The sequence below is a fragment of the Pedobacter sp. NO84 genome, from assembly GCF_059703915.1.
This window is the reverse complement of the sequence record NZ_AP046575.1, coordinates 2,768,015-2,825,685: the sequence shown is the minus strand read 5'-3', so window position 1 is coordinate 2,825,685 and position 57,671 is coordinate 2,768,015. Positions and strand designations below refer to the sequence as shown.

Sequence of the window (57,671 nt, the reverse complement as noted above, 5' to 3'; positions counted from 1 at the left end):
CCCGGTAACCTGGGTCATTCACGTCGGGCGACATAGAAAGGGTTCTATTGGTAGGCCCCACTGCGCCTGCTACAAAGCACTTCCGATCTGGGTTGGCTGCCATAAATTCGGTTACTGCCGCTTTGGCAATTTTGGCCCCTTCAAAGCTCATCTCATACGAGAGTTCTTCCATTTGGTAATCGGCCATAGAAATTCGTTGCGTACTGAAGGTGTTAGTTTCAACAATATCAGCCCCCGCTTTTAAATATTCGAGGTGGATGGCCTTGATTATGTCTGGTCTTGTAATATTCAGCAGGTCATTATTGCCTTTTACATCACAGGGATGATCCTTGAAGCGCTCGCCCCTAAAGTCGTCTTCGGTTAGGGTATAGCGTTGGATCATGGTGCCCATTGCACCGTCTATTACTAAAATTCGTTTTTGTAGCTCTTCTCTAATATCCATTTAGTATTGCGTAGAGCGTAGAGCATGGGGCGTGGAGCATTTTATTACTCTTTAACTTAACTCTGAACGCTATTCTTTAAATAATAAGTAGTTCCAATATCAAGTGTTTCTTGATAAGCGTACTACATTTTATATCTGGAAGATTCAAATACATACCCAGCACGACGGCTCTCGATATTTTACGCACTATAAGATAATTTAATGACTTATTCAGAAAGATAGACTATCGTCTAAAACTTATCTTTCCCAATTCCCACAACTAATTGGAACTGGATAGAATGTAGCACCTTGTAAGCACAGGTTGCTAAGACATCTTAGGGTCTAATCCCTCCGCCTTTCTTTATAAGCAATACAAAAATGCAATAAAGCCTTGTCAATTCCAAAAATACACGAATTAAACCAAATAAAATTACAAAGGCCATGCAAATATGCACGGCCTTCGGTATAATGTTTGGATTGATCGTAAAAGCTTAGCGCCTATTTTCTGCTTCCAAAAATGCGTAGCAAGAATAAAAAGATATTAATGAAATCCAGATACAAAGAAAGGGCGGCCATGATGGCTAGCTTTTTTGAATCCGTGGCTACCATTTGATCCCCACTTTCTTCTATGCCCAGGCCTATTCTTTTTATTTTTTGTACATCATAAGCCGTGAGTGCAGTAAAGATAGCGACGCCGAAAAAACTCATGATATAATCAAATCTTTCGCTTCCTATAAACATATTTATAAGACTAGCAATCACTAATCCCACAACACCAACCATTAAAATTGGTCCAAATTTGCTTAAATCCACTTCTGTAGTATAACCTAGAAAAGCCATAACTCCGAATACTCCTGTTGCTGCAACAAAACACGCTACAACTGATCCGAGGTTATAAAAAATCAAAATAGAGCTTAAACTAACTCCCAATAATATAGCAAATAAGGCAAAGACACCTAGTAAAGAAACAAATGACAATCTGCTAAATCCAGCACCCATCAAAAGAACCAAACCTAGCGGTGCAAACGTAGCAATGTAGCCGAGTGTTGTAGGTTTACCTGTTTCTAGGTTTCTAATCAATCCCTGAGCACCTGGTAAGCTGTTCATGAATAACGCAGCCAAAGTTGATAAACTTAGCGCCACAAACATCCATAAAAATACATTGGCGAAGAATTTTTTCGAAATGCTTCCTTCTTCAATTTGGATAACACTATCATCTTGATAGTTATAATTTTGTTCGTTCATTGATTATAATGATTTAATAGTATAAAAATAAGCGTTTAATTTAATCTTTTTGTCAGTAATTCTTCAACTTTTTTGTAAAACTGCCGGGGCTTTAATTTCCTCCAATGCAGTTCGTCCAGTTCTCCTCCAAAATTAATGTAATAGTCGATGCTATTATCGCGGAACTCTTTGATTACATGTTCATTAAAGTTAATCCCAGCAATCCAGCCTTCTTCCACATCCTGAAACCATTCTTCGTAATAACTATCATCTGAAGCATGGAAATTGAGCACGTTTTCTCCGATTAGGATAAACTTGGTTACGCCCTCATCAACCATTAGCTCTATAATCTCTCTTTTTAGCAGCATGATGTCGTTATTAATCGCATCATTCCATTCGCCCATCAATTCTATTATCGCATACTGCTTTTCGTAGTCTACAAAAATAACTTTGATGTATAGCGTGTTCGAGCCGAATGCGTCCCATTGGGGGTGAATAAGGAAATTATAAAGCTGCTTGTCGAAGTAAAATTCTGAGTATTCTGTATTAAAGAATGGAGATCGCTCATCTTCTGCGGCAATATAATCATCTCTCCATAAGTAAAAGGGTTCTATTTCGTGCATTAGCGTGTGGCTTTAGGAGACTAGCGTTAAGCGTTTGATAACGCAATTGATTAATTTATAGAATTGGTTTTTACGCAAGACGCTTAGCGCCAAACGCTTATCCCTTGCTCGCCTCAACTGCTTTCCTTACGCTTCCGTATTTGTTCAATAAGTCTGCAGCCTGATCATGGTCGATATTCAATTCGGCCATTACCATTTGCGTTCCGCGATCAACCAATTTGTGATTAGTTAACTGCATATCTACCATTTTATTGCCCTTAACACGTCCCAGTCTAATCATTACCGTAGTGCTTAACATGTTAAGTACTAGTTTTTGTGCGGTCCCCGATTTCATCCGTGTAGATCCCGTTAAAAACTCTGGTCCTACTACCACTTCTACCGGATAATCTGATTCGGCAACAATTGGTCCACCATTATTGCAAACGATGCACCCCGTTAAAATCCCGTGTTTACGTGCCGTGTTTAAACCTCCAATTACATAGGGAGTTGTGCCAGAAGCTGCTAGCCCCACCAACGAATCCTTTTCGTTGATGTTATATTCCTGGAGATCGATCCATGCTTGTTCAGCATCATCTTCGGCAAATTCTACAGCCTTTCTGATAGCGGTGTCTCCGCCAGCAATAATGCCAACAACGCTATCAAAAGGCACTCCAAACGTAGGTGGGCATTCTGAGGCATCAACAACTCCTAATCTACCGCTGGTGCCAGCGCCAATGTAAAACAGACGGCCTCCTTTGGCCATTCTTTCGGCAATTGCCGATGCCAGTTTTTCTATTTGCGGCAATGCTTTTTCAACAGCAAGGGGTACAGTCTGGTCTTCTGCATTAATACTTAATAAAATGGTTAAAACAGACATCTTATCAATATCATTATATTTGGATTCCTGCTCGGTTACTCTCTTCATGGGTATGATTTATGTTAAAGATGGTTAATTTCTCAATTAACAGGAAATATTATCTATAAAATCCTTGCAATTTTAGAGAGAAGATTACAGCCATCCAAATATTTGTCTTAAAATATTCAAAAAACTAAAAAGTAGCCTGTTTTAATTCAATTTAACATCATAATTCTCATCTGTTTGTAAATTGTTCTTTTTTAGGGGGATTAGCCTTGCATGATTTTGATATTCATGGAGTTACAAACTTGCTATAATGAGGGCGGTTTCATAGCTTTGTAAAGCCGCTACGCAATGAAAAAGAACACTCGTATTAATATCCTTATTGCATTAACCTATTCAATTACCTTGATAGGTGGGATGTATTTGGGCTATAAATTTTTAAAAGATCAAGGCTTTAAGATTCAACGAGATGCCCGCTATGCGGATAACAACGCGCAAAAAGTAGAAGATATTATCCATATTATTAATAAAAACTACGTTGACGACGTGAATGCCGATAGTTTACAGCATTTGCCCATTGATAGTTTACTGCACCAACTCGATCCGCATAGCATGTATTTGCCGGCTAATGAAGCATTTGAGCTTTCGGAAACTTTAGAAGGAAATTTTGAGGGAATTGGGGTAGAATACTACATTTTGAATGATACCTTGCTGGTAACAAATGTCCTTAAAGACGGACCAGCATTTTTAGCTGGAATAAAGCAGGGCGACAAAATAGTTAAGATAGACAGTATTACCGTAAGTGGGAAGGCGCTGCCCCGATCAGAAATGATGGGAAAGATTAAAGGCAAGAGCGGAACCCCAGTTCAGATTACCCTGTTGCATCCAGGCTCTACTGCGCCAACGATGTATACCATCAAGAGGGGGCGGGTTGAGGTGAGTAGCATTGACGCAGCCTACATGATGAATGCCGAAACTGCCTACATTAGGATCAGTAAATTTGGCGCCAATACAGACGAAGATTTTGTGAATATGGTGAAGAGCCTTAAAACCAAGGGCATGAAAAAACTAGTGCTCGACCTTAGGGACAATGGTGGAGGATATGTTACTGCGGCTACCGGATTGGCAAATCAATTTTTACCAGAAAACAAGCTCATTGTATATACCGAGGGTAAACATGAGCCCCGTACCGATTATTTTACCACTGGAGGTGGAGAATTTGAACAGGGAAAACTAGTGGTTATCATTAACGAGAATTCTGCCTCAGCTAGCGAAATTTTTGCCGGTGCCATACAGGATCTTGATCGCGGTGTTATTGTTGGACGAAGATCTTTCGGAAAAGGATTGGTGCAAGAACAATTCGCCTTTGAAGATGGTTCGGCACTTAATCTCACCATTGCTAGGTACTATACTCCCCTGGGACGAAGCATCCAAAAATCATACAAAAAGGGTTACGCCGCCTATCAACATGAGTTAGAAGATCGGTATACAGATGGAGAGCTTACCGCAAAGAATGTTAAAACAAAAGACAGTCTTCAAAAAACAATAGCTTATGTTACGCATGGCGGAAAGAGGGTATATGGCGGCGGCGGCATCCAGCCTGATGTTTACGTGAAACTGGATACCACCGGATACACTAAATTTTATTCCAGTCTGGTAAGCAAAAAAGTGCTGGTAGATTTCGTATTTGATGTGTTGGCGTATCGCTATAATCCCACCTTTTTATCTCAGAACTTAACCACCTTTTCTATTAGCGATAGCGATTTTAAAGATTTTGTTAAATATGTCCAAACGAAACATATCCCTGTTAACAGTAAACAGTTGACAGATTCAAAGGCGCTGATCTATAATGATCTAAAAGTTATGCTCTATAAATACCACTTGGGCGATGAGGGATATTACAAAGCGCATAACCTAAACGATAATATGGTTAAACAGGCGTTGATGAGTGTTCAATAGGCGTGGAGCTTAAGGCGTTGGGCAGAGAGTAGGGAGTTGGACAGGCATTTCGCGAAAAGCAATTGAATTTTTGGTCTTTTGGTCTTTTCGACTCTTAGGGATTACCAAAGCTAATTTCCCTTTAAGTTAATCTTCCAGACTTTCGGACTCCCCGACTTCCGGACTATTTAAACAATTCATACATTTGAGTCTGATGAACATATTAATTATAGAAGACGAAAAGAATCTCGCCCTGGAGATGGCAGATTTTTTAGGTAAGGAGGGCTATTTAATAGAACATGCTTGGAAATGGAAATCTGCATCAGAGAAAATCTTTGTGAATACCTATGATTTTATTTTGCTCGATCTCGGTTTGCCAGATGGTGATGGGCTTGCTCTATTAAATCAGCTAAAAGCGATTGCAGGGAGAGAAGATGCGGTAATAATCCTCACGGCTAGGGGCGACCTTGATGATCGGATTACGGGTTTGGAAGCAGGAGCTGATGATTATTTGGCTAAACCATTTTCTTTAACAGAACTTCTGGCCAGGATGCACGCCATTATCAGAAGGAAGCACAAACTCGAAAAGAATGAGGTAAATGTGCACGGATTTGTACTCGACATCAAGCATCATCAACTCTGTTGGGAACAGCAACGGATTAACCTAACTAATAAAGAATTCGAAATTTTTAATTATTTAGCACTTAATAAAAACCGGGTAATTTCTAGGATGAACCTTACTGAACATGTTTGGGGCGATATCCTGGAAATCAATAGCGACTCGAACTTTGTTGATGTCCATGTTAAGAATCTAAGAAAAAAGCTAAGTGCCTTTACGTCTATTAACTGGCTCGAAACGGTCAGGAGTATTGGGTATAGGTTGAATATGTAAGATGTAAAATGGAAGATGGAAGATGGAAGATGGAAGATGGAAGATGGAAGGAGGCAAGACGTTAAACTAGCTCTTCTCCTCCAGGAGAGGCGGGGGTGAGGTGAGTTTGGAGTCGAGTCAGGAAATCGGTGTAATCAGTGTAATCAATCGCGAAGCGTAATCCGTGTAATCAAAAAAAATGAAACTACAATTTAAGCTTGCATTGTACAACGCCTTAACCAAGGCAGCCATAATTGTATTCTTAGGAATTCTGATTCTATTTTTTATTCGAAATATCTCTGTAAATCACATTCAACAGCGTTTAAAAGAGAAGCGCACTAAAATTATTAAGCATCTTTCTGAGCCAGAAATTAGGGATTTTTTGAAGCGTCAGGGCAACTATACCGATTACAATCTGTTAAGGGAAGAGTATTTTACACTTACCGAACTCCCTAAGGTAATAGACACTAAAGAACGTTTTTCTGAAGAGAAAAGGGTAATCGATGGTTACGAGTCAGAATATCAGATCTTAACCCAAGATTTTGTGCATAATGGGCACAACTTTAAGTTAGAACTGGGCGAATCATTAACTACGGTTGATCTTTTGGGAAAAACGATTTCTAGGTTTACGCTGTTGGTGCTCCTGATTGCAGCGGCAATAACCCTGATCTCTGATCTGATTTTTTCTAAATACCTGCTTTCGCCCTTTTATAAAATCATAGACGAGAAGATCAATATGGTTAACGATCCTACACATTTTAGTTATATCCCCATAAAAACATCCACTGCTGATTTCTTGATGCTTGATGAAAGTATCAGCATGCTGATGAACAAGTTTAGGGTATTGATTTCTGCCCAAAAAGAATTTATAGCCAATGTATCGCACGAGCTACTTACGCCCATTTCGGTGCTCATAGTTAGACTTGAAAATTTGTTGAACGAGGAGAAACTGAGCCAGGCAGGAGAGAACAAAGTGTTTGCAAATCTAAAAACATTAAGCAGGCTCAAAGCCATCATTAACAGCTTATTGATGATCTCAAAAATTGAGAACGACCAGTTTGTGAAGGAGGATGATATTTCGGTAAACGAAACCGTAAATGATGTAGTTAATGAACTTGAATATCGCTTGTTAATGAAAGGGCTGCGCATGACGGTAGACCTATCCAAAGATTATATTTTTAAAGGTAACGCTTCGCTTTTTAATATTTTGGTCACCAATTTAGTAGGCAACGCCATTAAATACAATGTGCAGGACGGTGGTATTGCCATAAGCTCGGGCGCTGTGCAGGGAATCTATACACTGCAGATCCGTGATAGCGGGATAGGTATGGAGCAGGCGCATGTAGAGAATCTTTTTGGCCGCTTTCAAAAATTAAATCCTACGGATGAAGAAAGTTATGGCCTCGGATTAGCAATTGTAAAGCATGTGGCCGATTTTCATCAGATAAATATCATGGTAAATTCCGAATTGGGAAATGGTACGACCGTATTGCTGAAGTTTAAAGACCCGATCGAAACTTAAAATAATAATGAAGTTTTTTCTTCATACTATCTTCATGTTGATGTAGCAACTTTGATTAACAATTTAATTAATATCAACGACATGAAAAAAACCATTTTAGCATTAGCATTAGTTGCTTCATCATTTGGAGCATTTGCAGTACAAACTCCAGCAACTTCTAAAAAAGTAGCTCCTAAAACTGAGAAAAAATCACACAAAGCAAAAAAAGATACTGTAGTTAAAACAGTAACTCCTGCTAAAGTTGTTAAACCAGCTAAAGCAAAAAAAGGAAAAAATTAATTTTAGTTTCTGGTTAGATTTTGGATTATAACTCAAAGCCCTTGAAGATTTATCTTTGAGGGCTTTTTATTTGGGGATTACACCGATTGAAAGGGATTACACCGATTAAGAATATTACAGCCATGGAGTTGTGAAAATAACTCATGGTTCCGCGCCCTGATTGATAAGCTTAGCATACGGGCCTGCCCAAGCGCGAGTTGAAATGCGCCTATCGCTGTAATCTTCTAAAAATCCCTGCCTGCCGGCTGGCAGGTGTGTAATCATTCGCGCAGCGAAATTTCAAAAAGCTGCAGCGTTATCCCTTCGTAGTGTTTGGGCAACCCGCTATTTGGTAAAATGGTCATCTTGCCTGCATCTTCAAAACCGAATTTCTTATAATATCCAACAAGTTTTTCATTGTCCGCCCAAGTGTCCATTCGTACGTAGTGTAAATTGTTAGTTTTGGCATAGTCGATAGCCCAATTGGTAATAAACTTCACAAAGCCCAAGCCTCTAAAATCGGGATGGGTTACGATACGGTGCAGATAAATGGCCGCATCCTTACTTTTTTCATCCCAAATCTGGGGGTCGCTAAAAGTGACCATAAAAATACAGCCTACTTTCCCCTTTGCAATAATTTTATATTGCCTATTCTCCACTATTTCCCGCGTTATTAATGCCTTATCAAAACCTTTCCAGTGCTTATTCGATACCTTTTTCTGGTGTGCAACAGCATGGTCATAAAATTCGAAAATTGTAGGAAGATCGGCGAGGGTGCTATTAACAATATTGAGGTCCATTTTAAAGTCAAAAAGTCAAAGTAAAAAGTCGAAAAGTCCAAGAGTCCAGAAGTCCAGAATGCGAGTCCTAAAGTTCGAAATTATCTAATTGAAATGTAATCCGGTGTGGAATACACTTTGATAGGCTTCATATGACACCATTTGAGAAGCAATATATGCAGTTCCCTGCTCTTTTAAAGTAAAACGATCTCTGGCGCTAAACCCCTGGGCTTTTGGACATTCCAACTTTTGGGCTCTAAGTAAAGCTCTCTAGCGTTAATTTAACTGACTCTCGGCCTCCGGAATCTAAAATTAAATTCTCTCTAGACTTAACCTTAACTACCTACTTCTGTCTAAAATAAATCTGAATGGGCACACCAGAAAAATCAAAATGCTCTCTCAGCTTATTCTCGATGAAACGTTTGTAAGGTTCTTTGATGTATTGTGGAAGGTTGCAGAAAAAGGCGAACATTGGAGATGTAGCATTGATCTGGGTGATGTATTTAACCTTAATGTATTTTCCTTTTAGAGCCGGAGGTGGATAATTTTCAATAATAGGCAGCATAATGTCATTCAGTTTTGAAGTAGGAATTTTTTTGCTGCGGTTTTTGTAGACTTCTAACGCTGTTTCTATCGTTTTAAAAATCCTTTGCTTATTTAATACAGAAATAAATACAATTGGCACATCAGTAAACGGCTGTAATTTGGTACGGATCTGATCTTCAAATTCTTTAATGGTCTTGTTGTTTTTTTCGATTAAATCCCATTTGTTAACCAAGATTACAATTCCTTTTTTATTTTTTTCGGCCAAGTGAAAAATGTTTACGTCTTGAGCTTCCAATCCATCTTCGGCATCAATCATCAACATCACTACATCAGCCTCTTCTAACGCCTTAATGGTACGCATAACCGAATAGAATTCGATGTTTTCCTTAACCTTTGTTTTCTTACGTAAACCGGCGGTATCAATAAACATAAATTCGTGACCAAACTGATTATAATGGATATGGATCGAATCGCGGGTTGTACCAGCAATTGGGGTTACAATATTTCTATCTTTTCCAATCAGTGCGTTAATCAATGATGATTTTCCAACGTTAGGCCTGCCAATAACCGTAATTTTTGGTAAGCTATTTTCTTCTTCAGGAATGTCTTCAAAATGGGTAATCACTTCATCCAATAATTCTCCAGTTCCCGAACCTGTCATTGAAGAAATCGTATAGATTTCTCCCAATCCGAAGCTATAGAATACAGTGGCATCATTTTCTAATTGATGATTGTCGACCTTATTTACAACAATGAAAACTGGTTTTTTACTACGGCGAAGTAATTGTGCAATCTCATCGTCCAGATCCGTAATCCCCGTGGTTACATCAACCATAAATAACAAAACGGTAGCTTCTTCGATAGCGATTACAACTTGCTCACGAATGGCGGCTTCAAAAACATCTTCAGAATTAGCTACATAACCACCTGTATCAATTACGGTAAACTCTTTGTCCGTCCACTCGGCCTTGCCATAATGACGATCACGGGTTACGCCGCTAAAATCATCAACAATGGCTTTGCGACTTTCGGTTAAGCGGTTAAAAAGGGTAGATTTGCCTACGTTTGGTCTTCCTACTATTGCGATGATATTGCTCATGGTGTTGGTGTTGGAACGCTTAATGTTAAACGTTGTAATGTTTGATAAGCCTATGGTTAATAGATCTTGGCAATAGCCGGATTAAAGTGTTTCACTTAGGCATCCAAACCCTGAGCCGTTAACTATTAGCTATAAGCCATTAGTAACCTTTTAATTAATAAAGCGTTAACTTCCTAAAAGGAGTGCAAAGGTACGGATTTTTATCGAACTTGAAAAGATTAGTTCCCTTTAGTCTAATTAGCCTGAATATCCTAAGTTTTGTGAGAGAAAAATTTATTTGCATCATACGAAATTGTTCGTACATTTATATATACGAACAATTTCGTACGTAAAGTAAATACTGTTTTATGGAAAAGCACTTATTAAAATCATTTTGCATCATGGCAATTGGCATAGCGAGTTTTGCTGGTGATGCGGCCGCACAAGATCAGCCTAAAATCTACACGTATACCGCAGCAACCGATACGTTTACAGGAGTAAAGTTTTCTTCATTACCAAAGGAAAAGCAGGATAGCCTTAGAAAGGAATTTGCAGAGAACGGGCTTAAGGTTGAACAGGATGCACTGGTATTTTTCGCGAAAAGAAAGAAAGGTGAAACATCGGTTTTGACCGAAGAAAATGGAAAGGTATTGCAATATAGCATTCCTAAAGGTGATATTTACCTAGTGCCAAACCACGAGGGCTTAAAGCGTTTTGTACCGAAGGGCCCTCAAAAACTCTATATCACTATACCCTAGCAAGAGGCGTTCTGCTAAGGCGTAGATGCTTGCTATTCGTTCTGCGGTAGCAAGTATTGCTTATAAACCACATAAGACACGTAAGATCTTATATGTCTTATGTGGTTTTGTTGATCTTAGTTGTCGTATCCAAAATTCTTCAAATAATTCTTCTTGCTTCTCCAATCGGGGATTACCTTAACAAAAGTTTCTAAGAAGACCTTGGTATCCAAAAATTTCTCGATGTCTTTTCTAGCTTCCATGCCTACTTTTTTAAGCATTGATCCGCCAGTACCTATCAGGATATTTTTTTGCGAATCTCTTTCTACTACAATTTCTGCGGTAATCCGCACCATTGGTCCGCCCTTGCTCTGCTCTTCTTTAAATGAAGTAACTACTACTTCAGTACTGTAGGGGATTTCTTTTTGGTAATTAGTAAAGATTTTCTCACGGATGATTTCCGATACAAAGAACCGCTGACTGCGATCCGTTAGTTCTTCTTTATCATAGTAGGCAGGATGCTCAGGGATGTTATCTAAGATCATTGGTAATATACCCTCGAGATTATATTGGTGCAGGGCCGAAATAGCATAAATATGTTTTGGGTTTAGCTTTTCTTGCCAATAGGCCGATTTTTCGTCTACCTGCTCTTGGGTTGCATTATCAATCTTATTAAGAAGTACTACCAAAGGGATGGTTGTATTGGTAATTTTCTCGAGCACATCGTTCTCATCATGCTTCTCGTTGATGTCTGTAACGAACAGAATAAGATCGGCATCGCTAAGCGCACCATTTACGGCGCTCATCATCGAATCTTGAAGTTGATAAAGTGGTTTTATGATGCCGGGCGTGTCTGAAAATACAATTTGAAAGTCATCTTCGTTTACAATTCCCAAAATACGGTGTCGGGTGGTCTGCGCTTTGGGCGTGATGATCGAAAGCTTTTCGCCCACCAGGGCATTCATGAGGGTTGATTTACCCACATTTGGTTTCCCGATGATACTAACAAAACCTGCTTTGTGCGACATATTAAATATTTTTTGAAATAAATTTGTTCTGCAAAGAAACGAATTATATCTTTGCATTCCAATTCGGAACAAGGGCAATGGATATTGTTAAGGCTTCTAGAATTGTATAGTGTGCGGGGTGGAGCAGTTGGTAGCTCGTCGGGCTCATAACCCGAAGGTCATCAGTTCGAGTCTGGTCCCCGCTACCTTTGAAAGTTTGCAGTTCACAGTTTAAAGTTGGCAGTTTTGATAACTGAAAATTGGTAACTGTAAACCGAAATGGCCCGTTCGTCTAGGGGTGAGGACGCCAGATTTTCATTCTGGAAACAGGGGTTCGATTCCCCTACGGGCTACATTAAAACCGCATTAGATTTGTCCTAATGCGGTTTTTTTATTTCTACATACAAAACACAAACAGCTTTACATCAATTAACATGTTTTAATTTTAATATTGATTTTGGGATGTTTGATGTTTATCATTAAAAAATTATCATGCCTGAAGTAGCTTACTTATTAGGAGCAGTTGCAAGCGCACAGTGCATGCCAGTCGTGAACGGTATGGAGGAAGGTATTGGAAAACTCGTAAAGGAACTCCAACCCATTGGTCTAAACAAAATATATGGTGACGAACGAGCACATTTGTTTTCCAAAAGAGCTAGATATTACTGTACTGCAGGTCATTCATTAAAATCAATAACTTGATGTTTGTGTAGATAGATAGTAATGGGGGCAATCATCAATCCGAAAAACAAAGATCATTACACATCTTTAGTGCTTGCCCTTGGGGACATGCTAAATTTTGAAAGTGGCAATAAAGCAAGCCTCGACTGCATATGGTTAAGTTCGATGTCTTTTACAACCATGTTTTAGGTCCTTGAACAAATGGATTCATTTGAATAATTATAGTCTATTGTGGCGTGTTTATATTAAGTTTACCCCACCCGTTAGATATAGTTATTCGCATGTTACAGGCCTAATTGAATAATTTCAGCCTATGCTATTTTACGGTAAATTGGATATTGCCAGAGTCTGAGGTATTCCCTAAAGCATCTCTAGTAACGATCTTCCAATAATAGGAGCCTGCATCAACTGTAACTCCTTGCAGAGATTGAGTAGTGACATTACTTTTATACAATCCCGGGGTGCTTGTTTTTCCTAGGTAAATATCATAATTGGCGATATCTCCATCTGTATCGGTACCTTTCCAAGCGAGATTAATTGTTGCATTGGTTGCAACCATTGCTTGTCCATAGGCTGGACTTATGGCATCTGCAGGAAAGGGCGGATGCGAGACTACGCCAACCCCAGAGTTGTAGAATTTCCAAACCGCACTTTGAGCAGTAGCCGAGGTTTTATCCGATACAGAAATAACATACCAAGAAAAGGGGGTATCACGCAATAGGGTAACCTCTAAGGTATTTTTTGTTGTTGGATAGTTTGAACTGGTGCCCAGTTGCAAATCTTTGACCACTAATATATAACTCGTTGTATTGGTAGATGTGTTCCAGGTAAAAATAATTGAACTTGTTGTAGCTGTAACGACTTTTCCAGAGGTGCAGGCCATGTTTTGTTCGGGATAAGTTAAGGTTACTTCAGTAGGTGCAGGCACAGCTGGTGGAGAAGGGCTTGGTTTTGGTTCCTTTGTTTTACCACAACTATATAAATTAGTGAGTATGTAAACTGTAAGCAGTACTAAAATTAATCGCTTCCTCATTGTTTGATTACCTTATACGTGTTAACACTTTTTCGGGACGAAATCTTTACAATATATAATCCGGGACTTAGGTTGGGCAAATCTATCTGAACATATCCCGATTGCCCAATATATTTTTTATTGTAAACGTTTTTAATGCTAGAAAATACCTCAACCGTAACCCCACCACCCGGGTCATCACCGAGATTTACATTTAAAGAGTTAACAAATGGATTGGGGTAGACAATAGTACCCCCTGAAAGTGAAATTTCTTTTTTGATAACGCCTTGACAAGGTTTTTCGGTGGAAACCGAAAGCACATTCATTCCTGAAGAAAGTGGAAGTGTAATACTGCTTTGGGTAGTTGTGGTTATTTTGCCATTTAAATCTATGGTATAGGTTTGCCCTCCTTCTAAAGTAAGGTTCACCGTATTGTCTTGTTGGTTAACAGCGCTATATACCGCAAGATTTTTAGGTTCTGTTACCACCACAGTATAACATTGTTGGTAGGTAGGCTCGCCCGAAACCTTAAAGCAAACCGTATAGGTCCCAGCTGGCAGCGCATCAAATTTTACACTGCTAGACATGCTAATGCTTTTGGTTACAGGACCGGTTAGATTTACAGTATAGCCTAAAGTATTTTGTACAGCTGTAATATTTATTGATCCATTACTTTGACCTCTACAGCTTACACCCGTGGTGGTGATGTTATAATTGTTGCTAGGGAGGCCAAACTCAGTTCCAATAAATACTTCCAAAGGCTCTGACGTTTCAGTTACTTGGTCCAGACTCAATATCACACGATACACCCCCGGCTGACTTGCGGTATAGGTATTAGTAGATCCTAAAAGATCAACCCCGTCCTTTGACCATTTGTAGGTGTAGGATCCTGAAGGTGCAGTACATTTTAGTTCAACTACATTGCCTTTAGGCACACTTACAGGCCCAACTGCACTAATTACAGGCTTGGGTACAAATGATAATGTAGATGTTGCATTAACATTTCCTGCTGGAGAAAATACCATTACTTGCCCTGCATTACCGTTATCTAAAATAGCCGTAATTGTTGTTGGCGATTTTACTACAAAAGATTTAGCTGCAGTTTGGCCAAACGTTACATTAGTGATTCCTGTAAAATTTAAACCCGTTATGGTTATCTCTGTACCGGCTTTAGCCGTTGTGGGTGAGAAAGAATAGATTAATGGGCTATTTGAGGTCTTAAAATTGAGCATTTCGCCAGTTATAGTGCCTTGATTGTTGGTTGCACTTATTCTGTAATAATATGTCGTATTGGGTGTTAAGCCCTGCAACGAACTCGAAAAATTAGTAGTCCCTGAATTTTCATCAAGAGGGCTTGTGCCCGAAGTTAAAGTTGCAGAAGTGAGCGCTGTTGTTGAAGTACCATATTCCAGTTTCACCGTTGTGCTAGTACCATTAGCATATGCACTTCCATTAAGTGTTGCACTGGTGCTCGTTAAAGAGCTTAGTGGTAAGGTAACTACAGCTGGTAAAGCAGAATATGTCCATGCAGCACCCCTACTATCATCACTACTGCTAAGGGTGCTTAAGGCAATTGAGCCGTTAGCTGCCATCGATAGGGACCCACCTTGAACAGTAGGATCATAATGATATTTTACCAATTTACTCATAAACTTCCAAGTGGAACCCGTTCTCTGATAAGATAAAACAGCTCCATCTAAAAAGTTATCACCGGGTGCCCCAATTATTGCTACATTTCCGTCGGCACTTAATGCAGATGAATACCCAAAGTGGGCATCATAGCGCACACTTGATGGCGCGTCTATTGTTGCTTGTTTCGTCCAAGTGTCGCCGTTTCTTACAAAAAAGCCCACTTTTCGGTTGTCAAAGGTTTCGCTGCCCTCGTCAATTGCCATAGTAGTTCCATCAGCATTTACTGAAAGTCCATAGGCCGACTTTGTTGCAATCGACAATTTAGGACCTAGTTGCTGCCAAACCCCATTTGTTTTTTGAAATGTCCAAACAGGAAATGCAGTGCCATTTCCTTCTCCTGCAATTATGATCACATTACCATCTATGGTCATAGCTATCCCCCTAGTTGCTGTAAATTCATTTCCAATCAACACCCTAGGTTGTTCAGACCAGCCATCGTCGGTTTTCTTATAAACCCATACTCCACCTAGGGTATTGGCATTACCTTGAGAAGATAATATAGCTAAAGTTTTGCCATCACCGCTTAAGGATACAACATTATTGCGGTCTGACATAAACACAATATTGTTTGCGGGCGATTTAATTCGAACAGGTTGCGACCAAGTAGTGCCTGTTCTGGTAAATGCCCAAACCACCAATTGATCTGACATTTCTCTTCCAGTTACTATTGCTGTATTGCCATCAGCACTTATTGCTGAAAATCTCGCCCTACCATCCAATATAAAATCTGAAGGACCCGTTAGCCTGCTTTGTGCCACCCATCGATTATTCACCCGAATGAAAACCCATGCTTCTACCTTATTAAGATTGGGATAGGCGCTACTTGAACTAATAAATAGTGCTGTACTGCCGTCCGCACTTAGCGATATACTGGTTTCACTAGTGTTTGAAGTTGATGGTGGCGTAATTACGGGTGTGGTGACATATAATCTATCATCAACCGAACCACTAGGGTACATCGTATTGGTTATCTTGAAGTTTCCTGCACTTACATTTCCGCCGCTTGTGGTAATGCTAACCTGCCCATTAACCGATCCAGGCATTACAATCACTGAAACGTGTGTTGTTGAATTAGAAATAGTCAATGCTGTTACTCCGCCAATCTTTACCTCTGCATTTTGCAGATTTGTACCAAGAATAGTAACCAATGTACCGATTGCGCCAGAGCTTGGACTAGGGGCACCCACGGTCGGTATACCACCTACGGTATTAAATTTTAAGATGTTACCTTTTGTATTTCCATAACTGCTACTTGCATTGATTCTGTAAAAATAAGAGGTGCCAAGTGTTAGATTGGTAAGTTTAGCGGTAAAGTTGGTTGCACCACTACCAGGGGGTAGGATAGAAGTATTTGAGGGATTAACCACTATCGCATCACTTAGATCAGGTAATTTCCCATATTCGAAACTAACGGTTGTTGAGGTTTGGTTATCATCTACAGTCCCATTCAATGTGGCCGTAGATTGTGTAATGTCTGTAGCGTCAGTGCTAAAAACATCTGGAGCCAATTGTGATTTATATACCCAGAACGCACCTTTGTTGTTGTCGTCCAATGGTCCCCCAGAAATGATCGTGTTTCCATCAGCACTCAACGCCGTGGCCAAACCCAGATAGGGAGAACCTACAGCGCCCCCGGGTTTTAATTTGTTTCCTTGGGGCATATAGGTGCCATTCACTAGTTTATATACCCATAAAGCTCCCTGATAATATTCATCTTGAATTCCACCAATAATAGCCACATTGCCATCTACACCAAAACCAATGGACGAACCGAAGGCGCTCGTTCCAACAGCATCGGAGGGTGGGGTTATTTTACTTCCTTTTTGAGGCCACTCTGTGTCATAATAATTATAAAATACCCATACCGCTCCCGTTCCATTGTTATCACCAGGTCCTCCAACCATTGCAGTATTTCCATCGGCGCTTATAGCCACACAAGTACCCTGCTTAGAAGCACCAATAGCGCCAGAACCAATGGCGAGTACTTGTGAGCCCCAGGTCCCTTCTTTTTTATAGAACATCCATGCTGCTCCAGCCTGACTATTATAAAAAGACCCGCCAACAATAATTCTGGTTCCAGTGGCGCTTAATGCGATAGAAGAACCAAATAATGCTCCCCACGAATTGTCAGGACTAAATTTACGTTCAAGTTTCCATGTATCACCGTTACGTGCGTGGATCCATATTGCACCCGCTTCAGGTATATTGCCAGAACCACTAAAAGCCATTGTGTTTCCATCTGCACTGATGGCTACAGATCTGCCTTGGGTTAATGAACTTCCATCGAATATTTTTTTCCCTAATTGGCTCCAAATGCCGTTGGATCTGGTATAGGTCCACACTGCCCCTCGACCATTATTATCATTTAGGCCTCCAACCAATGCTGTATTACCATCGGCGCTTAGCGCCACTGAGTATCCTTGTTTAGAGGCACCAATACTATTTGTGCCCACCAGTTTCCCACTTTGAGGTGTCCATATCCCGTTTGACCTGGTATAGATCCAAGCTGCCCCAACACTATTGTTATCGAAATATCCGCCAATAATTGCTGTATTGCCATCGGCACTAATGGCCACGCTATAGCCTTGTTGTGCAGCGCCATTGGCAGAAGGACTTGACACTTTGCTCCCTTGCTGTGCAAAAGATACCGGTGCACTCTTAATGGTAAGGTTTTGGGATGAAGAGCCCACGCTGGCCTGGGTTGCAACGGAAATGCTGCCTGTAGACGTCAACGGCATCACCATTGCCTTTATTTCTGTATTGGTGTTGGAAAGTACTATTGCTTCGACACCCCCAATTTTAACGTTTTTTGCATTTATCAAATGATTACCTTGTATCGTAATGATAGATCCCACGAAACCAGTTGTTGGACTGAAAGATGCGATGGTGGGAGTTGATGAATTTGTTACTGTACTAATGTTTACGATAGTACTGGCATAATAGGCTTCTGTAAATGCATTTATGGTATAGTTTGTTGCTGGAGAAGCTACTAAAGGATATGCACTAATGATTCCAGTTGCGCGGTCAAACTGTAAGCCTGTGGGCAAATCCGGAACTACCATATATCCAGTGGATACCATTTTTCGGATCATCGAATTAAATTGGTCCACAAGATATAGATTTCCCTTCCCATCCAATTGTAGTTCCATTACTCCATTAAATGTAGCCTTATTTCCAATTCCATCATCAGCACCATTAGTGCCATTTCCTGCCACAGGAGTACTAATTACGGTGCCTGTTGGAGTGATGTATCTAATCAGGCTGTTAATATTATCTGCAACGTACATTCCCCCCGACCGATCAATAGCGAGCCCTCTAATAAAATAAGAAGAATAGCCCATCTGGTTAGCGGGTAAAAAAGTAGAGACAGTTCCATCTGGGGTTACTTTTCTAATTAGTCTCCTACTTTGGTCTACTACAAATAAATTTCCGCTATAATCAAATGCAAGCTCCGTTGGGCCAGAAAAACGTGCTGCTGTACCTATCCCATTAACAAAACCAGCGGAGAAGTCGCCTACAAACGTTGTTACTACACCATCTGGAGTAATTTTTCTAATGGCAGAACCCCCATTTTCTGTAACATAGAGGTTTCCAGTTGCGTCGCAAGCAAGACCTATCGGTTGTAAAAATGAAGCAGCTGTGCCAGTACCATTTTTCAAGTTATAAATTCCGTTTCCTGCAAGAGTAGAAACTACGCCATCAGGGGTAATCTTCCTAATTCTATTGTTTACAGTTTCTGATACATAAAGATTATCATTGGCATCAATGGTGATTGACGACAACCCTTGGAAATTCGCATTTGTACCAATACCATCTTTATAACCAGCTACACTACCCGCAAATGTGCTTACCGATCCATTAGGAGTAATTTTCCTGATCAGGTGATTGCCATAATCAGCAACAAATATATTTCCTGCTTTATCAACAGCTACATCAATTGGGTCATAAAAGCGGGCAGCGGTTCCACTACCATTGGTTGAGCCATCAACACCGTCACCAGCTAAGGTGGTTACTGTTCCAAATATGGTTGAAGGAACGGTAGCCCCACTGTTGTTTGGTGTTAGAGGAGCAATTGGTATTCCAGTGATATAGGTTTGTGGCCCATTATACGTAATTACAGGCGCTTGTGCAAAAGCATTGAGGTGGATTGCCAGACAAATAATTAAAAACTTAAACCGCATTTTTATAAGCTTCTTTTAGATCATACAACATGTATCCAACATCGCTAACTGGCGGAGAATGCGTTAGAATGAGAACGTAATACCATATAAAGTTATTTATTTTTTTTGTATCTCAAAGGAGTTCTTACTATTTCTATTATGCCATCTGGGCAACCCTATAATAATAGCTATATCTTGCCTCAGAGCCACAGGAGTGTTAAAGTTATATCACCGTAATTGAGCATACCTTAAAAAAACCCGTTTTTGGCATGTATTAGTTATGTAAGATCAGGAACGAATTTATATCGCCTATATCGATGGTAATGCGGCCTTTTATGTGTAAACTGCAAGACTAAACCAGTAGCTGTGTTATTTAATCAGTGCCAATATTTTTTCCTCAGCCTGCTTTGAAGAGGGTTGAGGACCATACATTTCTGCAATTTTAAAATCTTTTGATATCAAAATTGTCCTTGGAATTCGGTGGAGTTGATAATCAGCATTTCTCTTTATATCAATGATCAATTGTATTCCTTTCGCGCCACTTTGTTGGAGCTTTGTCTTCCACAGCTCTTTATTATCATCTATTGAGACTGATATAAATATCACATCTGGATTACTTGCATACTTCTCTCTTAATTGGTTAAAATAGGGCATCTCATCGATACATGGCCCACACCAAGTCGCCCAAAAGTCTAAGTATATAACTTTCCCTCTAAATGCGGTGAGTGCAATTTTTTTACCTTTGACATCCTCTCCAATAATTTCTTTTGCAGTATCTCCATTATTAAAGAGTGCCTTAAAACTGATTAATTCATTAAGCTTGCCGCGATATATACCATTTCTTACTTTAATCACGTCTGATTTCAGTAATCCAAGTTCCTGTTTGTCGGAGATCTGCATAATTTTTCTTGCTAGTGATCTAGCAGACAAATAATCTTCAATTTTATCACGTTCAATTTGATCACCATCAGTTGATTTGAGAATTGTGCTCAGAATCTTTCTATACACATCTATTTTTAAATAATCCGAGCTAATAATGCCACTATTATATTTAATATATAAAGGCTTCAATAAACTGTCGGCCTCAACATAAATTTTCTTACTGTCTTGCGGGGAAATTTTTTTAAGCGTCACAAAATAATCAGCCACGTTATTAAAGCTATTAAGCATATCGGCTTTTATTCGTACTTCTTCAAGGCGCCTGAATTGTGAAGATATATGTTGTAGGCTTTTTAAAGCATTTGTTCTATTTCTAGCTTCGCCCTCTAAAAAAACTATTGATTCCCCAACAGTTTTTTTAATTCCACTTCCGCCGGCAACATAAGATCCAGATTGCGCAAATGGAGTATTTTTTAAATAATTGTTGGCTTGGCTGCCTCTTCCTTTAAATGTAGATAATTCGGGCGATTCATAGTCGATAACAACGTCTAACTTATCATTAGGCTGTAGGTATAATGTATTTCTCCCTAATAAGTAATATCCGGGTTTTAATAAATTAAACTTCAATGAAAAATTCCCCATGGAATCAGGTACCAGAGGAAATTTAATATCCATATATTGTAATTGCAACTCAATGATTTCAGAATAATCTCTCATCATTTCACGATTTGAGAAATTTTTCAAACGACCACTTATAACCGTGTTTTTTGTTTGCCCATGAGCATTATAAGTAACAATTAGCAGAAAAAATATGGTGAGTTTTAACATAATTTTATAAAAAGGTAATAATAACTACTGATTTACAACCAATAGTTATTATACTTTACCTGTTATAGTTCTTCAGCGTCATTAATACATGCTTTTCTTCCATTTACGCCACATGCTGTTGAAGTACATTTTTGTCTGGCCGGACATTTGTTTAGGCCTTCATCACACAAATCTGGACAATCTGTATCGCCAGTTCCTCCCATGATTTTAAGCATTTCTCCTCTACTAAGTACATTAAAATTTTTCATACAGTTGGTTTTTATTTAGGTTTATAAACCGTTTACGCCAGGTTTATTTTAGCGCCGCTAATAACGTAGCAATCGTTTTTAGTTTAATATTCACATTGGTTCTAACTATTTCTAGCATTTTATGTGATGGTTAATTATGATATGATATATCATTAACAAATTTTTTTGTTAATTCAGCCTTCCGACTTCCTTCTGATTTCTGTCTATTCCAATGCGTTCACCGTAAACTAACTCAAATGCATTGTTAAGCGCTCCTGTGAAATATGACATAATTTAATATGAAAAGATAGGCGATTCTAATCTAAGAAGAACTTTGTAACAAAAATAATATGTAGCCTTACGAAGGAGCTAAGGCTTAGTATTCAATGTCATTCCAAGGTGAAAATTAATATAGCAAAACTCAAACTGAATAGTAGTCTATTTATTGACCGCTTGTCAGATTTCACTTCTATCGTAACAAAAAAATATTGATATATAGTAGATTACATGCCATGATAACCTATTTTAGACAAATATTATTTAATATGTTTAATCAATTTAGAAAAAACAATGTAGAGTCTGTAACTGTCGGCCTAGTAAAAATCCTCAAAGTCAGGGTTCATTCATCAACTGTCACAGAAGCTTTGATAAATCATCCGCAATATCCGAGCATCCTTGCTATAAGCGATTGTTTAAGCGATTGGAGGATTGAGAATAATGTTTACAAAATTAGTAATGAAGAATTTACGACAAAACCACTTTCATATCCATTTATAGCTCATCTTAAGGAAAAGAGAGGACGGTTTATTTTAGTACGAGAATTTAAAAATGGTATAGTTTGTTATTCAGATGAAAAACATGACTCCATTAAAATATCACTTGCGGAGTTTTTAGAAAGGTGGTCGGGGATACTATTATATGCAGAAGCTACTGAAAAAAGTGGTGATAAGAATTACAAGGATGTTGCGTTAAAAAAAAGATTGTTTGGTGCAAGGATTCCGGCTATAATTTTATTCGCCATCGCTACATTTATTTTTGCGCTAATACAATCTCCTGGACATTCGTGGCTCTTATTATCGGCATTTTTAAAATTTTTTGGTGTAATTGTTTCTGTACTATTACTAATTAATAGTATTGATGCAAGCAACCCATTCATTCAGAATCTGTGTAATCTATCAAAAAAAAGCGATTGTAATGCTTTACTAAAGTCTGACGCTGCTAAAGTAACACCTTGGCTCTCTTGGAGTGAGGTAGGCTTTTTTTATTTTGTTGGGTCTTTAACCAGCCAATTATCATTACCGTTTGCCCTGCCTTTTTTGTTCTTATTATGCGTGTCTTCGGTAACATATTCGTTTTATTCTATTGGATATCAATGGAAAAATAACAATTGGTGCATACTATGCTGCACTATACAAGTTTTGCTTTGGCTAGACGCTATTGTATATTTTTTGTCCGGCCCGAGCGTGTCAAGTTTGTTCCAGTCTATTTCAAATATAACTTTTTCGCAGTGGTTCGCCTTTGTACTTATATTTACAGCTCCCATTGTAATGTGGTCATTTTTTAAACCATTTTTATTAAAATCATCCCAATTAAAACCTTTACATAGTCAGCTTAGAAAATTTAAACAAAATAGTGACATATTCAGACAGACTTTGACGGCTCAGGCTAAATATTCAGTTCCTGCTGAAACTAATGTAATAAATCTTGGCAACGCTAATGCCGAAACCACCATAACAATGGTTAGCAATCCCTTTTGTACTCCATGCGCTAAAGCACATGCCGTAATCGGAGATTGGCTTGCAAATAGGATTGATTTCAATTTAAAACTAGTGTTCATGTCTTCAGACTTTGATGATCAAAGAACTGCGGTTGCAAGGCATCTAGCCGCTTTAAGTAGACAAGTCAGTGTAGAGTTAATGGAAAAAGCTTTAAACGATTGGTATTCAGCAAAAATGAAAAACTATAATGTATGGGCAAAAAAATATCCGGCAATAATAGATTCCCATGCCGAGGATATGTTAAAACGTCACGATGAATGGTGCGAGGTCGCAGAGATAACTGCCACGCCAACAATATTTATTAACGGATATAAACTGCCAGCTCCTTATAGATTAGAAGACATAAAATATTTCCTCAGTGATAAATAAAATAAATATGCGGAACGATATGTCTTTCATTTTCAGTATGCACTGTCCGTTTATTAAATGATTTTAAAGGAGGGGTACTAAATTCGGCTTTATACAATTACCCCTTCTAAAGCTTAGGGCGTTAGGCTGTAATTAAACATTCACTGCCTTTTTGTTTTTACGAACACTTTAGAAAGATCCTAATTCCCATCAACGATATTTTAAAGGGTGGAAAAAATAAACGTAGAGGATTTCGTAAAGACTGCAAACCTTATATTTTCTTATTCGCTTGGTTGAAATCTAAGATGCCTAAGATGCCTAAGATGACCGAGATGATAAAAATGAACGATGAGCTAAAGTATTCATCATCTCCACTCATCCTCAATAAAAAATGTGGAAATGACCTACTAAAATCATGAAATTAATATAGCGTAAATTTACTGTTATGGGAACTAGTTTGTCAATCCTTGATAGGATCATTAAGATGGTTCTAGCCGCAGGGATAATTGTGTAGATTTTTTTGAGACCTTCTACAAGTTCAGTAGTTGAGATTGTTATGGTAAATGCCGGCATTCTGGTTATTACCAGTATTGTTTGGTTTTTGTCCGCTATGCATTGTTAGATGTTAAAACCATTAGGTGATCCTTTCTAAGGAAACGCACTGTATCTACAGATAAGCTTGTAACATTTGTAGGCCCTCCGTATCAAACAGCGCATATTAACCAAACAACAGGTTTTTTAGACATGACGGATTTTGAAGATATATATAAGCGTTATTCTCCCCAGATTTATCGGGTGTGTATGGGCTATACCAATGATGCCGACAAAGCCAAAGATCTGGTTCAGGAGACTTTTATTGCAGTGTGGAAAAACCTGCATACGTTCGAGAACCGCTCGCAGATCAGTACGTGGATCTTCCGCATTGCCACCAATACCTGTTTACGTGCAATTGAAAAGGAGAAGCGGATCCCGACCGCCGAACTGCCCGATAACCTGCCCGAGCAGATAGAAGAATCGCCCGAAGAAAAACTTAGCATCTTATACCGATGTATCTCAGAGCTTGAAGAAACCGAGCGGATTATTATCACCCTAGAGCTGGAAGAATTGCCACAGGCAGAGATAGCGGCTATTGTAGGGATAAGTCATGGTAACTTAAGGGTAAAGGTTCACCGCATTAAAGAAAAACTAACTCAAAAATTTAAAGACTATGGACAATTTAACTGATTTGAAAGCCATATGGCGTACGGCCGATACAAGTAGCTTGCCTAACAGCGCTGAAATGATCCAGATAGTGAAACGTTTTAGATCTCAACGACTTAATAAGAAGTATATGGTGATAGGGTGTACCAGCCTGCTAAGCATACTGATGATCGTGGTAACATTTAACGGGCGTTTATACTTTGCTACTACGTATATCGGCGGACTATTAGTTGCAGGAGTGGCACTCTACCTCGCAATTAGTAATGTAATGTCGCTCAAGCGTTTCTATCAGCTTGATGACCATAGTAATAAGGATTTCCTGAAATTTCTTAATCAAACCCGCCTCAACCAAATTTATTATTACAAAAAAACGCAGGGCATAATGATGCTGGTTAGTTCAATAGGTTTATTACTCTATCTCTATGAACCTGCTACCCACAATATGCTTTTCACGATAGTGCTTTTAATCGTAACTGTTGCTTTTATGCTGTTTAACTGGATGGTGGTAAGGCCGCGGATGTTTAAAAAAAACCAGGAAAAACTAGAAGCGCTCCGTATTCGACTGGAAAAAATCTCAGAACAACTTAACTAATCATAATCGTATGAAAACAAAACCTATCACTAGAACTCCACTCATATTGCTTATTACCGGCTTAATGTTGGTAAGTATGGTTCCGCTCCTCGGGCGATACTATGCTATTCCAGATCTTTATAAAGGAGTGCTCACCGGCATTGGGCTGGCACTAGAGATTGGAGCACTGATTAAAATGAGTAGGGACAAAAAGAGCTGCGGCGGGCCTTCGATTTTATCATGACATAATTATTCACAATCTAAAACTATAGGGTAAGGTTGTGAGATCAGGCGGGGATTAGGGGCGATAATTTAAGTACCGCGTTGATTTTTTTGATAAGTTCCTGCTCAAAAAATGGTTTTAAGGCTATATCATTGATACCAGAATGTAAATATTCATCATGGTCTTCTTTCATCACATTAGCGGTTATCGCTAATATGGGAATATTTGCTTTGTCTTTATCAGCAGTTTTACGTATGCAGGTTGCAAGCTCTACGCCACTCATCTCGGGCATCTGAATATCCGTTAATACAAGATCAAATTTACTTTTTTCAAATAAGGAAAGCGCTTCCTTACCATTATAAGCGATCTCGCAGGTCATGTTCCATTTATGGAGAATCGTTTTGGCCAGCATAATATTAATGCTGTTATCATCCGCCAATAGTACATGTTTGTTTTTTAAGTACAACCTTACTTCGGTTTCATTAAAGATGGCTTCGTTCTGGGGCGATAGGCTTTCACCTAGTTTAAATGGCATGGTGAAAGAAAACACCGAACCTTTGTTCAGCTCGCTTTCTACAGCAATAGATCCGCCCTGTAGCTCCACAATACTTTTTGAGATGGCCAATCCAAGCCCCGTTCCCATTCGGTTCTGTCTATTGCTTGCTCCTGCCTGGGTAAATTCCTTAAAAATAAAGGGGAAGTGTTTTTTGTCAATTCCAATCCCGGTATCTTTTACAGCCACATGTAAATTATAAATACCTCCAGCTAACTCTGTTGTGCCTACTTTAAGAACTACTTCTCCCGTTGTGGTAAATTTAACCGCATTTCCAACGAGGTTTATGATCACTTGCCGAAGCCTAAACGCATCACCTGCAAGGCAAAGTTCTGGGAGGTAGGTTAATTCTGTACGTAAACGCAGGCCCTTCTGCTGAGCTAATATGCCCATGCTAACGGTAACATCTGTTATTACCTTATCGAGCATAAAGGAAGCTGCATCAAAATTCATTTTTCCAGTTTCATATTTCGAAAAGTCCAGTACTTGGTTTACTACATTGAGCAACATCTCTGCAGAATTTCGTACGGCTTTTATTTGTGCGGCCTGCTCTCCATTAAGTTTGCTCTGTTCCAATTGCTCAGCAAAGCCGGCGATTGAATTTAAGGGCGTACGGATCTCATGGCTCATATTGGCCAAAAAAGTACTCTTTTCTGCGGCGAACAAACTCGCTTCCGCACTATAGTGAACCATTCGTTTTTCATGCCTAAAAATCTTCCAGATATTATAAAGTACGGTTAAAACAAGAAGTGCCAGAAGAATACCTGTTAATGCCGAAAGCTGAGAAAACTTAGTGAAAATAGTATACAGTGTGCCACGCAATTCTTTCTTTCTCAACGCCACATATCCCTGTTCTTGGCTCTTGTAACGCTGAAGTACAATAATGAGTTCGTGTATGATCCCAGAATTAATGAAAAGCATTTCTCTTTCCTTTTCCCGCATTTTGGTATTGGCCTTATAAAGTCTCCGATAATAATCAAAATAGGGGGCTTCCCTGCTATGGGCAATATATACGGTATCTATTATGGCTGCCACTTGGGGAGATGTTATTTCTGTCGCTGTCTTTCGTCTTGAAAATGCATCAGCTATTCGGCCTAAAAACTTCTTTCGTTTTGGTGCTATAACCGGGGCTTTGTTTGAGCGGTTATATACGCTATTGCTTTCAACAGGTATGGTATTCACCCGTGCCTGATTTATTAACGCCGAGGCAATCAAACTGTCAGAAAGTCGCCTCAAACGCAGATAATCGTTCGTTTTTAGGTTTTTGCGATCCATCAAATCCGAGATTTTTTCTGTTGAAGTGTTTATCGGAGAACCGTTTGAGCGGGTAATATTATCTAGAACAGAATCTACCTTTTTAACCTGTGAGGTGAATTTAGAAAGGTATCGTGTGTCTCCGGTTACTCCGTAAAGGCGACTGTCGTTATCCGCACTATAAAGCATAAGGATACAACTATCTATTTGGGCCGCATTTTCTCGCATGGTAACCAATCGGTTCACATTATCACGAAGTTTAATTGATTTATTATACTGGATATAAAGATAAAACGTGGAGCCACATAAACAGATAACAAGAAGAGCGATTAGGCCAAAACGCAGCACTGGAATCTTAAAAACGGTTGTAATCATATAAAATCCATTGCATTAAACGGCATATCCTTAAAAAGGATACGGCAAGCTTGATGATAAGTTTAATTTTTGAGCACTATGGAGCGACGCTGCAAACGTAGTCATTTTATTGATAATCAACGCAATGATTCTTTTGGTTGTTGATAGTTTTAACAAAATCTTTTAAACTGATTTACCTATCACAAATTATCTTGCGTGGTTAAAATCTAAGAAGGTTGAATTTTAGTTTTAACCACTAACGATGTGCGGTTCGAATTTGGGAACAAGGTTGTCTCCAAAAGTTATCGTGAGTCTAGGGACTTTTTCACTTATTTTAAGTATTAGGCGAATCGCACGAACCTAAATCCTTGAACCTATTGCTTTAAAGGCAAAATATATTTATCGATCATATATTTGGTAATCGGCAACAATCGTTTATTGGGTTCTGTTGGATGATCGCCGGTCGAGGTATAAAATTCTACTCTCCCGTTCACTTTTGCCCACCCAACCTTGCCAATACTAGCATAAGTTATGGTGTCTTGTTGGGTTATTTTTTTCAGTTTCTCCACCTTTTCCGCATCTAATGCAACAACAATTGCATCTACTTTGTCATCGCACGCAGTTGCTTTGTAATGATCAGTAGACCAATACATGCATTGTTGGTTGTTGGCGGTCCACCAGAAATATGTTCCACTACTTGTAAACAAAACTAAAATAGTTGCAAGAGCGGCACTTCTTGGTACACGTCGTGAGAAAAATTCTGTTAGTTTTTTCCATGGTGATTTGTTGATAATCACTTCAGGATTATCAATTACTACAGTTCCAGTTCCTTTCTCTCCTTTATCGGTTTCATCTTTCGAGTCCTCCCAGCCATCTCCAGTTTCTCCAAAGGTATATGGCCTTGGCTTGAAGTCAATTAACCAAGCAAGTAAACTGATGATTTTATCCCCAGGTTCCTTGACCTTCCCCTTTAAAAGATATACGAGCGGTCTCAGTTCGTTTATATTAAAATTTTCGATGCTTTTACTATATACACTGTCATTGTTTTTTGAACTAAAGAACAACCTTAAGATTTCATCATCTTTTGGGTCATATCTCTCGTGATAAACAATTAGACATTCATCCCTCAACTGTCCAGGACTTGGGGATATCAAATTAGGAGAAAGCTTCCCTATATCTTTCTTTTTATGATAGGCTAGAATTACATTTTTTTTATACGCTGCGAGCATTTTCTTAAAAGTTTAAGTAAAGATAGAGCGGAATTATCGGAATTACTACGGTTTTCCGGAATTCTATCGGAATGATAGGAATTATCGGAACTGTTTGATAACAAGATAATTAAGCACCTCATATTTGTCCCAGCAATCTGTTAAAGCTTTGACTAGCTATCACAGCTAATGTACGAAACAGATTTCTAATCCGAAAAGATCGCGGTAGTTGGTAGCCGAACGGGAAGCAGTTATTAACTCCCGCGATCAATTCAAAAAACACTTCCCAAAAATTTCAGAAGGCCTTCTGATTTACAAACGTAGCAACTCCCGCGCATGGGTCGTGGGAGCCTACACAGTAATTCATTTCTAAATTTTTGAACAATGTTTTTACCATTATTTATTGCCATCTTATTAGGATTGGCAAGCCCAAATAGAGGCACCTATACTAACTGTCATACTACCGTTCACGTTAATGCAACCGAAGGAGAACCTGGCGACCCAGGCGACCCAGGAGAGCCGGGTGATCCTGGAGATCCAGGCGAAGGCGGACCTGGCGGTGGAACAGGTGGTGGTACGGGTGGCGGTGGAACCGGTGGTACTGGAACCGGTGGTGACACTGGACAGATTCCTCCTCCAAAACCATAATTTAAAAAGCGAGGCTGATTTTTATCACCTCGCTTTTTAATTCCTAGTCAATTCATTAAATCAGCGTTTAGTTTTTTAACTTAGAAGAAAACTAATTTCATTGATACGCTTCTATCTAATATTACTTATCATCTGTTCATTATTATCTTGCACTGAAAGTGAGCTAAGAAAAAAGGGCGTAGAGATTAAAAAAAATTTATTATACAACAAGGCATTTGAATATAGAGAACTTCAAAAAGCAGATAGTGCTTTCCTATATTTTACTAAAGCAAAAGAGTTTTTTCTACAACAAAATGATAGTTTGGGGGTAGGAAAGTGTTTGGTAAATATGGCGATCATTTCAACAAATAAGGGAGATTATTATGGTGGGCAAGAAATTTCAATTATGGCGCTGCCTTATTTCGATTTTAATAATATTCACCATCAAGTTTATCTTAATTCAAATTATAATAATCTTGGAATTGCTTGTTATAAACTAAAAGATTATAATAATGCATTAAGATTTTACAATTCGGCTTTGAATTATACAAATGATCCTGCCAATATCCTTATAAGTTTAAATAACAAAGCAAAAACATATCAAGAACTAAAAAACTACAACGCCGCCTTAAAAATATACAGCCGGATTTTAGGTCAACCTAACATTAGCCAAATTGAATATTCAAGAACCTTGACCAATATTTCAAACACAAAATGGCTTCAGAACCGATCCTATAATCCAGTTCCATCCTATTTAAGAGCATTGAGAATTCGTACGGTAGAAAATGACCTATCAGGATTAAATTCAAGTTATTTTCACCTTTCTGATTATTATACAGGTGTTAACCATGATTTGGCACTGAGCTATGCTAAGAAAATGTATGGCATCACAAAGAAAATAAATAGTCCTGATGACAAACTTGTGGCACTTCAAAGACTTATTAATTTAAGTCCTTTAAGAGACACTAAACGATATTTTGAAATATATCAGAGCCTTTCAGATAGTGTTGAAACTGCTCGCAATTTAGCAAAAAACCAGTTTGCTCTTATACGGTATGAAGCAGAACAAAGTAAGTCTGATATCCTGAGGCTGGAAAAAGACAATTCTAAAAAACAATATCAAATCGCTTTAAGAGAATTGTTTCTGGGAGGAGCTTTCCTTTTATTTACTTGTGCAATTATTGTTTCTGCACTTTGGTATAAAAAAAGAAAGCAAAAAATAGAAGCGAAAGCGGAGAAAGATATTAGAGAAAGCCAATTAAAAACCTCAAAGAAGGTACATGATGTAGTAGCCAATGGACTTTACCGAGTGATTACGGAAATGGAAAACAAAGCAGATTTTGATAAGGAGCGTATTCTCGATAAGATAGACCGGCTTTACAACAAATCACGCGATATCTCTTATGAAGATACCATCATAGCAGACCATCCCTTTAACCAAACTATAGCTGATCTTTTATCTTCTTTCGAAACCATTGGTTTAAAAGTTAAGGTTGTGGGGAACAACGCTGGATTATGGGCAAATGTGAGTTCTGAAATAAAATACGAAATTGAACATATCCTTCAAGAACTTATGATTAACATGGACAAGCATAGTAATGCTACTCTGGTTTCTATAGTGTTTGAACGGTTAGAAGACCAGATCAATATTAGTTATAAAGATGATGGTATAGGAGTTCCAGATGATATTCAATTTAAAAATGGATTAACAAATACGGAAAACCGTATAAATAATATTAACGGCAAATTTACTTTTGATATCAAAGTTGAAAAAGGATTAGGCATTTATGTTTCTTTTCCTATTTCTTAAAATCAAAAGAGATGTTTAAAAGAGTTTTAATAGCAGAGGATCATGAACTGGCGAATTATTCAGTCCAGAAAACATTAGCGGATCTTGGAATAGTACACGATACACGTAATTATGTATTTTATTGCGATCATGCCTTAATGAGAATTAAAAAAGCGCTTAGCGAAAATAAACCGTATGAGCTGCTCATCACCGATCTTTCCTTCGATGATGATACTTCGGGTCAAAAAATCACCACTGGTGTAGATTTGATTAAGGCGGTTAAACAGCTCCAGCCCGAAATTAAAGTTTTGGTATTCTCAATTGAGAACCGAGAATTCGTCGCCGAATCGCTAGTGGTCGAATTGGATATTGATGCCTATGTGCCCAAAGGTAGAAATGATGCTAAAGATCTTAATTTAGCGATTGAAACCATTTATAAAGATAAAAAATACCTTTCCCCAAATCTCAAAAAAGCCTTTAGAACAGAAAATACCCATGTGTTTACTGCATTAGAAAAAACTATCGTCTCTTTAATTTCTCAAGGCAAGTCCCAAAAACAGATTTCGAACTATTTAGAGCAAAATCGAATCAAACCCTCTAGCTTAAGCAGTATAGAAAAGTGCATAAGCCATCTTAAAACCGTGCTTAACATTTCAAATACAGGGCAATTAATTGCTTATTGTAAGGATAATGACATTATCTGAGTAATTATTCATCCTGATTTGTATCCACCACGGGCTTTGATTGCCTAGGCCTAATAAAATAAAATACTGAGTTGTGCTTTCACCTACGGTTTTCCATAAAGGAACCGATTTGGTTCCATATACATTTGGCCTCGCCCAGATCATATAGGATTGTTGGGTCATATAGATGATCGCTAATCCCAACCTTGACAACCTTCAATCACTCTCCCCAACAGGCCTTGGCCCTCTCACCAATAATACATGTAATCCACGATCAGTACAGCGATTAAAAATTAGCTATCACAAAACCATCAAATTATTACTTGTGGCAGTTCTATTATTCGCCACATCTTCATGCGGGATTAACCGATTTCAAGAGTCTCGTACACCTACACGGCACCATATAAGTGGAGTGATAGACAGTATATGGAAACAAAAGATTGGCCCGTTTAGGTTACATTGGATTCGGGTTAATTCTACCAACATCTATGTTCAAGATACCACATTGGTAGAGGGCATGCCTTACCGGCGATTTGTAAAGCGGATGGTACAGTAATCCATGTTATAAAATGGTTGAAGCCTTAAATCTCTATAAAACAACTATCTAACTTATCGGAAAAAAAATCGTTTTACGGTTTTCCGTAAGGAAAACTTTTTTCGTCAGGCTAAATTTGATCAACCATCCATTAAAAAAATTAACTATGAATTATTGTATTAATAAAAATGCTCAGCCGAATGGTCAGCACGAAGTTCACAATGTTGCAAAATGTACTCATTTACCACTACCAGAAAATAGGATCCCTTTAGGGTCTTTTAACTCATGTCATGGAGCAGTAGCGGAAGCAAAAAGTAGGTATCCTAAAGCAAATATTGATGGTTGTTATTATTGTTCACAAGAATGTAATCACGGTTAAAACTTAAGTTATGGAATATAAAGTAGTACCGTTCGTAGCAACGCTCGATCAAAAAAAGCAGACAACCAGTGTTATTGCAAACCAATTGGAGACCCTAATTACACACTACATGAATGAAGGTTGGCAATACTTGCGACTCGAAAGTGTGTCAACTTATGTCCAACCTGATACTGGATGTTTTGGGTTAGGAGCCAAACCAGGATATATTGCTTCTTATCAAATGGTGGTTTTTAGCAAAGAATAATATGAAGATGTTTCTCATCCTTTTTATTAAGCTTTATTGGGCTATCCCTATGTCTAGAAGACGTAAATGCATATTCAAAATAAGTTGTTCCCGATATGTATATAATCACACTAAAAAATATGGTTTTCTTAAAGGATTGGTGGCTCTTAACCATAGATATCATAACTGTAGGAGTAGTTTTATCATAATTGAAAATGCAATTGACCATTCCCTAAAAATGATATTGCCCAACGGCCAAATGGTGGGTGAAGAAGAAATTTCAGAAAGATTTATAAGCAACTAATGGACCTTAACTTAAACAAAAGATTAAATGAATTATCTTCGATTTATATGGCTTTGGATAAGAAATTCTTTCACTACAAATATCCCAGCGTTATCTCGCCTAGCCTACGCCAGTTATGTGATTGAAGATAAAGGCTATTTTATTTTCAGCTGGGAGATGAGAAATGCTCATAGGCTAAAGATCAAATCAATAAGATATCAATCTACTTTTACTTCGGGTTCTGCCTACATATATCTTCCAGAACACATTAACCGGCTTGAAATTATTATTTCTGGTTCATGGCGAAAGCAGAAGTATTCTATAGAACTGCAAAGGCTAGCAATGGATTATCCAATTGATTTCCCAGCAATGGTACATCGGCTCGAACCAAAGCTTATCATTCCAATCCCCAAACCTAAAATTTTACACCTTAAGATACATTCATTTAAAGCGGAAATTGTAGGACGACCGCAGATCAAAAAAATTATCAATATAACCTATCCTAATTAACCTCTCATGAATAGTGAATTTTACCAATCCCCAAAATCAAGCCGTTTTATGCGCCTCTTTTGGAAGGCCGCAGGCGCTGATCGTTACATTTTAGAAAGAAGCACTTATGGCGATCAGATCAAATATGTTTGTTTGGGTGGAATAATTATCGCCACTGGTGTAATGGCAGCCATAGCAGGGGGCTATGCTTTCTATACTATTTTTGCGCCCAAGGGCAATGCAATAGATTCTTTCAAAGCTGTACAAGGTATTCAAAGTAATTATGATCCAACCCATATCCCAACAGCCATGATTTCCGTGGTTTTCGGTTTAATATGGGGGGCGATTATATTTAATATTGATAGGTTCATCGTTACTTCAACAGGTAAGGGCGATGGTACTGAGGCTATAACAAGAAAAGAACTTGTTGGTGCCCTGCCCAGAATTATTATGGGGGCAATTATTGCGCTAACTATTTCTAAACCTGTAGAGATCAGGATGTTTAAAACCGAAATTGATGTAGCCTTACATAAAAAGCAAATAGAAAAACAACAAGAATATAAAGCTAACATCGATTTAGTTTTTGGAAGTGAGATAAAAAAGAAAGAATTAACCATAACAAGAACACTAAAGAGAATTGCTCAGTTGGATTCCATTGGGAATGGATTAAAAAATGATATAGCTATTCAAACTAGAACAAAACCGGGCCCAAGGTTTGCCGCGTTTCAAGTCCAGCTCGCTCAAAATATTGATGATATTAAGACTTTGAAAGCTGATCCCGATTATGTTAAGGTTCAAAAAGAGCTAAGTGATTTGGAAAAACAAAGAGTTAAAAAGCTAGAGGAAGCTGACAAAGTTTCTGCGGGTTTAGACGGTCTTCTCGAAAGAATCAAGCTCGCGCATGAAGAGGCTGGGTGGGTAATATCCCTATTTGTAACACTTCTATTCATGACAATTGAGCTTACTCCAATATTTTTTAAACTAATGCTCATCAAAAGCCCATACGATTACATGGAAGAAAATATCAAGGAATTAATAAAAGCCGATAAAGGGATTGAAATCAAGCATAATTTTTATCCTGACGGAGAAGGAATCGAAAGAGACCTGGTCATCAATCATCAAGTGCTTAAGGTATTAAAGGAGAAAATTAAATTATTGGAAGCGCAAAGCGACTTAAGCAATGAGGCAATTGGTGCTTGGAAGAATAAAAAGCAAAACGATATTAACCAAAATCCAGATGCCTATTTAAGCGAAGAATAATGACGAAGCAAAGGAATGCAACGTTTTGGAGTAGGCGATCTATCGTAAGTTTGATTGGTATTGATTACCCAATACTTGAAGAATCAGGGCATGATAATATACGTAAATTTTATATCGCTGGCGCCCTGGTATTGGTAATATTAGCGATAAGCTTTTGTGCAGTTTTTTATGCCTTTGATCTAATGTTTGATATGTGGCATGCAGAAATTCTGCTTTCCTCTTTCTTTTCCCTCATGTTTTTTACCATTTACATATTCTTAATCCAAACCTTCTCGAAAGAAGTTTTTCCGACACGATATAAGCTTAAATTTTTGAATCTATCTAACTTATCGCGATTGGGATTTGTACTAATGATTGGGTTTTTAATCGCACAGCCCATTAAAATATTTTTTTTTAGGCATCAATTGGATCATGATATAGTTAACTATCAGAGCAAGCTCTATGAGAAATTTTCAAATGTTAATGCCCAATTTTATGCTTCCGATCTTAAAAAGCTTAATTACAATAAGGCTCAATTTAAATCAATGCCTAAATCGGCGACATTAAATGAAGAAATTCATAAAATCGATACGGCTATTTCTAAAATAAATAACCAGATTATTTTTGCCAATTTAAAGGCAAATGGGGGTATTTTAAACTCTAATTTTTTTATTAAGAGGATAGAGCTTGCAAGCAAATATTCTGGTTCTTCAGTTATCGTAATCCTGGTATTGGGAGTGTTCTTTACTCCTGTAGCATTAATCTATTCTATTTCTGGAAAAAGTAGATATTACGATCTGAAAAAGAAGAATGACAAGGAATTAGTGATCAATAATTATATAGATTTTAAAAGCAGATACCGACTATTCTTTGAAAGAAATTATGGTTTAATGAATGTAGAGTTTCACGAGCCCTTTATTGATCCTCCCTTCAATACTAAGCGAAAACCTTTGCCAAATTATCTGTCACAAGAAGATTTCTTTAATAACCTGATTTAGTAATGAACGACTTTAAAAAGGATTATTATAAAGTTTTAGAGTTAAATGCGTCTGCTACACCAGATGAAATTAAGCTCGCCTATAGAAAACAAGCAAAGAGATATCATCCTGATTTACATCCAGACCATCCCGAATATGCCGACCTTATAAAAGAGATTAATGAAGCTTATGAAGTTTTAGGCAATAAAGAAGAAAGGTTTGCTTATGATCAATACCACTCCTACAAAAACCAACAACAAGCGAAAGAGCCAAAAAACAAAAATAAAAGAACCTATACCAAAACACAAACTGTATATACTGAAGAACGCACCTACATTAAAGGAAAAATCTTTATCAAGTACTTTGGGAAACACCTTGAAAAAGAAGCCGAAAATATTTTAAGAGAGACTGACTATAAAATTAAGGTTACAGAAACTGTTGCGATAATTGAACGTATTTATAAAAATAACTTAACAAAAGAATTCAAAGCTATTTTTGACTCGTACAAACCAATAAAAATAAATGTTAAGCAGCCCATTAGCTGTCAGATATTAGATGAACAAAATAATCTTGTAGACTATAAGCTGGAAATTGCTGATCTAACCATTCCAAATCCAGAAATTATAAATGTAACTAAGCATGAAGGAGAAAGTTTTGGTACCATCACCGGTATTTTTTATGGATACGTAAAAGAAATAAAAAGCCATGAAGATACAATAATTGTTGAAGAGTGCTTTGGAGCAACGGGCCATACAGAAGAAAAACATGAGAATGGCAGAAAGCATACTAAAAAAGAATATTATAACGCCGATTGTACTAAATATTGGGGCAGTTGGACAGTAGAATTCGTTAGATCAACCGCTCAACAACCAACCCAAACTTATTATCCAGAAAATAGCCCTTATGCCACAGCTAATTCTGGTTGCTTTGGTTCTTTTGGAAGCATTCTCAGCATTGCAATAAGCTGTTTATTCTTCCTGTTTCTATTACCACACTTGACATTTTTGCTTCCATTTGTTCTAATCCCCTTTTTATTAAACTTATTGCCCGTTAGATTTGGTAATTGGCTTGCCAGGTTTGTTGGACTTTTGTTTGGACTCCTATTTTTATTTGCTATTATTTCTTCGATACTTTCCAATAAACATAAAAGAAATGAACAAACTGTAATTAGGCCAAGACCAACTATAGTTAAGCCTAGGATTACGCCAATCGTAGATACATCTTTTGATAAACTAACTTTTGACACCTTAATATCCCACAACATGGTATGGGATGATTACAACGGAAAAACTTATGAAGGTGATTTTTCATTAAGAAAAAGCACAGTAGATCAGGCCCATTTATATAAGGAAAATCTTAATATTTCTACTGATAATGAACACAATTATGACAAGGTTATTTTCTCGTTAAAAGAAAACGATAAAAATAATCTTGAAGGATTATATACGATGTTCGACTCTGTGCGATTGAGTAATAGACCTAATTCTATAAAATTTGCTGAAATAATAGTCTCTTTCGTACAAGCTATCCCCTATACCATAATACTCCCTAAATCTTGCGACGCCCGATTTTATAATGATGAATTTACAACAAAATATTTAGCATCTCCCGGCGCTAGATGTGATGGATTTGAAAGATTTGGCATCAATACACCAGTAGAATTTATGGCTTATTTAAATGGAGATTGTGATACAAGAACCCTATTGCTTTACACTATACTTTCACATTATGATTATGATGTTGCCCTACTAAGTAGCGCGCACTATAGTCATTCAATTCTCGGTATAAATTTACCATATGAAGGGCAGGCATTTGAGTACAACAATCAACGCTATGTTTTTTGGGAAACCACAATTCCAAATGCCAAACCAGGGTTGCTATCTAATGAAATTTCAGACACCAACTATTGGCGCATATCCTTAAAATCAAACTAATATGAACTCATTAAAATCAATTACAATTTCTTGTTTTATTATCCTGTCATTTGCACTCTTACTTCTTATAATTTACTTATTACTTAAGAAGTTTAGATCTAAAATTAATAATGAAGGTAAACTAAAAGTATCTTTTGGAATATGGTTTGCGACTCTCTTTTTATCCGGAGCTAATATAATTTCTAGTACGACGAATGTAGTATTTGAGATAACAGACAATCTGATTAAAATCCGACCTGCAAAAATTTATCTAGAATTAATTAAAGCTATCACAATGGTTATTGGAGTTGGATTTGTTTGGTTCTTCTTATGGTTTATTGTAGTTAAATTTTTAACAAGTTTAATACCCTTAAAAGTCAATGAAGCTGAAGAAATGGAAGATGATAATTTCAGCTATTTTCTTGTAAAAGGCGCCGTATTAATTGGTATAACTTTCAGCCTCTCTTCTGTGCTAATAGTAATCCTTAGATCAGTTATTCCTAATGTAGACATTCCTTTTTATCATTAATTAAATATATATAACATCATGAAATCTCTTTTATTAATGCTAATTTTTTTCTCTCATGTAACTTGCATAAGTTCAACCTCAGTCTATCTCTGCGACAGCGACGGTGCGATAAGATATCATTACAAATCATCCTGCCGCGGGCTAAGCAATTGTCAACATAAAATTATTAAAACTACCTTAGAAGACGCAAAAAAGAAAGGCAAAACATTGTGTAAGTGGGAAGATTAATGTCCCTGTCTCTCAAGAGAATTAACTAGAGGTCAATTTGTCGCAATAGATTTTATTGACAACAAGAGCCATGTTATTCTTCTACTCTCAATTTTATTGACTTGCGTACATGGTGAGGCAGGAGAAGCCGAAAATCGAACCACATAGAAACATAAACCACATAGCTATGTGCCCTATGTTCCTATGTGGTTAAAAAAGGTTATTTTTTTCTTACGCTATTTTTCTCTTTGTCCCAAAGGAACTCCCTTGGAGCGGTTATTCTTTCCTTCTCTTCGCCCAATCTCCCTCGTAAAATTATTGAAAGATATAGCCACCTTTCTTTATTTTTCTGTTACTTTATTTAAATCCAAATCAAGTATGAAAACGATTAAATTTTTGGTAGTAGGCTTTATCCTAATATCAAGCTCACAACTGAAAGCACAGGATGCAAGTGCGCAACTTATAAAACTAATGGATGAGGCAACAGTAGCCTGGAACAAAGGCGATCTAAATAGCTATATGTCCCTGTATTCGCCCAAAGCCACCATGATGTTGCCTACTGGAAGAGAGGGAATAAAAAGTATCCGAGAAATGTACGAGAAGTATTACTTTGAAGGGGATAAGGCCAAACAGCCACTTAATTATGCCAACTATGAAGTAACTATGCTCGGCAAAAACTACGCCTTTTTAACCGGCATATTCATTTTAAAAGCAACAGATAAAATCAAAGAACGCAAGGGGACCTTTACATTGGTTTTTGCAAAGGAAAAAAATGAGTGGAAGATCTTGCATGATCATTCGGGGTAGTGAGAACGTAAAATGCCTGCCTGCCGATCGGCAGGGAAGATGGAATGTCGATAGGTGCTTCTTTTTGATTTTTGTAGCTTTATTACATGATGGTATTTAATGAACCTCTTCAAAAGGTAATCTCAAATTTAGGATGGGTTGATAAAGGTTGTTTATGGGAATATGATGGGGTTAGTCAAAAAAACTATAGTGTAAAATTATCTGATAGCAAGTATCTTTCTCTGCGCGCAGGCAAGGATGGATACTTTTCTGTAGTACACCACGATGATACTGACAAATTAGAAATATCTATACATCATTGCAAAGAACCAGAACATACGTACTGCACTGCTCGCTTCGATAATTTCAAGACCTCATTTTCCGGGGATGTTTCTTATTGGCAATTTGTGCCTAACTATTATGTGGTTGGATTAGAACTAAATAACGATTTTGATTTTCATCTTTTATCCGTTAGAGATGGCGTGATTGTTCTAGAGGATAATAAAATTGAATGGTATACCAAAGGTGATTTTGATTTTATGTACCAAGGTTTAACTGGTGTTACAGAAGTTAATAACGAATTAATATTCACCGTTCAACGGGATGGGTCTCTGTACAGGTATAGCTTAGAGTTGGATAAAATAACAGATAGGGTTAAGCTGGCAGGTAACTCGGGTAACCCAATGCCTACTATAATAAATGATGAAATTTGGGTTTCAGATTACCACACGCTCATTAGATTAGAAAATTGGAAAATTAAAGAACAAAGAAAACTCCAAGAGGCCGAACAGGGAACAGGACAATTTATCGGAGACTTCAGCTTTAATTCAGAAAGTGGTTTATGCATCTTAGCCCGTCCTTTTAGTGGAGATGTGATAGGGTTAAATAAAGATTTTAAGATAAAATATACCTGTAAAACGAGTAAACAACCTATCGAAGCAGTGTTAATGAAGAATCATCAAGTTATAGCTAGAGATTGGAAAACGGGAGAGCTGCTTAAAGGGATGATGAAAAGGAAGTGGTTCTAACTGTTATTCTCCTAGTTCCGACAACCCTTCTTTTAAACCTTTCATTTGGAGATAGAATTAGCCACATTTACAATCCGATAATCCTTAACTTTACCCCCATGCCATTAAATCCTTTTATAGGTAGTCTTACCTTTGCCTTTAAATTTACATGAAAGATAAAGCTGCGCCATTTGCCAGTCCTGGCATGTTGGGCCTACTACGGCCCTACCGTGGACGGATCGCACTGCTTTTGCTGTTTGCGTTGCTCTCAAGCGGGATGGGGCTCTTGCTTCCTAAGCTGATCGGGAAGGTAATAGACGGCCTTCACAATCCGGCCTTTGATCTTTCATCTTCAATGTGGGAGTTCGCGGGCATTACCTTTATTGTTTTTATGCTGGGCTACGTACAGGCCCTCCTACAGATCTATAGCTCAGAAAAGGTGGCACTCGACCTTAGGACAAGGCTTGCACTCAAGATCTCGAACCAAGGAACTGGTTTTATTGCAGAACATACGGCAGCCAAACTGTTAACCAATCTCACTTCAGACATAGAATCGATCAAGGCCTTTGTTTCCCAAGCTATTGTTTCGATCATTTCTTCAGTAGTAATTATTTTTGGAGCTGCAATACTGTTATTTAGCATCGACTGGCAACTCGGACTGCTCGTAATCTCTATCACCTCTACTATTGGTATTACTTTTTATGTGGTTTTGGGCAAGGTAAAAGCCCGTTATAAACTGAGCAGGGAAGTGATAGATCGCTTAAACAAGATTATTTCAGAAAGTATTTTGGGAGCATTTTTGGTACGTGTAGTGAATGCGCAAAACCTAGAATATGATAAATTTTTGGTGGCAAGTGTAAAGGGAAAGGATCTAGGATTATCAATCCTTCGGCTTTTTGCCTGGCTTATTCCCATAATCACCTTTACCGCAAGTATGGCTGCCCTTGTTATTTTGGTGTATGGCGGGCACCTCGTAATTATTAGCAGAATGAGCCTCGGAGAACTGGCTGCATTTAATAGCTACCTGGCTATGCTGATTTTTCCTATTCTGGTGATTGGTTTCATGAGCAATGTGATTGTACAAGCCACGGTTTCTTATGACAGGGTAAGAAAGGTATTGGATGCGCCTGATGATCTGCATTTAGGAACTATTGATATTAACTTGAGCGGTAAACTGAGCATTGATCACATTGAGATGAGCTATGGCGAAAAGAAAGTGCTTAAAGATGTTAGCTTCGATGTTGCGCCAGGTTCTAAAGTAGCCATCGTTGGGCCAACAGTAGCCGGTAAAACAAGCTTGTTAACTTTGTTGGCGGGCATGGCAAAAGCTAATAGCGGAGAGATTAGATATGATGGACAACTGCTCTCCGAACTAGATCAGGATTCGTTCTATAGGCAGGTGGCCTTTGTGTTTCAAGATAGTGTACTGTTTAATATGAGCTTAAGGGAAAACATCGCTTTTTCTAAAGAAGTAACAGATGCTGACCTTGCAAAAGCTATAGAGAGCAGCGAACTTTCGGGATTTGTGGCTTCACTTCCCAGCGGATTGGAAACCAATGTGTCTGAACGTGGACTTAACTTATCTGGAGGGCAGAAACAACGGATCATGTTGGCCAGGGCTTTGGCCATCGATCCAAAGATTTTGTTATTGGATGATTTTACCGCCCGTGTTGACCAGCAGACAGAAAAACGGATCCTAGAAAATATAAGCGTAAATTATCCCAACATTACCCTGATCTCGGTTACCCAAAAAATTGCGGCAGTAGCCGATTATGATCAGATTATCCTGATGATGGAGGGTGAATTATTGGATAAGGGCTCACATGCAGAGCTGATGGATCGGAGTCCTGAATATATACAATTGTTTAATTCGCAACGTAGCACCAACAGTGATGAACTATAACCTTGATGATAAGGCCGAAGCCATCAACAGATCTATTTTCGCAGAGCTGAAGGAACTAACCAAAGTAGCCGGACGCGAAAGAAAGAACCTGATCATTGCGCTTTTGCTCATGTTGCTTAACACGTTTATCAATCTAATGGGCCCACTGATCATGGGATATACCATAGATCATTATATAGCTACGAAACAATTTGATGGTGTATTGCTAATTGCAGGTCTGTTACTGATCCTATATGCCATCGTTTTTGGAGGAAGCTATCTACAGACCACCTTAATGGGCGGTGCTGCACAACGGATCGTTTTTGGGATGAAAAATGCCGTATTCCAAAAAATACAATCCTTACCCGTTGCCTTTTTTAACCAGAATAAGGCCGGCGATCTGATCTCAAGAGTTAATAGCGATACCGAACGACTGAACCAATTCTTTTCGCAGGCATTGCTACAATTTGTAAACAGCTTATTCATGCTGCTCGCTGCGGGAACTTTTATGTTGGCCATCAATTTTAGATTGGGCGTGGTAACCATTCTTCCAGCACTGCTGATCTGGCTGTTCGTAAACAGACTTTCACCCTGGGTAAGAAAAAAGAATGCAGCAAACCTGAAGAGTACCGGAGCGCTGAGCGGCGAAATACAGGAAAGCCTTGAAAATTTTAAGGTAGTTGTTGCCTTTAACCGTAGGGATTATTTTAGGCAGCGGTTCAGTTTGGCCAACCTCAACAATTATAGTACGGCTATTGGTGCAGGGGTAGCCAATTCTGTATTTATGCCCGTGTTTAGCTTCTTTGCCAACATTGCCCAACTATTAGTATTGATCTATGGGGTATATCTGATAAGACAAAATAGCTTAACTGTTGGGCTGCTGATCAGTTATATTGCCTATGCCACTAACTTTTATAATCCGATTAGACAATTGGCCACTTTATGGACCAGTTTCCAAACAGCCTTAGCGGCTTGGGACAGGATTTCGAATTTATTAGGACTAGAGAATAATTTGGTAGAAGTTTCTGATTCCCCTACCGAAGAAGCTTCATCAGCATTGTTGGAGTTTCGTGAAGTAAATTTCAATTACCCTAATGGGAAGGAAGTTTTGCACCGCATCTCTTTTACATTGGAAAAGGGTAAACGCTACGCTTTTGTAGGGCCAACTGGTGGAGGAAAAACAACAACCGCCTCATTGATGGCAAGATTATACGATCCATCAGCCGGAACCGTATTTTTTAAGGGCAAAGATATTAGAACCTATCCATCAGCCGAAAGAGCCGCACAGATCGGTTTTATTTTGCAGGAACCCTTGTTGTTTTCGGGCACCGTGGGCGAAAATATTGTGTATGGACATGAGGCGTATAGTAAGCTCGGCAACGAAGAACTGTTAAAACTAATAGGAGATGCGGGGCTAGAAGACTTGCTTTCGGTTTTTGACCAGGGATTGGCAACCGAAGTAAACACTTCTGGAGGAGGATTAAGCCTGGGCCAAAAACAGTTGATTGCCTTTATGCGTGCTTTTTTGCGCAAGCCTGCCTTACTGATCTTAGACGAAGCCACCGCTAATATCGATACGGTAACCGAACAATTGTTAGAGAAGATCTTATTACGCTTGCCATCATCTACCACATTGGTAATTATTGCCCATCGCCTCAAGACCATCGAGAATGCCGATTCGATCTTTTTTGTTAACGACGGAGAAGTGCTAACCGCAGGTTCCTTTGCAAATGCGGTTGATCTTTTAATGAACAGCCGGCGTTCAAGTTAGATTACTATAAATTTATAACATCTTTATAAAAAGAACATTATGAAAATAAACATCATCACGCTACTTATCTCTTTAGTTGCATTTAATTGCTTTGCGCAAACCGAAACCGGTGCAACTAAAGCTGTTGCTGATAAATTTGTGAAGCATTACAATGCCAATAGAGCAGATAGTGTTTTTGAACTTTTCACAGCCACCACTAAAACTGCTATACCTTTAGAAAAAACGAAAGAATTTGTAGGTCAATTACATGCTAACTTGGGGAATATCGTAACGCTAAAATTTGAGGATTTTAAAAATGGGTATAACCTATACAAGGCGCAATTTGATAAAGGTGTTATAACATTAAGTATAGCTGTAACAGGACCATATATTAACGGTTTGTTTGTTAGTCCATACGAAATGAAGCGTAATTTAACCAAAATGGACTTTCCGTTAAAAGGAGAATGGACGGTGTTCTGGGGTGGAGATACGAAGGAACAAAATTATCATGTTGAATATGGTTTTCAAAAAAATGCATTCGATATCCTAATCAATAATGCGCAAGGAAAAAGTTATAGAACAAATGGGAAAATAAACGAAGATTATTACGCTTTTGGCCAACCGTTAGTAGCGGCATGCGAGGGGGAAGTGGTTTTAGTAGTTGATGGGGTAAAGGACAATATCCCGGGATCCTTGAATTCTTTTTTCGTTTTTGGGAATACGATTTTGATCAAAACAAAAAACAACGAATATGTTCTTTATGGACATTTAAAGCAGCATTCAGTTAAGGTTAAACAAGGAGACATGGTAAAACAAGGACAAATTTTAGCCCTCTGTGGCAATTCTGGTAACTCCTCAGAACCACACCTGCATTTTCATATTCAAGATAACGAAGATTTTGAGAAGACATTTGGTGTGAAATGTTATTTCTCCGAACTCCTAGTAAATGGAGAGCTGAAAAAAGATTATTCTCCTGTAAAAGGGGATAAAATCAAAGCGTTGAATTAATATTAAACTTTATTGGTCATTCCAGTCTTTAGCTATCCGTATCTCATTATTTGCCAAGGATAGCATTAAATCAAATATGCAAAATTGTCAATCCTAAGCTGAAAAAAATTCAGTAAAACTGAAATTTTTTCAGCTTAGGATGCCCCTTACCGCCATTGGCATAAGACTTGTCCCAAATTTTTCGGAACAGGATGTTTCCAATTTTAATTAATCATAGTTTTAATCATTAAAAAAATTAAGGAGGAAAAACCAATGACACTGGTTAAATTTAATTCAGACAAAAACAACAACAAAAGAGCGTTAGTGCCTGCATTTAACGATGTATTTAACTCCATCTTTACAGACAACTTCTTTACTGAACGTAACATGGCAATGGTGCCAGCGGTTAACATTTGCGAATCTGCAGACCATTTCCAAATTGAACTTGCAGCTCCCGGATTACAAAAAGAAGATTTCAAAATTAATTTAGAGCGTAAACTTTTAAGTATCTCTGTCGACAAAGAATTAACTGACTCGGATCAGGACAAAAGCTATAGCAGAAGAGAATTTGGCTTTACTTCTTTCACCCGCTCGTTTACCCTTCCAGAAAGCGCCGATGAAAATAACATTGAAGCAAACTATACAGACGGGCTCCTTAAGATCAAGATTGCCAAACGTGAAGAAGCGAAGCTTAGCTCTCGCCAGATTTCTATAAGCTGAGATACAAAGGGCTTAAATTTTAAAGTATAATGCTAATTATAGCCGCCGATGCGCAGAAGGGTAAGATAAATCCCCAATCTGCGCATCAGCGGCTAATTTGTTATCTCCCCGTCACAAAATTTATGGAAAATCAATCAATACCACATCTTGAATTAAATTCTTAAATTGATTTCTCCAAATTTCCGCTATGCGCCCTTTGTATACTCTTCCTCTCCGCTACTTTCTGATCTTTCTCATTAGCCTTCAATTTTCAACTAGTTTTGCCCAAAATGAAGCTCCGCCCTTAATACACAAAAGTATAGAGCAACTGGAAAGGGATGTTTTAGAAAAGAAGATATTGCAACAAACGCAACAAGAATTTGAGGCTATAAAAAAGGAAGCGCTCCAATCTCATAACGATATATTGTATGCTCGGGCACTATATAATCTTATGAAAATTAAGGATCAGCGTACCGAAGATACCCTTTATTTTCGTAACAGCGCTTTTATAGATACGCTTTTAAAGGCAAATACAACCCCAAAACTTAAAGCCATATTATATGTGATGCGTGCAAAGCGTATTAGTGCATTTGAAAATATGTATAAGCGATTTAATGCCGCCACCTACCGTACAAAAGATCTAACGGGCAATTATGCAGCACTTACTCCCTTTCAACGGGATAGTTTGGTAATGGCTGATTTAATGGCGGCAATGCAATATCATGATCCAACTTTTGATGGTAAACAATTGGCATGGATTTCATCTAACCCCACCATTTTTCTGTTCGAGCCTAAATTTGAAGATATTGTACTTTCAGAACGGATTAATCTCTTGGCCATTGAGAGATCTTATAATGCTGAACAAAGAGTAAGATCAGAAGAGTGGTTGTCTTTGTCCTCCATAGATTTTAGGTATAAACTACAGCTGCTTTCGAAAGATACGGCCAGCAGCTCAGCTCTAAAAGCCTACCAACAGTGGTTGGCCTTTAACGAAGCCAGCCCGGCAACGTCTTCTTTTATCGAATCGCTTGTTCGCAAATACATCTATCTCTCTGCTCAAAGCGACTCGCTTACAAAACAAGATTATACCGCATATCTACAGGAAAGCACTACCTCGCCTTATCCTGCGCTAAAGGCGCATGCCATTTATCAGCTTTGCTTGATATATAATGAAGAAGGCAATCAATATTTGGGGTCTGGAGTACCATACCTTTCCTATATACCTCAAAGTCTAAATCCAAAAAATCAGTTTTCCCTTATAAAAGCACTAAAATTATATCTTGATAATCGAGCGTGGATGGTTAATTATCCCATATTTAACAGGGTTTTGGAACTGATGGTCAAACAGATCCAATCTAAGGGCATATGGGTCGAAATGGAAGATCATTACCTCCCAAATGAAGCCATCCCACTCCTTGTAACTTACAAAAATATAAATGCATTAAATTACCGGATCATTAAAATCAGTTCAACAGAACCTTCCCTAAAAGATACGGTTTTGGCCACTAACTCCCTATTGTCTAGAGCTGTTGCAGCTCAAGGGAGTTTTTCGTTGCCCTTGCCACTAGATCATAACAAACACGCCATCTATCTAAAACTTGAACCGTTGCCCATCGGGCGTTATCGCTTATTGTTTAGCAACATGCCATTAGAAATTGGCACCAAACTTAATAACATTGTATTTAACGTTACCAACATAGCCGCTGTAAATAGCGATGAAAAGATTGCTGTACTGGACAGAAGAACAGGCTTTCCGCTGGCGGGGGCCAAAATAAAAATGTTTAAGGATAACAGATCGGTTGGCAAAGGAATTCCTATAATTGTTGATAAAGACGGCTTCGTACAGACTAAGGAAGCCGATAACATCCACATTGTGTACAAAGGCGATACCCTAAATTATAACTTTAATGCGATAAAAAACGCCCTTAGCGATGAAGTCTATTCAAAAGAAGAATATGACGACCTTCTTGAGTTTCACGAAGATCACGTACGAATGGAAATTTTTACCGATCGAAGCATTTATAGGCCCGGGCAGACCGTACATTATAAAATTATATTCTTAACCAACGATCCAAAGACAGGGAAGGCCATACTTTTTAATCGGCAAAATCTGGGCGACGGAATTTTTAAAAACAGGTTAAAGAAATGGTTGGCCGATGATAATGATAAAATTTGGTTACAAGATCCATTTCGGAAAACAATAGACTCAACCCGCTTTACCTTAAATGATTTTGGCAGTTTTGCGGGCTCTTTTACCGTTCCAAAAACTGCTGCCACAGGCGAATGGTCTATCGAAGGTGAAGCCGAAACAGATTATCGCGGTAACAGGGGAAATTTTAAGGTTGAGGAATACAAAAGACCTACCATCGAACTCGCCATAGAAAAACAAAAGAAAATGCTCAAACCTGGGCAATCTTTTGATGTTAAGTTTAGGCTCCGTTCGTTAAGCGGGGCCGATTTGGGCAATATTCCGATAAATTATACCATTACACGCCGTGGCCATTTTTCGGAATTGAAAAATGGGGCTAGCGAGTACGTGGACGATTACAAGCAAACAGAACTACTCCATAAAACTGGATATACCAATAACAAAGGCGAACTTTTGGTAACAGTAAGCGATTCGACTGCAGCTAAAGCGATACCGAAAGGTGATGCAGTATGGAATTTTAACTATTCGATAAACGCTACCGCTACCGATGCCACGGGCGAAAGCACCGAAATAGATGAATCTCTGGCCGTTTCTACGCAACCAATTAAAATAAGAATCCCATTAAATAAAGTGTATGATAGGCAAAACTTTCCTGTTCTAAATGTGAGCACAGAGGCCTATTATGAAGGCACGGTAGGCAAAATAGTAAATATTAAGCTCTATAAAGTAACTGATCCAGAGTTAAAAGATTACCATATTAACCGTATAGACCAATGGTATTACAATCAATCAGAGTGGAATGCCTGGTTTCCTACCAGAGCAGAGGGAGTTAAACCAAAAGACGAAAGGATATTGATCCTAGACACTCTAATTAATACAGCGACTTTTGAAAAACTGAGGTTGAATAAGGAGCGTATCAAAGAGGGGTTTTATCAGCTTTTGGCCGAGTGTAGGGACGATGGTAGGCTGATTGGTAAAACCACCGCGAACTTTAGCGTATTCGATAGTAAAGAAACTGGCATTCCCATTAACGACGTAGATTATCTGGAATTTAACAGCGTCAAGCCGGGCGCATGGATTACCTGGTATTCTTCGTCTAAAAAAGATAAATATGCTATTTATCAAATCCTATATGTAGGAGGAAAGAATAAAAAAGGTATAAGAAATAGCTACCAAACCAAGGTAGAAAAGGCCGGTATAAACTTATGGAAATATCTGGTACCAACAGATGCTACTGATGAGATCATGATCAACAAGATTTCGGTGAGCAATAATACCATAGAAAAACTAGAGAAACGGATTTTTATTGAGGCGGCCAGTAAAAGCCAGCCCGAAATTACCGTAGAAAAATACCGTAGGGTAATGGCTCCCGGTACTCAGGAAACCTTTTCGTTATCAGTTAAAACGAAGAACGATAATATAGCTGCAGAACTATTAACCACTTTATATGATGCCTCACTTGATAAGCTAGAACCGCATAAGTGGCAACTGCCTACACCCTCTCGTTCTCCTAATTTATACACTAGATGGAACTATGCGTTAACTTTTCCCACAGCCGCTGGAAATTATCGAGAAGGGCAGTTTTCAATCTATTCAGATTTTAATCAGGTTAAATCCGATACCGTGACGTTTACCGCTTTATCAGGTAAAGTAGCAGGGTTAAGTATAAACGACGCCAGGGGATTACAGGAGGTGGTTGTTGTAGGATATGGGACGAGTATCCAACGATCTCTTTCTTCAAGCAGAGTAGTTCTACGCGGGAACAGGAGCCTTCTAGATTTTGGCCAGCCGCTTGTTATTCTTGATGGCAAAATCTTTAGTGATGATCTAAAAAAACTTGACGCTACATCGATAATTGAGGCCATGGTTTTGAAAGGTGCTGATGCAACTGCCCTTTATGGATCCGATGCCGCAAATGGGGTACTTATCATAAGCACCAAAGGACCAATTGTGTTACCAGATACCGAGCCAACGGTAGTAAAGATTCGCAAAAACTTTAACGAAACTGCATTTTTCTTCCCCCAGGTACATGCCCGAGCTGATGGGTTTTATACATTTAGTTTTACCATGCCCGAAACCGCTACAGATTGGAATTGGAAAATGCTTGCCCATACCCGCAAAGCTAGTTTTGCCTACCTAGAAAAAAAGCTGCAGACCCAGCTTAGTTTAATGGTGCAGCCCAATATGCCTCGTTTGTTATACCAAGGGGATGCCATTACACTTCAGAGCAGAATCACTAATCTGGATACATTAGCCATAAAAGGAACTGCTACATGCAGAATAGAGGATGCGGTAACAGGTGAAGAACTAACTGCGGTGATAGCCACTACTAAGTCTATGCCGTTTAAACTAGATCCAAAAAGTTCAGGGGCGGTGTCTTTTGTGCTTCGCATACCCAGCCAGCAAACCAACCCACTAAAAATTGTAATCAGTGCCGCCACTGCAAGCACAGGCGATGCTGAAGAACATATTATTCCGGTTTTATCAACCAGGATCTTTACAAGGCAGAATAAACCTATTCATTTTACCGATCAATCCACGGTTATTGTACCTTCAGTTAAGCTGCCTTCTGATGCTTTATTGTATGGAGTTGGTATCTCTATCGATCAAAAACCTGCAGCATCATTAGTTTATGCTTTGCCCTGGTTGGCCAACTATTCTTATGATTGTGCCGAACAAACGTTTAACAAATTGCGGGCTAAGGTAACAGCGCTTAGGCTGATCCAAAAAGACACTACTGTACAAAAAGCGTTTAAAGAAGCTGCTGCCGTAGTGGCGAAACAGAACCTGCCAACCGAGCAACTGCCTGATGAATTGGCCGATGAGACCATGCCCTGGCTAGGAATAAGTAGCCATGCAGCACGCCAACAGAACCAATTATTTCACTTACTGGATACGGTTTCGACCAAAAAAGGCGTCGAAAACCATTTAGATAAACTATATCAATTACAGCAATCTGATGGCGGCCTAACCTGGTTCGAAGGAGGAAAGAGTAATCCTTATATCTCAGCTTATGTGCTTGCAGGCTTTGGGCAGTTAAAACAAACAGGATGGGTGCCAGAACCGAAAAGGGCAAGAAAACACAACGAGTTTATTGGAAATTTATTTAATTATCATGAGAGCTTATTGGCTAAATCATCCGAAATAGAATCAAGCGATCTTTTTCAGCTTTATGCATTGTCTTATTGGTGCAAAACCTATTCCTTAACTGAGCAAATGGCACAAAAGGTAAATTCCGTATTAAATAAAGCTTGGGCAAAGGCCGATGAAAAAAACCTGTCGCAACAAGCATTACTTATCATCACTACATTTAGGTTTACCACAATTGCTGACCCCCTAAATCAAAAAGCGCAAACACAATTAGAGAATATAAAACAATTGGCCATCTACGACGAGTTAAATGGATTTCGTTGGAAAGAGATTTCGGATACGGAGGAGCTGAACAACAGTGAAGAAGAAACTATGGCTCTTCTTGCCGAAGCTTTTGAATTGAGTGGAAAGTATCCAACTGTACAAACTGGGATCGTAAAATGGTTGCTTACCGCCCGCCAAGACGACCATTGGCAAACTACTAAAGCCACTGCCGCCGCAATAGACCTTTTGCAAAAGAACAAAGAAAAGATCTTTGATGGCAACAAGGCTTTATCAGCACAGGTAAATGACCAGAAAATTTCAATTTCTGATGATTTGTTAACAGGTGTTCCAACCTCGATGGTTAAAACTGATCAGCTACCACAATCAATAACCATTAAGCAAGATGGTACTAATGCCAATGGTAACCTAACCTGGTATTATTTTGCTCAGCCCTCACAATTGAATACCCTAAATAAGGGTATCACTATAAACAGGCAGTTCTTTAGCTATAATGAAGGTAGAGGCTGGGGTTTATTAAATGCGGAGACACCATTAAAAACAGGAGATCGTGTGCGGGTTAAACTAAGCATTGAAACAGATTCGCGACTGAAATTTGTTCATATCAACGATCCTCGAGCTGCAGCTTTCGAACCTAAAGAAAATAATAGCGGTTATCGATATACAGATGGATTTGGTTATTACCTGTCTATACGAGATACAGGGCTAGATATTTTTGCAGAGGCCATTCCGAAAGGGATTTCAGAAATTACTTATGAATTAATAGTAGCCCATACAGGTGAGTTTACAAGCGGACCAGCAAGGTTACAATGCATGTACCAGCCTGCAAAAACGGCCTATAGTGATGCGATGAAAATAAATACCAAAGCTGTTCAATAAGTTTTCTTTTCTTGATGTTAACAGTGTTTAGCAAAAATATAGTTTAGAGTAACATCTGATCAAAATTAAACTCCAAATGCTGGTGCAAGAAGTGCTTAAGTGATTTCAAAACATTGGGTTAGGATAATAATTGGTGCGATAGCCTTAAGATCATCTTGCTTTATGTATTTAATTATAAGAGTATGGAAAGAATTTATTACACCTTGATCTGTGTTTTTATGCTGTCTTTTACCGCTTGTGCACAATCAACAACAAAACCTGTGGATGTTTCGTGGCTTGTAGGTAGCTGGCAAGGAACCTACAACGATAAGCCCTTTTATGAGGCCTGGCGTAAATTGAACGATTCCCCTCATAAATCTTACGATCGAAATAAAAAGCGCAGACACGCTAATTAAGGAAAACGGCATCATCCGCCTCGGGAAAAAAGAGAGTTTTTTTAGGGGTAGTGATGCAAAGTGGATAGTTTCGGATATCAACTCAGCCGAAATCATATTAACCAATGATACATTAAAGTATGCAAATAGAATACGTTGGGCCCACTTAGAAAACGACCATTGGTATACTGAAATCAAAAACCCCAAAAATACCATTACTTACGACCTTAAAAGAATACCATGGTTAGATGGAGCAATTGATGCTTTCATTAACAAAAATAGGGTCAAGAATTAGTTAGCTTCTTAGAGGGTAGGCTTTGGTTAGCGCTTCTTTTTGGTTTTGAGGTATAGAATTTGGTATAACAGCTATTTCTTAGGCATACGTCATTAATCTCTATTTTTGGGTATGAATTTAACCAAGTATTTCAGCAACAAAACCTATCGAATTTTTCTGATACTGACCCTTATATCGATCGGATTGTCCGTAACATCACTTATTGGTGGGTATTTAATTTCGGCTTTTCCAGACGTATATAAATTGCCCCTAGTGTTTCTGGCAGGTTTAAACTTTATATTTATAAGCATAGTTGCTTTCTATTATTTCAAAAATCAGTTTAATAACAGCCATAAATTAACTCCGGGAACTTTAAATACAATTACGGTACTTCTGTTGGTAGTAACCTTCTTCTGTAACCTGTGTTATCTGATCATGCTTTGCGAAATCTTTTATGAGCGCTTTGCTTAACCCAATAGGTGTGAAGTAGATCAGGGAAAATCATGATATTTAATCAAGCACTGAAACAGTAAGCTTAATAATGTTATCAAAAACAGAGGGTGCTGGATTGGATTTGGCTGTAACCCGCATCCCTTTTACAGCATTGAGGATAAATCTGGCAAGTGCTTTGGGATCCTGATTATTCTTAATTTCACCACTTTCCTGACCTTTCTTAATTACGAGATAAAAGGCTTCCTCCATTTGCTGGTCATTTTTGCATACCAAGCTGCCCACTTCCTGATCGTGCGGAGCTACTTCAACTTCGGCGTTAACCATAAAGCAACCTTTCTGCTGGCTATCACAAACAATTTCAGGGGTGGTGAGCCTTAGTAAGGCGGTAATCGTTTCTTTTGCAGACTCTGTTTGATCAATAATGTCTTGGATTTTCGCAGCACCCGCAAGCTGATAGCTCTCAAGAGCTTTAATAAACAAGGTGTGTTTGTCGGTATAGGTGTCGTATAAACTCGAGCGACTGATACCCAACGCATCTACCAAATCTTGCATGGATGTGCCATTGTATCCCTTGTGCCAAAAAAGTTGGATTGCTTTGGTTAGCACTTCGTTCTCATCAAAATCTTTCGTTCTTGCCATAACCAGAAATAGCCTTGCTTGTATAAAGCAAAGCTATTCATTTTAAATTACTTTTTATAAAGCCCTCGCTCTTACCTTACGCCACCGCTTGCGATTAATATCTCTCCCGTTAACCAACGAGAGTCTTCTGATGCAAGAAATACGGAAACATCGGCGATATCGTTTGGCTGACCCATCCTGCCAAGAGGAGTAGAGTTTACCGCTTCGTTCGCAAAATCACTACCAATAAACCCGGCGGTATGCGTTCCCTCAGTTTCTACCATACCGGGATTGATAGAGTTTACCCGGATATTTTTTCCCGCAAGCTCTTTGGATAATACACGGGTGATGGCATCAACCGCACCTTTTGTTGCCGTATAGATTGAACTTCCGGGAGGCGTGATATTGCTAACTGCCGAACCTATGTTGATAATGCTTCCACCCTGTGTATTAAAATTCTTTACAGCACCTTGTGTAGTTAGCAACAATCCCAATACATTGGTATTAAATTGAGTATGAAAATCTTCAGCGCTGATTTCTTCTATCGCACCAAATTTATAAACACCCGCATTGTTTACCAAAATATCTACTGCCCCGAAAGCTTTGTTTGTTTCGTCGAATAAACGCGCTACATCATCAGCATCGCTTACATTTCCCTGTACAGCAATGGCTTTACCACCATTATCGGTAATCTCTGCTACCACAAGCTCTGCCCCAGCTTTAGCCGATGCATAATTTACAACTACACTTGCGCCTGCTGCTGCAAGGCTTTTAGCTATCCCAGCACCAATGCCTTTAGATGCTCCTGTTATTACCGCTACTTTGTTTGTTAATCTTTTCATGTTATATCTATTATATCTATTGGAATAATCGTTCCGCAAACATAACTCAATAATGGAACGATTGTTCCAAAAAAGAAAAATTATTAGGATGCGATGACAAAACAGCTACCAGTTGGCTTTTTTCTCGAAGGAATCCAGTGGCATAGTTTGGCAGTTCTTTTAGATTATCCATTTAAGATCCCCAAAAAATGCCTATCCTGATCGTATTGAAGTAGTATCTTGACTATTTTCATAAATATTCAACAAATTGCTTTGTAATTCAAAGTGCTTTTGTATATTTGCATCATTATCAATTATTATATGAAAATAAAATTTGTATTCACTTTTATAATCACGCTATCGATGATTTCGGTAGGGCATGCACAACTACCAAGCAAAGCAAAGCTAGACCAGTTTTTAGATCAGCTTGATGAGAAAAAGAAAGCGATGGGAAGTTTGCTCATCGCCAAAGATGGCAAAATCCTATACGCCCGCTCTATTGGCTACAGCCAGATTGATGGAACAGAAAAGAAACTTTTATCTGCACAAACCAAGTACAGGATTGGCTCCATTACCAAAGTGTTCACTGCTACGATGATCTTTCAGCTTATTGAAGAAAGAAAGTTAAAATTGACAGATACGCTCTACAAATTTTTACCGCAAGTTCCAAATGCTAAGAAGATTACGATTGAACAAATACTTGCGCATCGGAGCGGGATCCATGAAGTGAGCAACGATCAGGATTATCGGGCCCTAAGAACTAAAGGGCTTGCACAAGACGAAATGATGGCTTTGATCGTCAAAAGCGCTCCAGATTTTGAACCCGGACAAAAATATGCCTATAGTAATACGGGATATTTTGTTTTGGGTACCCTTGTAGAGAAATTAACCGGAAAGTCTTACAGTGAATCTTTAAAGAAAAGAATTACAGATAGGATAGGCATAAAGGATACTTATCCAGCAAGCGGAAATATTGATATATCGAAGAACGAAAGTTTTTCTTATAAGTATAGTCGCGATTGGGAAAAGCAAATAGAAACCCACCCAAGCCTTCTTTTTGGATCAGGTTCAATAGTTTCTACCGCTGCAGACATGGCCAGCTTTATTCAGGCACTCTTCAATGTTAAACTGGTCTCGAAAACAAGCCTTGATCAGATGACGAACAGTAAACTAGGTTTGGATACTTTTACCTATAATGGCAAAATTGCATATGGCCACACCGGTGGTGTAGATGGTTTTGGTGCCTGGTTGGCATATGTACCAGCTGAAAAGCTTACCGTCTCCTATGCTACAAATGGTAAAGTTTATCCTGTGGCTGATATGATCGATAATGTGTTTAATATTTATTGGGGAAAGGAAGTCGCCATTCCTACCTTCCAATCGCTAGTGATAAGTACAGAAGTGCTTGATAAATATGTTGGAGTATACGCCAACCCTGCTGCACCGTTAAAATTTACGGTAACAAGAGATGGACAAAAGCTTTTTTTACAGTTAACAGGTCAATCCCTTATTCCGCTCGAGCCAACTGCGATAGATAAGTTTAAAGTCGAAACTCCTCCTTTAACGATTGAATTCGATGTAGATAAAAAACAATTGATTATAAAACGTAACGGAGGAGAACGGGTTTTTACAAAAGAAAATTAATTTATAACATGAAAAATTTAGTTACAGACCATGACAACAACAAACAACCTTACAGCACAATTTAAAATTGCTTCATTAATAAATAGAATGCTGATTGGTGCGGGCATCGGATTAGTACTGATGGCAATTTTCCTCTCAGGAAATTATACAGCAAGACCAGAATGGGGGCAATACTGGATGATCAGGCCATTCGTAGTTATGGCCATTGGAGGCGCCGGGGGTGCTGCCTGTTTTTATTTCCTGTACCTACTTTTCGGTTATGAAGGCGGTTGGAGAAAAACAGCTTCCATAATAATAGGTGTTATTGGGTTTATCATTGCATTATATCTTAGCTTCGTTTTGGGCCTGGCAGGTACCATGTGGCATTAATAATACCTAGAGATTTATTAAATTAAAATTAAACAGATGAAAGACGAAATAATTGCACATCTTGACGACTCAAAACAACTTGAGCGCTTGTACCGTTCGGATAAGGCTTCCTTTAAGCGGGAATTTAATGCTTTATATCCCGAATTTAAGCACAATACACTTGCGGGTTATTGGAACGAGAGGCTAAATTACGAAAGTGATGAGGTGAGTTGGGGTACAGGCAAAGATTTACTCATGGTAATCATAGCATCGCTTACAGCGGGATTTATTGCAAAGTTTCCTGCAATCTTCGGTATTAACGAAGAATTTTTTTACACCAGAAATATTGGTTTTATCGTATTCCCTTTACTAACGGTTTATTTTGCCTGGAAGAATAAATTATCCATTGGCAAAATTGCCTTTATTGCTTTTGTAACCCTTGCAAGTGTAATTTTCATCAATTATTCTTTTTTGAATATTAAGGAAAGCGATACCTTAATTCTATCGTGCATCCATTTACCATTGTTGCTGTGGTCTATGTTAGGCTTTTCTTTTGTGGGCGGTGGCAAAAATGAAGGCGAAAAACGACTTAATTTTTTAAAGTACAATGGCGATCTGGTGGTAATGACAACACTGATTTTAATAGCTGGCGGAATCATGTCGGCCTTAACCGTTGGCCTTTTTTCGTTGATCGGTCTAAATATCGAAGAGTTTTATTTCAAAAATATAGCAATTATCGGCCTTGCCTCAGCGCCTATAGTGGGCACCTACCTTGTACAAACTAACCCACAATTAGTAGGTAAAGTTTCGCCCGTAATCGCGAAACTTTTTAGTCCGCTGGTAATACTGATGCTTGTAACCTATCTTATTGCAATCGTTTATTCGGGGAAAGATCCTTACAACGATCGCGAATTCCTACTTATTTTTAATGCCCTATTAATTGGT

General features: G+C 38.4%; 46 protein-coding genes, 2 tRNA genes and 1 riboswitch (2 of these 49 running past the window's edge). Of the genes, 33 read left to right on the top strand and 15 right to left on the bottom strand.

The features are described from left to right. The 4 genes from metH to murQ all read right to left on the bottom strand — a co-directional run. Positions 1-442, bottom strand: partial view of a methionine synthase gene (metH, locus tag AC6H0V_RS12355; protein ID WP_497560492.1) — the start only. 3,257 nt of this gene lie to the left of the window's left edge; the window shows 442 of its 3,699 coding nt (coding positions 1-442); its start codon is at positions 440-442; the stop codon falls past the left edge of the window. Positions 443-676: 234 nt separating this feature from the next. Beyond that, positions 677-791, bottom strand: a riboswitch (SAM riboswitch). 128 nt (positions 792-919) lie between these two features. Next, on the bottom strand, positions 920-1,666 hold the full coding sequence (locus AC6H0V_RS12350) for a Bax inhibitor-1/YccA family protein (protein ID WP_497560491.1): 747 nt from the start codon (positions 1,664-1,666) through the stop codon (positions 920-922). A gap of 35 nt (positions 1,667-1,701) precedes the next feature. Beyond that, entirely contained in the window at positions 1,702-2,268 is a 567-nt protein-coding gene (locus tag AC6H0V_RS12345; RefSeq protein WP_497560490.1) for a hypothetical protein, read from the bottom strand. Between the two features lie 97 nt (positions 2,269-2,365). Then, the gene (murQ, locus tag AC6H0V_RS12340) at positions 2,366-3,172 is read right to left on the bottom strand and encodes an N-acetylmuramic acid 6-phosphate etherase (RefSeq protein WP_497560489.1); all 807 of its coding nucleotides are present in this window, start codon (positions 3,170-3,172) and stop codon (positions 2,366-2,368) included. Positions 3,173-3,457: 285 nt separating this feature from the next. Here murQ and AC6H0V_RS12335 point away from each other — a divergent pair, with 285 nt between their 5' ends. The 4 genes from AC6H0V_RS12335 to AC6H0V_RS12320 all read left to right on the top strand — a co-directional run bounded on the left by AC6H0V_RS12335 (position 3,458) and on the right by AC6H0V_RS12320 (position 7,716). Beyond that, positions 3,458-5,065, top strand: a complete 1,608-nt coding sequence (locus AC6H0V_RS12335) for a S41 family peptidase (protein ID WP_497560488.1) — start codon at positions 3,458-3,460, stop codon at positions 5,063-5,065. A gap of 193 nt (positions 5,066-5,258) precedes the next feature. Further along, positions 5,259-5,936: a response regulator transcription factor gene (locus AC6H0V_RS12330; RefSeq protein ID WP_497560487.1), complete on the top strand. Its 678-nt coding sequence runs from the start codon at positions 5,259-5,261 to the stop codon at positions 5,934-5,936. 178 nt (positions 5,937-6,114) lie between these two features. Next, positions 6,115-7,437 (top strand): ATP-binding protein, encoded by a 1,323-nt coding sequence (locus AC6H0V_RS12325; RefSeq protein WP_497560486.1) that lies wholly within the window; start codon positions 6,115-6,117, stop codon positions 7,435-7,437. An 81-nt stretch (positions 7,438-7,518) separates the two neighbouring features. Then, entirely contained in the window at positions 7,519-7,716 is a 198-nt protein-coding gene (locus AC6H0V_RS12320) for a hypothetical protein (RefSeq protein WP_497560485.1), read from the top strand. Positions 7,717-7,976: 260 nt separating this feature from the next. On the opposite strand, the gene AC6H0V_RS12315 is transcribed toward AC6H0V_RS12320, so the two are convergent. Then, positions 7,977-8,495: a GNAT family N-acetyltransferase gene (locus AC6H0V_RS12315; RefSeq protein WP_497560484.1), complete on the bottom strand. Its 519-nt coding sequence runs from the start codon at positions 8,493-8,495 to the stop codon at positions 7,977-7,979. Positions 8,496-8,817: 322 nt separating this feature from the next. Further along, positions 8,818-10,119 (bottom strand): ribosome biogenesis GTPase Der, encoded by a 1,302-nt coding sequence (gene der, locus AC6H0V_RS12310; protein ID WP_497560483.1) that lies wholly within the window; start codon positions 10,117-10,119, stop codon positions 8,818-8,820. A gap of 347 nt (positions 10,120-10,466) precedes the next feature. On the opposite strand from der, the gene AC6H0V_RS12305 reads away from it, so the two are divergent. Beyond that, positions 10,467-10,856, top strand: coding sequence for a hypothetical protein (locus AC6H0V_RS12305; RefSeq protein ID WP_497560482.1), 390 nt, complete (start codon positions 10,467-10,469; stop codon positions 10,854-10,856). A gap of 116 nt (positions 10,857-10,972) precedes the next feature. On the opposite strand, the gene era is transcribed toward AC6H0V_RS12305, so the two are convergent. Continuing rightward, complete coding sequence (gene era / locus AC6H0V_RS12300; RefSeq protein WP_497560481.1) at positions 10,973-11,863, bottom strand: GTPase Era; 891 nt, start codon at positions 11,861-11,863, stop codon at positions 10,973-10,975. Positions 11,864-11,975: 112 nt separating this feature from the next. Here era and AC6H0V_RS12295 point away from each other — a divergent pair. Then, positions 11,976-12,048, top strand: a tRNA-Met gene (locus AC6H0V_RS12295). 75 nt (positions 12,049-12,123) lie between these two features. After that, positions 12,124-12,195 (top strand) — tRNA-Glu (locus AC6H0V_RS12290). Positions 12,196-12,839: 644 nt separating this feature from the next. On the opposite strand, the gene AC6H0V_RS12285 is transcribed toward AC6H0V_RS12290, so the two are convergent. The 4 genes from AC6H0V_RS12285 to AC6H0V_RS12270 all read right to left on the bottom strand — a co-directional run bounded on the left by AC6H0V_RS12285 (position 12,840) and on the right by AC6H0V_RS12270 (position 21,342). Next, positions 12,840-13,556 carry a hypothetical protein gene (locus AC6H0V_RS12285; protein WP_497560480.1) on the bottom strand — a complete coding sequence of 239 codons (717 nt, stop codon included), beginning with the start codon at positions 13,554-13,556 and terminating at the stop codon, positions 12,840-12,842. Continuing rightward, complete coding sequence (locus AC6H0V_RS12280) at positions 13,553-19,408, bottom strand: T9SS type A sorting domain-containing protein (RefSeq protein ID WP_497560479.1); 5,856 nt, start codon at positions 19,406-19,408, stop codon at positions 13,553-13,555. Before AC6H0V_RS12280 ends, AC6H0V_RS12285 begins: the two co-directional genes overlap by 4 nt. Before the next feature lie 348 nt (positions 19,409-19,756). Then, complete coding sequence (locus AC6H0V_RS12275; RefSeq protein WP_497560478.1) at positions 19,757-21,094, bottom strand: TlpA family protein disulfide reductase; 1,338 nt, start codon at positions 21,092-21,094, stop codon at positions 19,757-19,759. A 62-nt stretch (positions 21,095-21,156) separates the two neighbouring features. Then, a complete protein-coding gene (locus AC6H0V_RS12270; RefSeq protein ID WP_497560477.1) occupies positions 21,157-21,342 on the bottom strand; it encodes a hypothetical protein in 186 nt (61 codons plus the stop codon). Between the two features lie 524 nt (positions 21,343-21,866). Between AC6H0V_RS12270 and AC6H0V_RS12265 the strand changes: the two genes are divergently transcribed. The 4 genes from AC6H0V_RS12265 (at position 21,867) to AC6H0V_RS12250 (ending at position 25,462) form a co-directional block, all read left to right on the top strand. Continuing rightward, complete coding sequence (locus AC6H0V_RS12265) at positions 21,867-23,468, top strand: thioredoxin domain-containing protein (RefSeq protein WP_497560476.1); 1,602 nt, start codon at positions 21,867-21,869, stop codon at positions 23,466-23,468. A gap of 723 nt (positions 23,469-24,191) precedes the next feature. Then, entirely contained in the window at positions 24,192-24,671 is a 480-nt protein-coding gene (locus tag AC6H0V_RS12260; RefSeq protein ID WP_497560475.1) for an RNA polymerase sigma factor, read from the top strand. After that, a complete protein-coding gene (locus AC6H0V_RS12255; protein WP_497560474.1) occupies positions 24,655-25,239 on the top strand; it encodes a hypothetical protein in 585 nt (194 codons plus the stop codon). The genes AC6H0V_RS12260 and AC6H0V_RS12255 overlap by 17 nt, the downstream gene beginning before the upstream one ends. A 10-nt stretch (positions 25,240-25,249) precedes the next feature. Continuing rightward, complete coding sequence (locus AC6H0V_RS12250; RefSeq protein ID WP_497560473.1) at positions 25,250-25,462, top strand: hypothetical protein; 213 nt, start codon at positions 25,250-25,252, stop codon at positions 25,460-25,462. A gap of 43 nt (positions 25,463-25,505) precedes the next feature. Here the strand turns inward: AC6H0V_RS12250 and AC6H0V_RS12245 are convergent, their stop codons facing one another. Together AC6H0V_RS12245 and AC6H0V_RS12240 are read right to left on the bottom strand one after the other, a co-directional pair. Next, positions 25,506-27,623: an ATP-binding protein gene (locus AC6H0V_RS12245; protein WP_497560472.1), complete on the bottom strand. Its 2,118-nt coding sequence runs from the start codon at positions 27,621-27,623 to the stop codon at positions 25,506-25,508. 353 nt (positions 27,624-27,976) lie between these two features. After that, a complete protein-coding gene (locus tag AC6H0V_RS12240) occupies positions 27,977-28,831 on the bottom strand; it encodes a hypothetical protein (RefSeq protein WP_497560471.1) in 855 nt (284 codons plus the stop codon). A 363-nt stretch (positions 28,832-29,194) separates the two neighbouring features. On the opposite strand from AC6H0V_RS12240, the gene AC6H0V_RS12235 reads away from it, so the two are divergent. The 19 genes from AC6H0V_RS12235 (at position 29,195) to AC6H0V_RS12145 (ending at position 53,313) form a co-directional block, all read left to right on the top strand. Next, the gene (locus AC6H0V_RS12235; RefSeq protein WP_497560470.1) at positions 29,195-29,458 is read left to right on the top strand and encodes a hypothetical protein; all 264 of its coding nucleotides are present in this window, start codon (positions 29,195-29,197) and stop codon (positions 29,456-29,458) included. Between the two features lie 100 nt (positions 29,459-29,558). Then, positions 29,559-31,247: a tetratricopeptide repeat-containing sensor histidine kinase gene (locus tag AC6H0V_RS12230; RefSeq protein WP_497560469.1), complete on the top strand. Its 1,689-nt coding sequence runs from the start codon at positions 29,559-29,561 to the stop codon at positions 31,245-31,247. 11 nt (positions 31,248-31,258) lie between these two features. After that, on the top strand, positions 31,259-31,930 hold the full coding sequence (locus AC6H0V_RS12225) for a response regulator transcription factor (protein ID WP_497560468.1): 672 nt from the start codon (positions 31,259-31,261) through the stop codon (positions 31,928-31,930). Between the two features lie 903 nt (positions 31,931-32,833). Then, complete coding sequence (locus AC6H0V_RS12220) at positions 32,834-33,067, top strand: hypothetical protein (RefSeq protein ID WP_497560467.1); 234 nt, start codon at positions 32,834-32,836, stop codon at positions 33,065-33,067. 1 nt (position 33,068) lies between these two features. Further along, on the top strand, positions 33,069-33,350 hold the full coding sequence (yidD, locus tag AC6H0V_RS12215) for a membrane protein insertion efficiency factor YidD (RefSeq protein WP_497560466.1): 282 nt from the start codon (positions 33,069-33,071) through the stop codon (positions 33,348-33,350). A 27-nt stretch (positions 33,351-33,377) separates the two neighbouring features. Further along, positions 33,378-33,839 carry a hypothetical protein gene (locus AC6H0V_RS12210; protein WP_497560465.1) on the top strand — a complete coding sequence of 154 codons (462 nt, stop codon included), beginning with the start codon at positions 33,378-33,380 and terminating at the stop codon, positions 33,837-33,839. A 6-nt stretch (positions 33,840-33,845) separates the two neighbouring features. Further along, positions 33,846-35,078: a DUF4407 domain-containing protein gene (locus AC6H0V_RS12205; RefSeq protein ID WP_497560464.1), complete on the top strand. Its 1,233-nt coding sequence runs from the start codon at positions 33,846-33,848 to the stop codon at positions 35,076-35,078. Continuing rightward, positions 35,078-36,055 carry a DUF4407 domain-containing protein gene (locus AC6H0V_RS12200; RefSeq protein WP_497560463.1) on the top strand — a complete coding sequence of 326 codons (978 nt, stop codon included), beginning with the start codon at positions 35,078-35,080 and terminating at the stop codon, positions 36,053-36,055. Before AC6H0V_RS12205 ends, AC6H0V_RS12200 begins: the two co-directional genes overlap by 1 nt. A gap of 2 nt (positions 36,056-36,057) precedes the next feature. After that, positions 36,058-37,968, top strand: a complete 1,911-nt coding sequence (locus AC6H0V_RS12195) for a J domain-containing protein (protein ID WP_497560462.1) — start codon at positions 36,058-36,060, stop codon at positions 37,966-37,968. A gap of 1 nt (position 37,969) precedes the next feature. Further along, positions 37,970-38,476 carry a hypothetical protein gene (locus tag AC6H0V_RS12190; protein WP_497560461.1) on the top strand — a complete coding sequence of 169 codons (507 nt, stop codon included), beginning with the start codon at positions 37,970-37,972 and terminating at the stop codon, positions 38,474-38,476. A gap of 585 nt (positions 38,477-39,061) precedes the next feature. After that, positions 39,062-39,490 (top strand): YybH family protein, encoded by a 429-nt coding sequence (locus AC6H0V_RS12185; protein ID WP_497560460.1) that lies wholly within the window; start codon positions 39,062-39,064, stop codon positions 39,488-39,490. An 86-nt stretch (positions 39,491-39,576) separates the two neighbouring features. Further along, positions 39,577-40,497, top strand: coding sequence for a hypothetical protein (locus AC6H0V_RS12180; protein WP_497560459.1), 921 nt, complete (start codon positions 39,577-39,579; stop codon positions 40,495-40,497). A 148-nt stretch (positions 40,498-40,645) separates the two neighbouring features. After that, entirely contained in the window at positions 40,646-42,379 is a 1,734-nt protein-coding gene (locus AC6H0V_RS12175) for an ABC transporter ATP-binding protein (protein ID WP_497560458.1), read from the top strand. Then, on the top strand, positions 42,369-44,129 hold the full coding sequence (locus tag AC6H0V_RS12170; protein WP_497560457.1) for an ABC transporter ATP-binding protein: 1,761 nt from the start codon (positions 42,369-42,371) through the stop codon (positions 44,127-44,129). The genes AC6H0V_RS12175 and AC6H0V_RS12170 overlap by 11 nt, the downstream gene beginning before the upstream one ends. Positions 44,130-44,168: 39 nt before the next feature. Continuing rightward, on the top strand, positions 44,169-45,116 hold the full coding sequence (locus AC6H0V_RS12165; RefSeq protein ID WP_497560456.1) for a peptidoglycan DD-metalloendopeptidase family protein: 948 nt from the start codon (positions 44,169-44,171) through the stop codon (positions 45,114-45,116). A gap of 252 nt (positions 45,117-45,368) precedes the next feature. Next, on the top strand, positions 45,369-45,815 hold the full coding sequence (locus AC6H0V_RS12160) for an Hsp20/alpha crystallin family protein (RefSeq protein WP_497560455.1): 447 nt from the start codon (positions 45,369-45,371) through the stop codon (positions 45,813-45,815). 187 nt (positions 45,816-46,002) lie between these two features. Continuing rightward, the gene (locus AC6H0V_RS12155) at positions 46,003-52,194 is read left to right on the top strand and encodes an alpha-2-macroglobulin family protein (RefSeq protein WP_497560454.1); all 6,192 of its coding nucleotides are present in this window, start codon (positions 46,003-46,005) and stop codon (positions 52,192-52,194) included. A 182-nt stretch (positions 52,195-52,376) separates the two neighbouring features. Beyond that, positions 52,377-52,589, top strand: a complete 213-nt coding sequence (locus tag AC6H0V_RS12150; RefSeq protein WP_497560453.1) for a hypothetical protein — start codon at positions 52,377-52,379, stop codon at positions 52,587-52,589. A 385-nt stretch (positions 52,590-52,974) separates the two neighbouring features. Then, positions 52,975-53,313 (top strand): hypothetical protein, encoded by a 339-nt coding sequence (locus tag AC6H0V_RS12145; RefSeq protein ID WP_497560452.1) that lies wholly within the window; start codon positions 52,975-52,977, stop codon positions 53,311-53,313. Positions 53,314-53,352: 39 nt separating this feature from the next. Here the strand turns inward: AC6H0V_RS12145 and AC6H0V_RS12140 are convergent, their stop codons facing one another. Both AC6H0V_RS12140 and AC6H0V_RS12135 read right to left on the bottom strand, forming a co-directional pair. After that, positions 53,353-53,934, bottom strand: coding sequence for a TetR/AcrR family transcriptional regulator (locus AC6H0V_RS12140; protein WP_497560451.1), 582 nt, complete (start codon positions 53,932-53,934; stop codon positions 53,353-53,355). Between the two features lie 71 nt (positions 53,935-54,005). Further along, on the bottom strand, positions 54,006-54,755 hold the full coding sequence (locus AC6H0V_RS12135; protein WP_497560450.1) for an SDR family NAD(P)-dependent oxidoreductase: 750 nt from the start codon (positions 54,753-54,755) through the stop codon (positions 54,006-54,008). Positions 54,756-55,055: 300 nt separating this feature from the next. On the opposite strand from AC6H0V_RS12135, the gene AC6H0V_RS12130 reads away from it, so the two are divergent. The 3 genes in view from AC6H0V_RS12130 to AC6H0V_RS12120 are tightly spaced (at most 36 nt apart) and all read left to right on the top strand, a layout consistent with a single transcriptional unit that may run on beyond the window. Continuing rightward, on the top strand, positions 55,056-56,378 hold the full coding sequence (locus tag AC6H0V_RS12130; RefSeq protein WP_497560449.1) for a serine hydrolase: 1,323 nt from the start codon (positions 55,056-55,058) through the stop codon (positions 56,376-56,378). A 30-nt stretch (positions 56,379-56,408) separates the two neighbouring features. Beyond that, a complete protein-coding gene (locus AC6H0V_RS12125) occupies positions 56,409-56,747 on the top strand; it encodes a hypothetical protein (RefSeq protein ID WP_497560448.1) in 339 nt (112 codons plus the stop codon). A gap of 36 nt (positions 56,748-56,783) precedes the next feature. Then, on the top strand, positions 56,784-57,671 hold the 5' portion of the coding sequence (locus tag AC6H0V_RS12120; RefSeq protein WP_497560447.1) for a hypothetical protein. The gene runs 360 nt beyond the window's last position; only the first 888 of its 1,248 coding nucleotides appear in the window; it begins with the start codon at positions 56,784-56,786; its stop codon lies beyond the right edge, outside the window.

Bases quoted from the DNA above. Each gene is read 5' to 3' on its own strand.
- AC6H0V_RS12350 (WP_497560491.1), bottom strand. From the start codon at position 1,666: ATGAACGAACAAAATTATAACTATCAAGATGATAGTGTTATCCAAATT.
- AC6H0V_RS12345 (WP_497560490.1), bottom strand. From the start codon at position 2,268: ATGCACGAAATAGAACCCTTTTACTTATGGAGAGATGATTATATTGCC.
- murQ (WP_497560489.1), bottom strand. From the start codon at position 3,172: ATGAAGAGAGTAACCGAGCAGGAATCCAAATATAATGATATTGATAAG.
- AC6H0V_RS12335 (WP_497560488.1), top strand. From the start codon at position 3,458: ATGAAAAAGAACACTCGTATTAATATCCTTATTGCATTAACCTATTCA.
- AC6H0V_RS12330 (WP_497560487.1), top strand. From the start codon at position 5,259: ATGAACATATTAATTATAGAAGACGAAAAGAATCTCGCCCTGGAGATG.
- AC6H0V_RS12325 (WP_497560486.1), top strand. From the start codon at position 6,115: ATGAAACTACAATTTAAGCTTGCATTGTACAACGCCTTAACCAAGGCA.
- AC6H0V_RS12320 (WP_497560485.1), top strand. From the start codon at position 7,519: ATGAAAAAAACCATTTTAGCATTAGCATTAGTTGCTTCATCATTTGGA.
- AC6H0V_RS12315 (WP_497560484.1), bottom strand. From the start codon at position 8,495: ATGGACCTCAATATTGTTAATAGCACCCTCGCCGATCTTCCTACAATT.
- der (WP_497560483.1), bottom strand. From the start codon at position 10,119: ATGAGCAATATCATCGCAATAGTAGGAAGACCAAACGTAGGCAAATCT.
- AC6H0V_RS12305 (WP_497560482.1), top strand. From the start codon at position 10,467: ATGGAAAAGCACTTATTAAAATCATTTTGCATCATGGCAATTGGCATA.
- era (WP_497560481.1), bottom strand. From the start codon at position 11,863: ATGTCGCACAAAGCAGGTTTTGTTAGTATCATCGGGAAACCAAATGTG.
- AC6H0V_RS12285 (WP_497560480.1), bottom strand. From the start codon at position 13,556: ATGAGGAAGCGATTAATTTTAGTACTGCTTACAGTTTACATACTCACT.
- AC6H0V_RS12280 (WP_497560479.1), bottom strand. From the start codon at position 19,408: ATGCGGTTTAAGTTTTTAATTATTTGTCTGGCAATCCACCTCAATGCT.
- AC6H0V_RS12275 (WP_497560478.1), bottom strand. From the start codon at position 21,094: ATGTTAAAACTCACCATATTTTTTCTGCTAATTGTTACTTATAATGCT.
- AC6H0V_RS12270 (WP_497560477.1), bottom strand. From the start codon at position 21,342: ATGAAAAATTTTAATGTACTTAGTAGAGGAGAAATGCTTAAAATCATG.
- AC6H0V_RS12265 (WP_497560476.1), top strand. From the start codon at position 21,867: ATGTTTAATCAATTTAGAAAAAACAATGTAGAGTCTGTAACTGTCGGC.
- AC6H0V_RS12260 (WP_497560475.1), top strand. From the start codon at position 24,192: ATGACGGATTTTGAAGATATATATAAGCGTTATTCTCCCCAGATTTAT.
- AC6H0V_RS12255 (WP_497560474.1), top strand. From the start codon at position 24,655: ATGGACAATTTAACTGATTTGAAAGCCATATGGCGTACGGCCGATACA.
- AC6H0V_RS12250 (WP_497560473.1), top strand. From the start codon at position 25,250: ATGAAAACAAAACCTATCACTAGAACTCCACTCATATTGCTTATTACC.
- AC6H0V_RS12245 (WP_497560472.1), bottom strand. From the start codon at position 27,623: ATGATTACAACCGTTTTTAAGATTCCAGTGCTGCGTTTTGGCCTAATC.
- AC6H0V_RS12240 (WP_497560471.1), bottom strand. From the start codon at position 28,831: ATGCTCGCAGCGTATAAAAAAAATGTAATTCTAGCCTATCATAAAAAG.
- AC6H0V_RS12235 (WP_497560470.1), top strand. From the start codon at position 29,195: ATGTTTTTACCATTATTTATTGCCATCTTATTAGGATTGGCAAGCCCA.
- AC6H0V_RS12225 (WP_497560468.1), top strand. From the start codon at position 31,259: ATGTTTAAAAGAGTTTTAATAGCAGAGGATCATGAACTGGCGAATTAT.
- AC6H0V_RS12220 (WP_497560467.1), top strand. From the start codon at position 32,834: ATGGAATATAAAGTAGTACCGTTCGTAGCAACGCTCGATCAAAAAAAG.
- yidD (WP_497560466.1), top strand. From the start codon at position 33,069: ATGAAGATGTTTCTCATCCTTTTTATTAAGCTTTATTGGGCTATCCCT.
- AC6H0V_RS12210 (WP_497560465.1), top strand. From the start codon at position 33,378: ATGAATTATCTTCGATTTATATGGCTTTGGATAAGAAATTCTTTCACT.
- AC6H0V_RS12205 (WP_497560464.1), top strand. From the start codon at position 33,846: ATGAATAGTGAATTTTACCAATCCCCAAAATCAAGCCGTTTTATGCGC.
- AC6H0V_RS12200 (WP_497560463.1), top strand. From the start codon at position 35,078: ATGACGAAGCAAAGGAATGCAACGTTTTGGAGTAGGCGATCTATCGTA.
- AC6H0V_RS12195 (WP_497560462.1), top strand. From the start codon at position 36,058: ATGAACGACTTTAAAAAGGATTATTATAAAGTTTTAGAGTTAAATGCG.
- AC6H0V_RS12190 (WP_497560461.1), top strand. From the start codon at position 37,970: ATGAACTCATTAAAATCAATTACAATTTCTTGTTTTATTATCCTGTCA.
- AC6H0V_RS12185 (WP_497560460.1), top strand. From the start codon at position 39,062: ATGAAAACGATTAAATTTTTGGTAGTAGGCTTTATCCTAATATCAAGC.
- AC6H0V_RS12180 (WP_497560459.1), top strand. From the start codon at position 39,577: ATGATGGTATTTAATGAACCTCTTCAAAAGGTAATCTCAAATTTAGGA.
- AC6H0V_RS12175 (WP_497560458.1), top strand. From the start codon at position 40,646: ATGAAAGATAAAGCTGCGCCATTTGCCAGTCCTGGCATGTTGGGCCTA.
- AC6H0V_RS12170 (WP_497560457.1), top strand. From the start codon at position 42,369: ATGAACTATAACCTTGATGATAAGGCCGAAGCCATCAACAGATCTATT.
- AC6H0V_RS12165 (WP_497560456.1), top strand. From the start codon at position 44,169: ATGAAAATAAACATCATCACGCTACTTATCTCTTTAGTTGCATTTAAT.
- AC6H0V_RS12160 (WP_497560455.1), top strand. From the start codon at position 45,369: ATGACACTGGTTAAATTTAATTCAGACAAAAACAACAACAAAAGAGCG.
- AC6H0V_RS12155 (WP_497560454.1), top strand. From the start codon at position 46,003: ATGCGCCCTTTGTATACTCTTCCTCTCCGCTACTTTCTGATCTTTCTC.
- AC6H0V_RS12150 (WP_497560453.1), top strand. From the start codon at position 52,377: ATGGAAAGAATTTATTACACCTTGATCTGTGTTTTTATGCTGTCTTTT.
- AC6H0V_RS12145 (WP_497560452.1), top strand. From the start codon at position 52,975: ATGAATTTAACCAAGTATTTCAGCAACAAAACCTATCGAATTTTTCTG.
- AC6H0V_RS12140 (WP_497560451.1), bottom strand. From the start codon at position 53,934: ATGGCAAGAACGAAAGATTTTGATGAGAACGAAGTGCTAACCAAAGCA.
- AC6H0V_RS12135 (WP_497560450.1), bottom strand. From the start codon at position 54,755: ATGAAAAGATTAACAAACAAAGTAGCGGTAATAACAGGAGCATCTAAA.
- AC6H0V_RS12130 (WP_497560449.1), top strand. From the start codon at position 55,056: ATGAAAATAAAATTTGTATTCACTTTTATAATCACGCTATCGATGATT.
- AC6H0V_RS12125 (WP_497560448.1), top strand. From the start codon at position 56,409: ATGACAACAACAAACAACCTTACAGCACAATTTAAAATTGCTTCATTA.